Here is a 56507-nt window from a genome sequence, read left to right on the forward strand (position 1 = left end):
CAGGGGCCGGTTTCCGCAGGGATCGAGGCCACTTTGCTGGATCCACAGGCCGATGGCACGTGGTCTGCGTTGATCAAGCCGCTCAAGAAGGTGAAGCTTGGGGAAGAGATTGTCTTCTCGGACGATCTCAGCGCCACGCTGGACAGGGTTGCGGATGGCCAGGCGCATCTGCGCTTCAATCTCAGCGGCGAGGATTTCGACGCGGCGCTGGATCAGGCCGGAGCAATGCCTTTGCCGCCCTACATCGCAGCCAAACGTCCGGCTGATGAACGGGACAAGACGGACTATCAGACCATCTGGGCAAATCATTCAGGCGCCGTGGCCGCCCCGACCGCATCGTTGCATTTCGATGAGGCGCTGATGCGGGCGCTGGCAAAACGGGGGGTAAGCTTCACGCATGTGACGCTTCATGTGGGGGCAGGAACTTTTCTTCCGGTCAAGGTTGAGGATGTCACAACACACAAGATGCATGCTGAATGGGGGCAGGTAAGCCCCGGCGCCGCCGCCGAGATACAGGCAACCAAGGTCGCCGGCGGGCGGGTGATCCCGGTAGGGACAACGGCTTTGCGCCTGATCGAAAGTGCGGCAAGGTCAGGAAAGATTGAACCCTGGGAAGGCGAAACGGATATCTTCATCTATCCCGGTTTTGAATTCCATGTCACTGACGCATTGATGACCAATTTTCATCTGCCGAAATCCACGTTGCTCATGCTGGTTTCGGCACTGATGGGACAGGATCGGATGCGCGATGTCTACGCGCATGCCATCGCCCGGAAATACCGGTTCTTTTCCTATGGCGACGCGTCGCTTTTGTTCCCTTGAGAGGCGCGGAAACAGTATCACGGATCGGGAATGTCGTAGACAAGCGCGACGCAGGCGGTCTTTGATCGCAGAACGACATTAAAAACAGGTTGGCATTAGTCGGAGGCCCCAATGATTCAGGTCCTTTCCAGCGCATGGGCGCTGCTGCTCGGCATGGGGTTGCTGATGGTCGGAAACGGCCTTCAGGGCACGATTCTGGGTGTGCGGGGTGAGATCGAAGGCTTTTCGACCTTCGAGATGTCTTTTGTCATGTCGGCTTATTTCCTGGGCTTTCTGGGCGGCTCACGCCTTGCGCCCGAGATGATCCGGCGTGTTGGCCACGTGCGGGTCTTTGCGGCCCTTGCGTCGTTCATTTCAGCCGTGATGATTATGTATCCCATGCTGACAAACCCGATCGCATGGATTCTGGGCCGGGTGGTGATCGGGTTCTGTTTTTCGGGCGTCTATGTCACCGCCGAAAGCTGGCTCAACAATGCGGCCAGCAACGAAAATCGCGGGCAGGCGCTGTCGCTCTATATGATCGTCCAGATGACGGGGATCATCAGTGCGCAGGCGCTTGTTCTTGTTGGTGACCCGGCCGGTTACGAGACCTTTGTGATCGCCTCGATCCTGGTTTCAGTGTCCTTCGCACCGATTTTGCTGTCAATCTCGCCCACACCGGCCTTTGATACCACCAAACCGATGACCCTGAAGAAACTACTGGAAACCTCGCCTCTGGGCTGCGTGGGCATGTTTCTTCTGGGGGGCGTGTTTTCGGCGCAGTTCGGCATGGCGGCGGTGTATGGCGCCCGGGCAGGGTTGTCGCTAGTTGAAATTTCGACCTTCGTTGCAGCGTTTTATGTTGGTGCGGTGGTCTTGCAATACCCTTTGGGCTGGTTTTCTGATCGTATGGATCGCCGCTTTCTGATCTTGCTTGTGGCGCTCGCCGGTGCCGGTGGCGCAACGATCGCTATGATGATGGGCGGATCGTTTCCAATTCTGCTTGCTTCGGCTTTCCTGATCGGCGGTATGTCCAACCCGCTTTACTCCTTGCTGATTGCGCATGCGAATGACTTTCTGGATCACGAGGATATGGCGGCCGCATCCGGTGGGCTGGTATTCATCAACGGTCTGGGCGCGATTGCCGGGCCGGTGATCACCGGATGGCTGATGGGGGATGCCGTATTCGGGCCACCGGGCTTTTTTCTCTTTATTGCGGCACTGTTACTCGCAATGGCACTTTACGCCCTGTATCGGACGACGCAGCGGGCATCGATACCCGTGGACGAAACCGGCACAATGTCGACGCTGTATCCAACAGCTTCGCCAGTTGCGTTTGAAGTGGCACAGGAAGTCGCCATCGAAGCCGCCGAGGCCGAACAGGCTGAGCAGGAAGATGCCTAGGACACAGGATTATGTCGCAAGTGTTGCAATATGTTACTGTAACAGTTCTGCAAAACGGCCTTAAATGACGTTACGTCCAGACTACGGGCACAAGACGGAGTTTAAGGCAATGGTAACGCCTGAAGAAGTATTGAGTTTTTGGTTAGATGAGGTGGGTCCAAAGGGCTGGTACAGTGAGGATGAAGCGCTGGATTCAGAAATCCGCGCACGTTTTCAATCAACGTGGGAGGCTGCGGCCGAGGGCAAGTTTTCGCTCTGGCTGACCTATCCCAGCGGGTCACTGGCTTACATAATTTTGACGGACCAATTTCCACGCAACATGTTCCGCGGGCAAGCGCGTGCTTTCGCGACGGACCGAGCGGCCCTGGCGGCTGCCAAATGCGCGGTGGACAGAGGTTGGGACAAGAAGATCGATGAACCGGCCCGGCAGTTCTTTTACCTGCCGATGATGCATTCGGAAAATCTGTGTGATCAGGAACGCTGCGTGCGTCTGATCTGTCAGAACCTAAGCGGCGATACAAGCAATCTGCTGCACGCCCGTGCGCATCGTGAAGTGATCCGCAAGTTCGGTCGTTTCCCTTACCGGAACAAAGCACTGTCGCGCAGCTCAACCCCCCATGAAGTGGCTTACGTCGACATGGGCGGCTATGGCAGCACCGTACGACAACTGCAAGCGATGGCCTGAGATCGCTGATACATGTTGTTCGCCTCGGTTGTTCGCGCGGGGCGCTTCAGGATCCCGGCTCACATCCTTTGAACGCCAGGACGCGTTCGGATGCGATGTCTGCTCCGGCCTGTATGGCTTGGGCGATCAGAACCTCTGGTGTCTCCGCAAGTTCTGTGAATCGCTCCTGCGCTGTTTGTAGCTTTTGGTCAACCGCGTTCAGGCGTCGCAATGTTGCCTGGATATTTTGAGCGGTTTGACTGTCCGTAACTTGGTTTTCCCTCATCAGCGTCGCCAAATCGTCACGCAACGCGGAAAGTTCGCCCCGAATGCCCTTCGCCTCATCCCGAAAAGGGGCAAGAACCTGTACGGCCGCTGAGAATTCTGCCGAGACGCTTTCGACTTTCGATGCCAGCTTCCAGCCTAAAAACAAGCAAAGCGCCACAAGTATCAAAGTTGCGTTAAGCAGAGCAAGCGCGAGATCTTTCAGTGTTTTGGCCATGGTAAACCCCTTGAATTCAATGTCTTCACGAATGTCCGAGCGGCGTCGGCAGTTCCGTTCTAGCCATAGCGCGGGCCGGGGTATAGGCTGAAATCCGCACATTCAGGCATGGTTTACCTTGCGTCTCATTTGTCGCGGGAAGGCGTGTTGATGCGTTTCTGGAAATAGTTTAATGGTAAACTAAATTTTCACCACCTGCGCCGAGAGGAACACATGGCTGCACAATCCTATGATCTGATCGTAATCGGAGCTGGCCCCGGTGGCTATGTCGCCGCCATCCGTGCGGCCCAGCTTGGTCTGAAAACCGTCGTGGTCGAGCGCGAGCACCTTGGTGGCATCTGCCTGAACTGGGGGTGCATTCCCACCAAGGCATTGCTGCGGTCCTCCGAAGTGTTCCATCTGATGGAACGCGCCAAGGATTTCGGATTGAAGGCCGACAAGATCGGTTACGATCTGGACGCGGTCGTCAAGAGGTCCCGTGGTGTTGCCGGGCAGCTTTCGGGCGGCATCGGCCATCTGCTGAAAAAGAACAAAGTCGCCGTGGTGATGGGTGAGGCAACAATCCCCGCAAAAGGCAAGGTCAGCGTCAAGACCGACAAGGGCACCGAAGAACTGACGGCCAAGAACATCATTCTTGCAACCGGCGCACGGGCCCGCGAACTGCCCGGTCTCGAGGCTGACGGCGATCTGGTCTGGACGTACAAGCACGCGCTGCAACCGCCCCGGATGCCAAAGAAACTGCTGGTCATCGGCTCGGGCGCGATCGGCATCGAATTTGCGAGTTTCTACAACACGCTGGGGGCCGACACGACGGTGGTCGAGGTGATGGACCGCGTGTTGCCCGTGGAGGATGCGGAAATCAGTGCCTTGGCCAAGAAAGCCTTCATCAAGCAAGGCATGACCATCATGGAAAAAGCCATGGTCAAGCAGTTGGATCGCGGCAAGGGCAAGGTCACCGCTCATATCGAGGTCAAGGGCAAGGTTGAAAAGCACGAGTTCGACACCGTTATCTCGGCTGTCGGGATTGTTGGGAATGTCGAAAACCTCGGGCTCGAGGCACTGGGCGTCAAGATCGACCGCACGCATGTGGTGACGGATGAATATTGCCGCACCGGCGTCGATGGCCTTTATGCGATCGGTGACATCGCGGGCGCGCCCTGGCTTGCACATAAAGCCAGCCACGAAGGTGTCATGGTTGCCGATCTGATCGCGGGCCAGCATGCGCATCCGGTCAAGCCCGAAAGCATCGCCGGATGTACCTATTGTCAGCCGCAGGTGGCCTCGGTGGGATATACCGAAGCCAAGGCCAAAGAGCTGGGTTACGACATCAAAGTCGGTCGCTTCCCCTTCATCGGCAACGGTAAGGCCATTGCTCTGGGCGAACCGGAAGGTCTGATCAAAACCGTGTTCGACGCCAAGACAGGCGAATTGCTGGGGGCCCATATGATTGGCGCGGAAGTCACGGAACTGATTCAGGGCTATGTGGTTGGGCGGCAGCTGGAGACCACCGAAGAAGACCTGATGAACACGGTCTTCCCGCACCCGACTCTGTCAGAAATGATGCATGAAAGCGTGTTGGATGCGTATGGTCGCGTGATCCATATGTAACGTCATACGCGTGTTGCGGTCGGGCAGGGGGCTCTGCCCCCGCCTTGCTGCGCGCGGCTCCCCCGGGATATTTTGGGCCAGATGAACAAGGGATCCTTTATTCATCTGGCGGCAAATATCCCGGAGCGCGAGGCAGAGCCTCGCTGAAATCCGTTACTGGTTCAAAGCATCCAGAATGCGGGCCCAAGAACGGATACCCTTGTGGAAGCTTTTGACGTCGTATTTCTCATTCGGCGAATGGATGGCGTCATCCTCGTTGGCATAGCCGACCAGCATCGAATCCAGCCCCAGAACGGTATTGAAATACCCGACGACGGGGATCGAGCCGCCCATGCCGGTAAACACCGCTTCGCGGTCCCACTCGTCCGACAGTGCTTTGCGCGCGGCTTCGAATTCCGGGCGATCGATATTCATGACCGAAGCGGGCGAACCTTCCAGATCGTTGTCCCAGACAACTTTTGCATCCGGGGACAGGCGATCCTCGACATGTTTGCGGATATTGCTGCGCAGCGCGTCGGGGTCCATGTCGCCGACCAGTCGGCACGTGATTTTACAATGCGCTTCCGAAGGGATAACGGTTTTCGAGCCTGCGCCATTGTATCCGCCCCACAGCCCGTTCACCTCAAGTGTCGGGCGCGCCCATTGTTGTTCGAGCGTCGAATAGGCTTTTTCGCCGTGCGGCTGGGTATAGCCGACAGAATTCAGATAATCCGCTTCGTCGAAGCCGCAATTCTGCCACTGGCGCAGCTGGTCCTGGGGCACTTCATGAACGCCTTCATAGAAACCATCGACCGCGACACGTCCGGTTTCGTCATCATAGAATGAGGCAACGATTTTCGACAGCTCGCGCAGCGGGTTCAGCCCCGGGCCACCGTAATGGCCGGAGTGCAGATCGATGCGGGGCCCGATGATGGTGAACTCGTCCTTCAGCATGCCGCGCAGCTGCGCGGCAATCGACGGAACACCTCGCGATACCATGGATGTATCGCAAACCAGCGCCAGATCCGCTTTGAGTTCGGCCGCGTTTTCTTCGAGGAAGGGGACCAGAGAGGGTGAGCCGGATTCCTCTTCGCCTTCAAAGAAGAAGGTGATGCGGCAGGGCAGGGATCCGTGCACCGCTTTCCAGGCGCGGCAGGCTTCGACGAATGTCATCAACTGACCTTTGTCGTCCGATGCGCCGCGCCCGCGGATAACGGGGCCGTGCTCGGTATCTTCGATTGCGGGGTCGAACGGGTCGCGCGTCCAAAGGTTCAACGGATCGACAGGTTGCACATCATAATGGCCATAAAACAGGATATGGGGTGCATCCGAGTCCTCGCCCACATGGCCTACGACCATCGGGTGCCCCGGAGTTTCCCGTTTTTCTGCTGCAATTCCGATACTGTTGAGGTCGGCAACCAGCCAGTCGGCTGCACGGCTGACGTCGGCCTTGTACGCGGGATCGGTTGAGATCGAAGGGATGCGCAGCAGCTCCATCAGGCGGTCGATCGAGGTTTGCAGATCTTCGTCAATCCGGTTCAGCACGGTGTCTAGCGACATGGGGATCTCCTGCTTGTCAGTGTTCGGGCGAACCCTAGCAGCGTTGACAGCGCCGTCCAGAGCGGTTGATCTGAATTGTTCATGCAATCACGAGCCCGCGAATGACGTTGCGCGGGCTGCGTCGTTTCCACGCGTCCGATAGCCGGAACTCTACTTGCCGTGAGCATTGCAAACTTATATTTGATGCAAATCAAAGTTGGGTTCACCTGTTCGGCTGTAACCAGCTGAATAAAGTAACACAAAGCTGCTGATACAGGTTAAGCTGTGGGATGTGGCAGACTAATTGCCCAAGGGAAACCGGAAACGGGCATTCAAGGAGGGTCCGTTGGACTATACTGCTCAGCTCGATTCAGCGATTGCCAGGCTGCATGACGAAGGACGTTACCGGACCTTTATCGATATCGAACGTCGCAACGGTCATTTTCCGCACGCGGTGCGCACGCGCCCGGACGGCTCGCAGCAGAACATCACCGTATGGTGCGGCAATGACTATCTGGGCATGGGCCAGCACCCTGTTGTTCTGAACGCAATGCACGAGGCGGTCGAAGCCGCAGGTGCCGGGTCGGGCGGTACGCGCAACATCTCGGGGACAACGGTCTATCACAAACGGCTCGAGGCCGAGCTGGCAGATCTGCATGGCAAGGAAGCCGCGCTTTTGTTCACCAGCGCGTATATCGCCAACGACGCCACGCTCAGCACGCTGCCCAAGCTGTTTCCGGGGCTGATCATCTATTCTGACGCGCTGAACCATGCTTCGATGATAGAAGGGGTGCGCCGAAACGGCGGGGCCAAGCGCATCTTCCGTCATAACGACGTGGCGCATCTGCGCGAATTGCTTGAGGCGGACGATCCCGCCACACCCAAGCTGATCGCCTTTGAATCTGTCTATTCGATGGACGGTGATTTTGGTCCGATCGAAGAAATCTGCGATCTGGCAGATGAATTCGGTGCACTGACCTATATCGACGAAGTGCACGCGGTGGGCATGTATGGCCCGCGCGGTGGCGGCGTGACCGAGCGTGACCGGCTGGCACATCGGATCGACATCATTAATGGCACTCTGGCCAAGGCCTATGGCGTCATGGGGGGCTATATCGCCGCCAGCGCAAAGATGTGCGATGCCGTGCGGTCTTATGCGCCGGGCTTTATCTTTACGACATCGTTGCCGCCGGCGGTTGCCGCAGGGGCTGCTGCATCCGTTGCGCACCTGAAGACCGCGTCTGAGCTGCGCGAGCAGCACCAGACTCAGGCGAAGATCCTCAAGCTGCGGCTGAAGGGAATGGGCCTTCCGCTGATCGACCACGGCAGCCATATCGTGCCTGTGATCGTCGGCAATCCGGTGCACACCAAGAAGCTCAGCGATATGCTGCTGGACGATTATGGCATTTACGTGCAACCGATCAATTTCCCGACCGTCCCGCGCGGAACCGAGCGTCTGCGTTTTACCCCGTCTCCGGTGCATGGACCCGACGAAATGAACCGTCTGGTGCAGGCGATGGACGAACTTTGGTCACATTGTGCGCTAAATCGCGCCGAACTTGCCGGATAACCTAACGCCAAAGTGTGCAACGAGTTTGCCGCGTGTTAAGCTTACGCTAACAAAACGAGTAGACGAATCATTCTGGGGATGATTCGCCACTTACGCGAAATACGCGACAGGCAGAATGGGGCAGCAGGGATGATTGGGCGCAGATCTCAGCGCGAATCCGAAGAGGACGTAGATGTCAGACCAAAAGGGTTTGACGACTACGAAGTTCGCCTAGGCGACAAGATGCGTGGTGAACGCGCAACGATGGGCAAATCTCTTCTGGATGTTCAGCGCGAGCTGCGGATCAAAGCCAACTATATCGCTGCAATTGAAAACGCCGACCCCGATGCGTTTGATACACCCGGCTTTATCGCCGGGTATGTGCGTTCCTATGCGCGCTATCTGGGTATGAACCCTGATGAGACCTTCGCGTCTTTCTGCAAGGAAAGCGGATTTGAAGTTGCGCATGGCATGTCCGCAGAGGCCTCGGTGGTGCGGAAACCTTCGGGGGCTCTGCCTGCGCGCGGCCCGATGGGGCGGGATCCGTTCATTTCGCCCAATACGCCCTATATTCCGGGCAAGGAGTCTCTGGTCAGCCAGATTGAACCTCGCGCAATCGGCTCGTCGCTGGTTTTGCTCGCGGTGATCGGTGGCATCGGCTATGGCGGTTGGGCTGTTTTGAACAAGATTCAGCAAGTTCAGGTCAGCCCGGTTGAACAAGCACCGGTGGTTCTGTCTGATCTGGATCCGCTGGATGCGGTGCGCAGAAAATTGTCAGATGATGTTACGGAAGTGGCAAGCGCCGAAGCACTGGACCGTCTCTATCGTCCGCAGGCACTGGATGTTCCGGTGCTGGTTGCGCGGGATGCTCCGATCTCAACGCTTGATCCGCGCGAGGTTGGAACCTTCCGCCCGCCCGAATTGCCGCAGTTCGAAGTGGCTGAACTGCACACGGTCGAAAAACCGGCCCTGCCGCAAGTGGTCGAACAGATCGATACCACGCTAAAGATCGTGGCGGTTGATCCGGCATGGATGCGCGTGACGGCTGCGGATGGCAGCGTCATTTTCGAAGGTACACTGGGAACCGTCGAGCAAGGCAGTGTATTCGAAGTGCCCCTGACGGAAGAACCGCCGACATTGCGTGCGGGCGCGTCGGGATCGGTATATTTCGCGATGAACGGTGAACATTACGGCCCGGCGGGTGCTCCGGGAACGGTCGCCAAGGGTGTCGTTCTGTCGAAAGACGCCGTGTCCGAGGCCTATGCCGTCGCCGATCTGGAGGCGGAACAGAACAGTGCGCTCAAGCAACTGGTGGCGGAACTGCAAACCGAGGCGACAGAAACGCCCGCCGAGTGATCTAGCCATTGCGATAACCCTGTTGCCGAACTATCTACAGTCGCAACTCAGGCAGACGCGGATCCGTCCTTATGTCCCTCAATCACGTGCGCCCATGGCGCGACATCTATCGTCGTAAATCCCGTCAAATCATGGTCGGCAACGTCCCCGTCGGTGGCGATGCACCCATTGCCGTTCAAACCATGACCAACACGCTGACCACCGATGTGGCGGCGACCGTGGCGCAGGTACAGGCGGCGGCTGAGGCTGGCGCTGACATCGTTCGCGTTTCGGTTCCTGATGAGGCGTCGTCCAAGGCATTGAAAGAGATCGTGCGCGAAAGCCCGGTGCCCATCGTTGCGGACATCCATTTCCACTATCGGCGCGGGATCGAGGCCGCCGAAGCAGGCGCTGCCTGTCTGCGCATCAATCCCGGCAATATCGGAGACGAAACCCGTGTAAAAGAAGTCATCCAGGCGGCGCGCGACCACAACTGCTCGATCCGCATCGGCGTGAACGCGGGCAGCCTGGAAAAGCACCTGCTTGAGAAATATGGCGAGCCGTGCCCCGAAGCGATGGTCGAAAGCGGGCTGGAACATATCCGCATCCTTCAGAACAATGATTTTCACGAGTTCAAGATCAGCGTAAAGGCCAGCGACGTGTTCCTGTCGGCCGCGGCTTATCAGGGCATTGCCGAGGCGACGGATGCCCCCATCCATCTGGGCATTACCGAGGCCGGAGGGCTGGTCAGCGGCACGATCAAATCGGCCATCGGGCTAGGCAACCTGCTGTGGATGGGGATTGGCGACACGATCCGCGTCAGCCTGTCTGCTGACCCGGTGGAGGAGGTCAAGGTCGGTTTTGAAATCCTCAAATCCCTTGGCCTGCGTCATCGGGGTGTCAATATCATCTCGTGCCCATCCTGCGCGCGACAGGGTTTTGATGTCATCAAAACCGTCGAGGCGCTGGAACATCGCCTTGAACACATCAAGACGCCGATGTCCCTGTCGATCATCGGCTGCGTGGTCAACGGCCCGGGCGAAGCGCTGATGACCGATGTTGGTTTCACCGGCGGCGGTGCAGGGTCCGGCATGGTCTATCTGGCCGGCAAAGCCAGCCACAAAATGTCGAACGACCAGATGATCGATCACATCGTGGAAGAGGTCGAGAAAAAGGCGGCAGAACTGGATGCGGCGGCTGAAGCGGCTGAATAGCCTGTTTCTTCACGACATTTAATAACCGGGCATCTGTTGTGTAGCGCAATGGATGCCGCCACCCAGCTCTCCCAGCACATCCACGTCAAGCGTCACGACTTCACGCCCGGGGTGGTGTTTTGCAAGCGTTTCCGACGCGATCCTGTCTGTTTCCGAGTCTCCGAACCGGGCCACAATCACACCGCCATTGCAGACGTAGTAATTGGCATAAGAGGCCACGAAATCCAGGTTTTCGACCCGGCGGATATGCGGCTCGGGTATCACGTCCATGTCGATGCCCGCGGCAATGAGACGATCATGGGTGTCCAACGCGGCCATGTGGAAAGGATCATCTTTGTGCGGTTCATCCGGCAAGTTGATGATGCCGCGACCGGGGCCGGTAAACCGGGCCAGACTGTCAATGTGATAGTCGGTGATGTCTTCGCCCCAGACACCTTCGGACCAGATCATGCGTTTGGCCCCAAAGGCCGCCAACAACCGGGCTTCGATCTCGTCCCGGGTGAGGCCGGGATTGCGGTTGTCATTCACCCACGAGCTTTCATGCGCCATTAGCGTCCTATGCCCATCCTGCTCGACGCCACCGGCTTCGCCGATCAGCCCGGTCGGCAACAGGGGCAGACCCAGCCTTTCGGCCACTCTGCCGGCAATTTTCGCATCATGTGCGTGAACCTGTTTTCCTCCCCACCCATTGAACTGGATCTGCTGGACCGCAAGCGCGCCACGGTCGTTGATCGCAAAGACCGGGCCTGCGTCCCGGCACCACAGATCTTCGGTCGGGACATCCCAGATCTCGACCGCCGCAGAAAGCCGTTTGCTGATATCTGCGTGATGTTCCGATCCGGCGAGCATTGTGACGAGTTCAAAAGCAGAGATCGTGTTTGCGATTTCCGCAATGGTCCCCTGTACCATTTCCAGAAAAACGGGATCGCGATAGACGGTTCGGCTGACCGGCCATTGCATGAAAGTGCAATGATGCCGGGCGTCTTCGGCCGGCACGTGGAAGCCGGTCGCGGGCTGCGCAATAGACTGGCCAGAGAAACCCGTCATACCCAACGCTCCTCCGGCCACCAGAAATTCCCGCCGCTTCATGGCACGTTGCCGACAGATCCGGCCTTAGCCGCGTTCGGCACGTATACCGTTAACGATCTGCTGCATCTGATCGGCTGGCAAATAGCCACGCAGCATCTCTGTGCCCAACACAAACGAAGGTGTGCCCGAGATCTGCATCCGCTGGGCCAGAGCACGGGTGCGCGCAATCTCATCCGTGACGCGATCGCTGTCCATCGCCGCGATGATCTCGTCGCTGTTCAGCCCCAAACCGTCCGAGATGCGGCGTAGGGCAACTTCGCTTGGCTCGCCGGTGAATTCCAGCAGGGCATCATGGACCTGCTTATATGCGTCGTCGCCCGCCACGTGTTTGGTGGCCACGGCAAAACGTGAGGACAGCACAGACGCATCACCCAGGATGGGGAATTCCTTGATCACAAGGCGGATGTTGCCGTCTTCTGCCAGCAGGCTGGTAACTTCTGGAACGGCACGGCGGCAATAGCCACACCGGTAGTCCATGAACTCGACCAGCGTGATGTCGCCATCCGGGTTGCCGCCAACCCAGCTGTACCCGTCATCAAACAGTTCATCCGCATTGGCGGCGACCAGTTCTTTGTCCGCCGCGGCTTCGGCGACGGCATTGCGCTCTTCCAGAATGTTGATGGCTTCGATGATCACTTCGGGGTTTTCCAGCAGGTATTGGCGCACCTGGGCACCAAATTCCGCCTTCTCGGCATCGTTCATCGCGTTCAAGTCCAGCGCCTGCGCCGAGGTCGCCGCCAAGGAAAGCCCCAGAAGGGCGGGTGCAGCATGTCTGAGGATCATTTCCGTTTCCTTTTGTCTTTGTCGAGTCGTTCCGACGCAATCAACACGTCTTGTGCCCTTTGCCAACCCGGTGAGCCTTCGGGCAGACGTGCCACGGCGCGTTTTGCGTGAATTCCGGCATCTTTCAACCGCCCTTGCAGCGCATAACGCTCTGCCGTCACGGTCGACGCCATACCATCATTGCCGACCTGAGCATAGGCAACACCCAGATCCTGCAACAGCCTGGCGTTCCGGTAGTCCCGGGCGCGGGCTTTTTCCAGCACGCTCAGGGCCTGTTTGGTTTGGCCCTGCGCCAGCAACGCCCGCCCGTAGCCAGCCAGGATCAGCGCATCGTTCGGAGCCATTTCAACAGCGTTCCCATACGCTTCAACAGCCGCGCCTATTTGCCTGTTTTCCAGCAGAATTTGCCCTTTCAGGTCATAATAGTAGGGGTCGTTCGGGCGCAGAGTCAGGGCCTTGTCGATGGCACGGCGCGCGCGATCCAAATCACGGTTCTGATGATAAGCCGAAGCCTCGCGCATCAGGCGGATGTCCTGGGCGGTTTCTTCTTTTGCGCGCCGTAATGTCCAGCTGGGTGAGCGTAAAAAGGCCGACAATTTGCCTTTGACGCGGGCGAACCAGTAATCGGCATTGGCATTCGGAACGGCCTTGTCGCCGAACTCATCCAAAAACGCTTCGGCGGCGCGCAACCGTTCACGACTGGTGGGATGCGACCGCATGTACGGGTCCTGATTGGCGACGCTCAGCAACTCCTGACCCGCGAATTTCCTGTGCAGATCAACCATGCCGCTGGGGGAAATCTGAGCCCATCGCAGATAGCTTGCAGCGCTTCGGTCGGCCGAGGCCTCTTCGGCGCGGGTATGGCCCAGAAAGCTGCGGATTGCGGCGCCTTGGGTGCCTGCGGCGATGCCAATGGCGGCTTCACCCCCTCCGGCCGCAGCCGCAAGCAGGGCCAAAGCGGTACCAAGGCCCGCATTGCGCCGCGCCGCCTTCAGGTTTTCGGCGCGGCGGGCCAGATGGCCGTTCGCAATATGCGCGGCCTCATGCGCGATCACCGCTTGCAGCATTTCGGGGCTTTCGACCGTAAGGATCAACCCGTAATTCAAATAGATGGCGTTGTAGTCGATGACGAAGGCATTGAACGTGTTGTCATTGACCACAAGGATTTGAACCCGATTGGTGTTCAGGCCGGCGGCGCGCAGAACCGGAAAGGCCAGCTCGCGCAGGCCACGCTCGATATCGGGGTCGCGGATCAGGCTTTGCCCATGGGATTGCGTTGCAACCGCCAGCCAGACACCAACCGACAGGACCAGAGCCGGGATTGACGTCAGCAGAGATACGCGTTCAAAAGCCATGGCTGCAACATGGGAGATGGGCATGAGAAACTCAACCCGGTCCGGGGTCGATCCCTTCATCGTGATGGACGTGATGGAAGCCGCGCGCCGTGCGGAAGAAGCGGGCCGCCATGTGATTCACATGGAGGTTGGCCAGCCCGGAACCGGCGCCCCCAAGGGCGCGACCGAGGCGCTGGCGAAGGCGATGGATCAAAGCCCGTTGGGCTATACGGTGTCTCTGGGCTTGCCTGCGCTGCGAAAGCGTGTCGCGCAGCTTTATGGTGAGTGGTACGACGTGGACCTGAACCCGGAGCGCGTGGTCATCACGCCCGGATCGTCCGGCGGGTTTCTGCTGGCTTTCACGGCATTGTTCGACAGCGGGGATCGCGTCGGAATCGGTGCGCCGGGGTATCCGTCTTATCGCCAGATTCTCAGGGCACTTGGATTGGTGCCGGTCGATCTGCCGACCGCGCCTGAAAACCGTCTGCAACCCGTGGCAGCGGATATTCAGGGAATGGGCCTGAAGGGGCTGATGGTGGCGTCTCCGGCGAATCCTACCGGCACGATGCTGGATCACGCCGCCATGGGGTCGCTGATCGAAGCCGCACACGGGCAGGGGGCATCCTTCATCAGCGACGAAATCTATCATGGTCTGGAATACGAGGCCAAGGCCGTGACCGCACTGGAACTGACGGATGAGTGCTATGTGATCAACTCGTTTTCCAAGTATTTCTCGATGACCGGTTGGCGCGTGGGCTGGATGGTCGTGCCCGAGGATCAGGTGCGCGTTGTCGAGCGGATAGCCCAGAACATGTTCATTTGCGCGCCGCATGCCAGTCAGGTTGCCGCACTGGCCGCGATGGATTGCGAGGACGAGCTGCAAGCCAATCTGGACGTGTACCGCCGAAACCGCGCCCTGATGCTGGACGGGCTGCCCAAGGCGGGCTTTACGAAAATCGCGCCTCCGGACGGGGCTTTCTATGTCTATGCCGACGTGTCTGACCTGACCGATGACAGCCGCGCATTTGCGGCCGAGATTCTGGACAAGGCCGGTGTCGCGGTCACGCCGGGTCTGGATTTCGATCCGCAACGCGGCCATACGACGTTGCGTTTTTCCTATGCGCGTTCGACGGCCGACATTCAGGACGGGCTGGAACGGTTGCGCTTGTTCATGACCCAGCGGAAGGTGATCGGGGAACCTGCCTGAGCCGTTCACAAATCAGCCCTTGTGGTATAGGCTGCCCGGCAAACGATCTCGGGAAAACTTGAGGCCATGAGCAGGATCTTCATTTGCATCGCCCTGATCTGGGCGTTGTGCGGCAGTGCCGTCGCGCAGGATTTCAGCGCGCTGGCACGCGTTCAGCCCGACCAGAGCCGCATCACGGATGTGGGGCGAACCGGCGTTCGCGTGGATATCGGCCTGAGCCAGGGGGTGCCGTACCGGATCTTCACCTTGCAGGATCCGTACCGGATGGTTCTGGACTTCAACGAAGTGGACTGGACCGGGCTGAACCGAACGGATTTCCTGCAATCCGAACGCGTCAGCGGCGTGCAATTCGGGGCCTATGTTCCGGGTTGGTCGCGGTTGGTGTTGGAACTGGGCGCTCCGATGGCCGTAGACACTGCCGAGTTGACGGTTGCCGAGGATTCGGGGGCGGCTCTGCTGTCTCTGAACCTCAAGGGCACGGATTTTGATACGTTCAACGCAACCGCAGGTGCGCCGCGCAACCCGGGATGGGACTTGCCGGAGCCGGCTGATGTGCCGCAGGCATCGGCGCGCTCGGCAGACAGGCCGTTGCGCGTAATGCTCGATCCGGGGCATGGCGGGATCGATCCGGGTGCCGAAATCGATGGCGTTGATGAAAAAAACCTGATGCTGACCTTTGCCCGCGAACTGCGCGAAGTTCTCTTGCGATCAGAAGGTTATGAGGTGGTCCTGACCCGCGTTGACGACCAGTTCGTCTCGTTGGAGCGCCGGATTGCCCTGGCGCATCGGGCTGGCGCGGATCTGTTCATTTCGTTGCATGCGGATTCCCTGTCGGAAGGTCAGGCCCACGGAGCTGCCGTCTATACCTTGTCTGCCGATGCTTCGGATGTGGCCAGTTCAAAACTGGCCGAGCGGCATGATCGGGGGGATTTGATCTCGGGTATCGATCTGAATGGTGCCGATGATCAGGTGGCCGATGTTCTACTTGATCTGGCGCGCCAGGAAACGATGCCGCGGACCAGGTCACTGGCCAGCGCGATTGCCAACGGGATGGCCCAGCAAGGCGGGCCGATGAACCGCAAACCGCTGCGGACCGCTTCGTTCTCGGTTCTCAAGGCGGCGGATATTCCGTCTGTTTTGGTCGAACTTGGATTTCTGTCCAGCCCCAGAGATCGGGAAAACCTAAGGGATTCGAAGTGGCGGGCGAAAATGGCCTTGGGGATCTTTCAGGGGATCGAAGACTGGCGTCAGCAGGATGTGATCCGCAAATCCCTGATTGGCCAGTGACCTTGCGACGCAAAACGGCTAGAATACGCTTGGTGTTTTGACCCTTGGGCGGTGCAACACTATATAGGCACCACCGCGAGAAAAAGGCAGTAACGTGATCCGGTTCATTCTTTCGTTTTTCGGGGCGATCTTCAGTATCGTTACCTTGGGTATTTTCATGGTCGCACTGGTGATCGGTGCGGTGTTCTGGATGTATGGCCGGGACCTGCCCAGCCACGAATCCCTGGCCCAGTACAAGCCCCCGACGATCAGCCGGATCTATTCGGGCGAAGGCCAGTTGATCGACGAATTCGCGCAGGAACGCCGCCTGTTCACGCCGTCCTCGGAAATTCCCGATCTGGTGAAACAGGCGTTTATTTCGGCGGAAGACAAGAATTTCTATACCCATCAGGGGTACGACCCACGCGGCATTGTCGCGGCAGGTGTCGAAGCGGTGCGCACCAAAGGCGGGACCGTGCGGGGTGCATCGACCATTACGCAGCAGGTAATGAAGAACTTCCTGTTGTCGGGCGACCGCCGGGCAGAACGCAAGATCAAGGAAATCATCCTCGCCACCCGGCTCGAGGATACCCTGGACAAGGAGCAGATCCTTGAGCTCTACCTGAACGAGATCTTTCTGGGTCAGAACTCGTACGGTGTGACGGCCGCCGCACAGACCTATTTCAACAAGACCTTGCAGGAACTTGCCCCGCACGAGGCCGCGATGCTGGCCGCGATGCCCAAGGCGCCGTCGGATTACCACCCGGTCCGGGAAAAGGAACGCCTGCTGGCCCGCCGAAACTATGTGCTGCGCGAGATGTACCAGAACGGTTACATCGATCAGGCGACCTATGAGTCCGAGGTCGAGATGCCGCTGCGCTCGGTTCAGAACGGCGATTTCGAAAGCTTCCGCACCGCATTGCCGCCGCGAGACTACTTCACCGATGAAATCCGACGTCAACTGAGCGAGGACTTTGGTGAAGGTGAGTTCTTTACCGGCGGCTTCACGGTTCGTGCGTCGGTGGACGAGGAAATGCAGGTCGAGGCCGCAAAGGCCCTGCGCACGGCGTTGCAAAAATATGACCGGTCGCGCGGGAAATGGCGTGGCACAGGCGAAGTGATCCCGGAAGAAAAACTGGCGGATGAGGCGCAGTGGCGACAGGCGCTGTCGCTTCTGGAAATTCCGCGTGATGTGGTGCTGCCGACCCGCTGGTATCCCGCCGTGGTTCTGAATGTCTCGGATCAGCAACTTACCGTCGGGATCGAAGACGGCCCTGCGAATGGCACCATTCCGCGGTCCGATATCAAGTGGATGCAGGGTGATTTTGCGGCGAACTTCAAACGCGGTGATGTGATCCTTGTTGTCGAGGGCGAAGAGGGGCAGTGGTCTGCCCGGCAGGTGCCCGAAGTTCAGGGCGCCTTTGTGGCGATGGATGTGAACTCGGGCCGCGTTCTGGCGATGCAGGGCGGGTTTTCTTATCAGGACACCGTTTTCAACCGCGCCACGCAGGCACAGCGCCAGCCGGGTTCCAGCTTCAAACCCTTTGTCTATGCCGCTGCGCTGGACAGCGGATACAGCCCCGCAACTATCGTTGTGGACGCACCGATCGAGGTGAACACGCCACAGGGCTTGTGGCGGCCCAAGAACTCGTCGAACAAGTTCTACGGGCCGACGCCTTTGCGCACCGGGATCGAGCAGTCGCGGAACCTGATGACCATCCGTCTGGCGCAGGAAGTTACAATGCCCGTCGTTGCCGGCTATGCGGAGCGGTTCGGTGTCTATGACCGGATGGGCGCGTTTTTGGCCAACTCGCTGGGCGCCGAGGAAACCACGCTCTACAAGATGGTCGCGGCATATGCGATGTTCGCCAACGGCGGCCAGCGTGTGGAGCCGACTCTGGTCGACCGCATTCAGGACCGGTTCGGCAAGACCATCTATCGCCACGATGACCGTCAGTGTCTGGACTGTAACTCGACCTGGCTGGAACCGGATGAATCGCCGACCCTTGTCACAGACCGCGCGCAGGTCATGGATGCGATCACCGCCTATCAGCTGACATCGATGATGAAGGGTGTGGTCGACCGCGGGACGGCATCCAGAGTTGTGAATCTGCCCGTGCCAACAGCAGGCAAGACCGGAACCACCAACGAATCCAAGGATGCGTGGTTCATCGGCTTTACGTCGAACATCGTGGCGGGTTGCTACATCGGCTATGATCGACCGCGCCCGATGGGGCGGGGGGCTTATGGTGGTACCTTGTGCGGCCCGGTGTTCCAAAGCTTCATGGAAAAAGCCGTCGAAAAGTATGGCGGCGGGCCATTCAAGGTTCCAGAAGGTGGTCACTTTATCAAAATCGACCGTTTCAGCGGCGCCCGCCTGCCGGATGACGCCACCGGCGACTATGTCGTGGCCGAATTCTTCCGCGACGGTGTCGATGGGTTCATCGACCGTGTTTATGATGGTGGTTTTGCGATTGGTTCCGACCTGCCCTTGTTCGAGGAAGCGCAGCGCGCAGGTGTGCAGGTTCAAACCTCCACCGGTCAAACCATCACGGTCGGCCCCAAGGCTACGCAAGGCGATCTGAGTACCGGCGGTCTTTACTGATCGGTCGCGTCCAGAAAAAGGCGCAAAAGGACGGCTTCCGGGTCGTTTTCGATGGTACCGCCGGATCGCCAGCAGATGGACAAGGCGCATTTGGCGGTTGCCCATTGGGCCAGCCGTTTCTCTGAAACCTTCATGGCTTCGGAATAGAGCGACAGGCAGGTTTCGATCTGCCGGGGATTGCGCACCAAATCGGTCATGCCTTTTGGGTGCCGCAGTGCATTTGCCAGCTCAAAGGCCGGATCACCTGCATATCCTTTGGCATCGAAAACCCGCGGGCCATTGTGGGTCAGAACAATGTTGTCCGGGTGAAGATCCCCGTGCAAGGGCACCGGAGTGGGCTGTCTCGGCAACCAGTTCCGGCTGATGCAATTCCCATCGGTCCGGAAACTCTTTGAATGTGCCTTGCATTCACGCCCAGCCCGTCTTGTGGTGTCTCGCACCTCTTGCTATCACGCAGGCCTGATTGAGCAAGTTGGGACAAGACCATGCGCGCCGAAACCCAGAACACTGTGGCGGAAATCGAAAAGTCGCTGGAGCTGCTGGCGCAGCGCATGGACTATGAGACCGCGCCGCATCGCCTTGAGGAATTCAATGCGCGTGTCGAAGATCCCAACCTGTGGGACAATCCCGAAAAGGCACAGAAACTGATGCGCGAACGGCAGATGCTAGTCGACGCGATCGAAACCTACGAGTCCATCAAAACCGATCTCAGCGACAATATCGAACTGATTGAGCTGGGCGAGATGGAGGAAGACCAAGAAGTCGTTCAGGATGCCGAAGCCGCGATCAAGACGCTAAAAACCAAGGCCGCGAAGAAAGAGCTTGAGGCGTTGCTGGACGGTGAGGCCGACAGCAACGACACCTTCCTCGAAATCAATTCGGGCGCGGGCGGAACCGAAAGCTGTGACTGGGCGTCGATGTTGGCGCGGATGTACGTGCGCTGGGCCGAAAAAAAAGGCTATACGGTCGAGCTTCAGTCCGAAACCCCGGGCGAAGAGGCAGGGATCAAATCCGCTGCGTACAAGATTTCGGGGCACAACGCTTATGGCTGGCTGAAATCCGAAAGCGGCGTGCACCGGCTGGTGCGGATTTCGCCTTTTGACTCGGCGGCCAAGCGGCACACCTCGTTCTGTTCGGTCTGGGTCTATCCCGTGGTCGACGACAATATCGAGATCGAGGTGAACCCCGCCGATATCCGCATCGACACCTACCGGTCATCGGGTGCCGGTGGTCAGCACGTGAACACCACGGACTCGGCTGTTCGGATCACGCACATCCCGACCGGGATTGTTGTAACCAGCTCGGAAAAGTCGCAGCACCAGAACCGCGATATTGCCATGAAAGCCCTGAAATCGCGCCTGTACCAGCAGGAACTGGACCGCCGAAACGCCGACATCAACGCGGCACACGAAGCCAAGGGTGATGCGGGCTGGGGCAACCAGATACGGTCATATGTTTTGCAGCCCTACCAGATGGTCAAAGACCTGCGGACAAATTACGAGACCTCGGATACCAAGGGTGTTCTGGACGGCGATCTGGACGGCTTCATGGCGGCCACACTGGCCCTGAACGTGGCGGGCAAGAGCCGCTCCGAGGCCCAGGGCGACAGCTGAGGTGAAGCGTAACAGCCCTTTCCTGAACGTTCTGAAAGGGCATTGGCAGCTTATCCTCATCACGGCCCTGGTGTTTCTGCTTTGGAATACACCGGTTACGGTTCCACTGAAGATACTGGTCGTCTTTCTGCATGAGTTGTCTCATGCGGTGACGATCTTGATGACGGGCGGCTCGGTCGAGAGCTTTTCGATCTCACCACAACAGGGCGGCGTTGTCGTCGGCCGGGGCGGCAATCGCTTTCTCAGCCTGTCTGCCGGGTATCTTGGTTCCCTCGCGCTGGGCATGGCCCTTTTGATCCTTGCCTTGCGAACACGGGCCGACCGCGCCGTTCTGGCGGGTTTTGGCGGCGTCATGTGTCTGGTGGCGGTGCTGTATATCCGCGACCCGTTCGCCCTTGTTTTCAGCATCGGAACCGGGGCTGCGATGATTGCTGCGGCGTGGTATCTGCGCCCGGATGTAAGCGATCTGGTGCTGCGCGTGATCGGATTGACCAGCATGATCTATGTCCCTTTCGACATCTTCGATGACACGATCCGACGGTCCGGCGCGCGGTCGGATGCATTCATGCTGGCCGAGGAATTCGGTGGCTCTGCCATGTTGTGGGGCGGGATCTGGCTGGTGCTCAGCTGCATCGTGATCGTTTTTTGCCTGCGCTACTGGCTTGGGGCTGACAGCAACCTGCATTTTCGCAGATCAGCGCGCTGACATTACCGTCTGGGACGACGCTGAAAAGATACATTTAAACAGTGGGTTTAAATGATCTGAACTGCCCGCTAGGCTGCCGGAAACGACAATGGATTGGCGCGTCATGGACCTGACCCGGATATCGGCTACAGACCTTTTGAAACAGTTGGCCAACCGGCAGGTTTCAGCCTCGGACGTGATGCAGGCCACGCTGGATCGCATCGCCAAGGTCAATGGTGATGTGAATGCCATCGTCGCATTAAGGGATTCAGATGGTTTGATGGCCGAGGCGAAGGCCTGTGACGACGGCCCGATCACCGGCCCGCTGCACGGTCTTCCAATCGCAGTCAAGGATCTTGTGAACGTGGCGGGTGTCGTCTCGTCGCAAGGATCACCTGTTTTTCAAGACCACGTGCCAGCCAGCGACGATCTGATCGCCGCGCGGATGCGGCAAGCCGGTGCCATCCTGATCGGAAAGACCAATACGCCGGAATTTGGGCTGGGATCGCACACGTTCAATCCGGTCTATGGCGCAACGTGCAACCCTTATGATGCCAATCGTACCTGCGGTGGCTCATCCGGCGGGGCGGCGGTTGCCTTGGCGACGGGCATGGTTGCGCTGGCCGATGGCTCGGACATGATGGGCAGCTTGCGCAACCCTGCTGCCTGGAACAACGTTTATGGCTTTCGGCCAAGCTGGGGCAGGGTGCCTTCCGATCCCGTGGGGGACAGCTTTTTGCACCAGTTGTCGACACTGGGCCCCATGGCGCGCTGCCCCGAAGATCTGGGTGTTCTGCTTGATGTCATCTCGGGTCCGGACCCGCGCTTGCCGTTGGCCGTTGAAAGTGCGCCGGTGTCGCCAGTGACCGCCGCAGAGCTGCAAGGGCTGCGGATCGGGTGGCTTGGCGACTGGGGTGGCGCTTTTCCGACCGAGCCCGGTATTCTTGACATCTGCAAAGACGCGATGGGCGTGTTCGAAACGCGTGGCGCGCGGGTTGAGGACGTCGCCCCGCCTTTCGATGCCGAAAAACTCTGGACCAGCTGGATCACCTTGCGGTCGTTCAGCGTGGCCGCCGGGCTGGAACCCTTGGCATCGCAAAAGGAAGACTTGAAAGACACGGCACGATGGGAACTGGATCGGGGTCTGGCACTGAGTGCAATGGAGGTGCACCACGCCAGTGTCATCCGCTCGGAATGGTTCCGCTGCGCGGCGATGCTGTTCGAACAGTTTGACGCGTTGGTTCTGCCGTCTGCTCAGGTCTGGCCGTTCTCGGTTGATCTGCCTTACCCGACAGAGATCGCGGGCCGGGCCATGGATACCTATCACCGATGGATGCATGTCACGATACCGGTCAGCCTGATCGGCCTGCCATGCCTTGCTGCGCCCGCGGGGTTTGGCACGCAGGGGCTGCCGATGGGGTTTCAATTGTTCGGGCCCAAAGGATCGGACCGGAAACTGTTGTCAGTCGGAGCGGCTTACCACGCCGAAACCAATTGGCCAAACAAGAGGCCGGCGATGCCATAACGCCGGTCAGGGAGGAGGAAAACAACATGGAAAAACCCTTTGGTGTTCCGGATATGCGACCGGTCGATACCGCCATGCTGCGTACTGCATTGCAGCGCGCCTGGGCCGACTTTCGCCGCGCACCGCTGTTCGGCCTGATTTTTGCGGGGTTTTACGTACTCTCCGGGTGGGCGATGGCGTGGGTGACAATTCAAACCGGAACAACCTTCTGGCTGGTGCTGGCGGCCATCGGGTTTCCGCTGATCGGTCCGTTCGCCGCTGTTGGTCTGTACGAGGTATCGCACAGGCTGGAACAAGGAGAGCCGCTCGATTTTGGCGCGATCTTCGGGGTCGTGATGCAGCAAAGCCGCAGACAATTGCCCTCGATCTGCGCGATCATAGTTGTCGTGTTTCTTTTCTGGTTTTTTCTGGGGCACATGATCTTTGCCCTATTCATGGGGTTGGCGACGATGACCAACGTGTCGACCTCGCTTGAGGTGTTTCTGACATTGAATGGCCTGACAATGCTGGCCGTCGGCACGGCCGTCGGGGCGGTTTTTGCAACCGTTCTGTACATGATCACCGTTCTGTCGATCCCTCTGCTGCTGGACCGCGAGCTGGATTTTGTAACGGCCATGATCACCAGCTTTACCTACGTGTCAGAGAACTTTCCGGTGATGCTGGCCTGGGGTGCCTTCATCGCGGTGCTGACATTTCTGGCGATGGTGCCCTGGTTTCTGGGGTTGCTGGTGGTTCTGCCGTTGCTGGGACATGCCAGTTGGCATCTTTACCGGCAGATCACGCAGAACGATGAAGAGGAAACACCAACCTGAGACGGAAGGTTACAGGTTCTGAGCCACGTTGTTCGTCGACAATCGCGCAGCAGCAAAAATGGCCGTCGAGTCGTGCCCAAGGTATTTCAGCACAACGGGTTCGGGCGTTGTCGCATTTGTCGGGCTGATGACCGACCCACGCCAATGAACTGCCGTTCCCGTAGGGTCCGGAGAGATCAGATAGACCCGGCTGTTCTGACCTTCCCGCTGGGAGGTCAGCATATAGACGGTGTCACCGCTTGAGGCTGCTATCCCCTGTATTTCCCGCGCTTTCGGTGTTGCCTCGGGCATTGCCGCGCGCGACACGTAGCCACGGATCAACGTACATTGGGCCAAGGGTCGGGCGTGCAGCAGGGTCATCCGGTGTTCAGCCGAAAGGCTTTCGATTACCGCGTAGAACCCGGGTGAAAACGGGGATTTCTCGATCGCATCCGCACCAGAACCCAAAAACTCTGTCAGGGCCGGAGTTGCGGGGTGTTCTTCGATCTTTTCGATCTCGTCCAGCGGTTTCAGAAGAATGCGGGCATCCACATCGAAGAACCGGCATATACGGTCCAGCACATCCGGTCTGGGAACGCTTTCACCGGAAAGATATCTGTTGAACTGGGTACGGTTTACGCCAAGTTGGCGGCACAGCGCCGAGACCGAGCGATATCGCTTTGCCAATTGCCGAAGGTTCGCACCAAACATTGCGCGAATCTCGGCTGGACTACGAATATCGTCAGTCATGGGTGTCCACGTCTTGCTAAGTTTCCGGAAGAAACCGACAACGCACCGACGCCGAAGCCCGGTGCATATTCAAAAATCGTACAGAATGACCCCAAGCAACGTATCCCCACGTCGCGTTGCGGCGACAAGGCTAACGTTCTCATGTGTAAAGGCAATAGGCTTTATCTGAAAATGCCTGATCTTTTTCTGGAAAAGCCGACCCTATGGCAATTTTAGCGCATTCAGATCGCCAGAGTTGAATTGCAAATCGCCGGCCACCTTAAAAAGTGTTCCCGCCTTGGCTGCAAGACAAGTGCCAAGGCGGGACAGGTTGGTCAATCGCCGCGCAGCAGGGCCGCCACGCCGGTACGCGCGATTTCCATCAGGCCCAGCGGGCGCATCAGGTCAGCAAAAGCGTCGATCTTGTCGGGCGCACCGGTGATTTCGAAGATGAAAGAGTTCAGGGTGCTGTCAACCACATTGGCGCGGAAGATATCGGCCAGACGCAGGGCTTCGACCCGCTTGTCGCCTTCGCCGACGACTTTGATAATGGCCAGTTCGCGTTCAACCGAAGGACCTTCGACCGTCAGGTCATGCACGTCATGGACAGTCACGATCCGGCCCAGCTGCGCCTTGATCTGTTCGATCACCTGCGGTGTGCCTGTGGTGACAATGGTGATGCGGCTCAGGTGTCCTGTGTGATCTACCTCGGCCACGGTAAGGCTTTCGATGTTATAGCCGCGCCCCGAGAACAGTCCGATCACACGGGCCAGGACACCGGGCTCGTTCTCGACCAGCACGGCAATGGTATGGCGTTCCTGCACGTCCGAGAAGGTAGGTCGTAGGTTGTAGGCCGAATGGCGGGTAGCGCCTTTTTTGATATGTAGGGCAGACATTTATGTCCCTTTCATCATCCTTGACAGGTTGAGCGCAGCGCGGCGCTCAACCAAATCCGTCGAATTTTGTTAAACCAGAACCGAGCCTTTGCTGTCGATCACGCCCTGCGTTTCCGCCTCGCCCAACAGCATCTCGTTATGGGCTTTGCCCGACGGGATCATGGGGAAGCAGTTTTCGTGCTTTTCCACCAGACAGTCAAAGATCACCGGACCGTCATAGTTGATCATTTCCATGATCGCGTCGTCCAGATCGGCGGGGTCGGAACACAGGATACCTTTGGCGCCGAACGCCTCGGCGAGTTTCACGAAATCGGGCAGGGCTTCGGACCAGCTGTGCGAATACCGCTCGCCATGCAGCAGTTCCTGCCACTGGCGGACCATGCCAAGGCGTTCGTTGTTCAGGATGAACTGCTTGACCGGCAGGCGGTACTGAACGGCGGTGCCCATTTCCTGCATGTTCATCAGCCATGATGCTTCACCGGCGACGTTGATCACCAGCGCGTCCGGATGTGCCATCTGCACACCGATGGAGGCGGGGAAGCCATAGCCCATCGTGCCCAACCCGCCCGATGTCATCCAGCGGTTGGGGTCTTCGAACCCAAGGTACTGCGCCGCCCACATCTGATGCTGACCCACCTCGGTGGTGATGTAGCGATCATGCTTTTTCGTCAGTTCTTCAAGCCGTTGCAGAGCGTATTGCGGTTTGATCGACTTTTCGCTGTTGGTGAAGGCCAGGCAGTTGATCTTGCGCCATTCGGCGATCTGCGCCTGCCATTTCTTGACGGCTGCCGCATCCGTCTTGCGCCCGCGTGACTTCCACACCTTCAGAATGTCTTCCAGTACATGCGCCACGTCGCCGACAATCGGGATGTCAACGCGGATGACCTTGTTGATCGAAGACGGATCAATGTCGATATGGGCTTTCTTCGACTTTGGAGAGAACGCGTCGATGCGCCCCGTGATCCGGTCGTCGAACCGTGCACCGATGTTGATCATCAGGTCACAGCCATGCATCGCAAGGTTCGCCTCGTAAAGGCCGTGCATCCCCAGCATACCCAACCAGTTTTCGCCCGATGCCGGATAGGCACCCAGACCCATCAGGGTAGATGTGATCGGAAAGCCGGTGGAATCCACCAGTTCGCGCAGCAACTGGCTGGCTGCGGGGCCAGAGTTGATGACGCCACCACCCGTATAGAAAACCGGCTTCTTGGCTTTTTCAATGGCTGCAACAAGCTCGTTGATTTCCTCCAAATCGCCTTTCAGCACAGGCTGGTAGTGCGAGGTCGAAGGTTTCGGACTGTTGTATTCACCCGTGGCAAACTGAACATCCTTGGGAATGTCGATCAGTACCGGTCCGGGACGGCCCGACTTGGCCACATGGAAAGCCTCGTGCAACGTTTCGGCCAGCGAATTCGTGTCCTTTACCAGCCAGTTATGTTTGGTGCAGGGGCGGGTGATACCAACGGTGTCGGCCTCTTGAAAGGCATCCGATCCGATCATGAAGGTCGGGACTTGCCCGGTCAGAACAACGATGGGGATCGAATCCAGCAACGCATCGGTCAGACCGGTGACTGCATTGGTGGCACCGGGGCCGGACGTGACAAGCGCAACGCCCGGTTTTCCCGTCGATCGGGCATAACCTTCGGCCGCGTGGATCGCGCCCTGTTCGTGACGCACCAGAATGTGGCGAATGTCGTTTTGCAGAAAGATCTCATCATAGATCGGTAGCACGGCGCCACCGGGGTATCCGAATACCGTGTCCACGCCCTGATCCTTGAGGGCCTGAACCACCATCTTTGCGCCGGTCATCTCACGTGTCATCTGCTTTGCTCCGTTCGCGACATGTGTCTTGCGTTCGACAAAAAAAAGCCCCCGATTTTTCGGAGGCGCATGGGTTCGATTATGGTTTACCGTTACCGGCCCATGCGCGTGGTTCCTACGATTACGACTAGCGTTCTCATCGCCAGAGGCTCCTTTTTGCTTGGGGGCGACATTATGGTCGGGGGGAAGGGGCGTCAACAGACAATTGCACCAATTTTCTATCTCAACGGCTGTATTTTGCGACATTTTATTGCGCAGATTGCCGCATGTCGGGAATTTCCGGGAATTAGACGTGAAAACTGGCCGTTTTGTGTGCGGATAAGGCGGTCTGAAAGCGTCAGGCCGATGTCCGAAACGGGCATGATCATTACTTTTTTCTGCGCCACGCTGAACGTGCAGGGGGCAAAACCCGGAGGCTTGAAATGTTGCAGGACCTGGTTGATCTTGGCCGCTATCCAATCGATCGTCCGGATTCACCGGCTTATGATCAGCTGATCGAGGATTTGAGACGCGAGTTGGAACAGGATGGATGTGCTGTTCTGCCGGGTTTCGTGCACGAGGCAGGGGTCAAGCTTCTGGTGCAAGAAGCCGAGGGGGTGGCGCCCAAGGCGCACCGGTCCTTCAACAGAACCAACGCCTATTTCACGAAGGACGACCCAAGGCTTGGCATCGCCCATCCGATCCGCCGGTTCTATGATCGTTCGAACGCCTTTGTTCCGGCCGACAATCTTTCGAAATCCGGCCCGCTGCGGCGCATTTACGAGTTCGACGGCTTTCTTCCCTTTGTCCGCGATGCCCTGAATGAACCCGAAGACCGCTTTTTTCGCTACGATGACCCATTGGCGGACGTGATCATCAATGTCGTGGAAGAAGGGCAGGGCTTTCCCTGGCATTTCGACACCAACAACTACACCGTGACACTGGCCATCCAGAACGGAGAGACGGGCGGCGCGTTCGAGTACGCGCCCAATCTGCGGACGGCGGAAAATGAGAACTTTGATCTGGTAGCCTCGGTTCTCGATGGGAACATGGGGCGGGTTCGCCGGCTGGAACTGCAGCCGGGGGATTTGCAGATCTTCAAGGGCCGGTATTCACTGCACCGGGTTGCTCCGGTCAGCGGCATGTGCCGTCGTTATGTCGGCATCTTTTCCTTTGTCGAGGCTGAAGGCATGTGTGGCGGTGTGGAACGGACGCAGCAATTGTATGGCCGCGTTTTGCCGCATCACTACAAGCGCGCGGGGCTGCGAAAGGATCAATTGCTGGATTGAGTGGTCAACCTCGGTACAATGCATCTGTTTCCTGTCCGGAGATTCAGATGCCCAGGATTTTGCAGCTTACACCATTTGTGTTGTGCTCGTCCCTGAAGGACCAGATCGACTTCTATTGTGATCGCCTTGGGTTCACCTGTGGGTTCACGCAAGACAATTATGCCTTTTTGAAACGTGGTCCTGTTGCGATCCGCCTTTTGGAGTGCCCGCCGCGGGATGACGGCAAGCCATTGGGTGATGAACACTCCTTCTATATCGATGTTGAAGATATTGATGGGCTTTATGACAGCCTGCGTGACCGATTGGCCGATCTGCCCGAAGGCCGTGTCAGGCCGCCGTTCAATCAGCCCTATAATCAGCGTGAATTCCACGTTCTGGACGAAGACGGGACACTGGTTTTTTTCGGAGAAGGTCTTTGACCCGGCGGGTACCGCTCCCGCCCATCGTCAACACGCCTGCGGCGTGTATCCTCTGGTTGGGCCGGGCAGCGCTGCGCGCTGCGGGCGCGTGCAGATCAGAAACCGACACCAGTCCCTTGCAGCACGCCATGTTCCAAAGCGTAGCGTGTCAGCCCGGCGGTTGAGGATATGCCGAGTTTGCGCTTTATATTCTTTCGGTGCGTTTCGACCGTCCGCACGGAAATATCCAGTGTTTGCGCAACTTCCTTGTTGGATTTGCCCTGCGCCAGTTCCAGCAGAATGGTTTGTTCACGTCCGGTCAGCGCTTCGCGCACGTTGTCGCCCTTGGGCTTGAGCGATCCGCTGGCGCCGGTGCACAGATACCGTTCACCCCGCATCACCGCATCAATGGCCTGCTTGATCTCTTCAGTGGGAACGTCCTTGAGCACGTAACCCTTGGCACCGTGGCTGAGCGCGGTCGAGATATATTCCGGGCTGTCATGCATCGACAGGATCAGGATGCGCGTTTCCGGCAATCGTTCCAGGATGATTTCCGTGGCGCTGAGACCGCCGAGGCCGGGCATGTTCAGATCCATCAGGATCACATCCGGGGCAAGATCAACAGCCTGATCCACTGCCGCCTGTCCGCTGCCAAGCGTACCGACAACTTGGATCTCATCATAGCTTTCGAGGATGGACTGGATGCCCTCGGCCACCATTGGATGGTCGTCGACGATAAGAACTCGGATGCTTTCGGCGCTCATGTGCCGGCCTTTCGGTTCGGAGTTGCGTCTTCCTGCGGCGGCAGAAGGTGGCTCAGCGGCAGACTGACTTCGATGACAGTGCCGCCACGCGGTCCGCGTGATGACAGAATGCGCAGGGACCCGTCAAGCTGTTCGATGCGTTCTTGCATGTTGCGCAACCCGATCCCGGTGCTGGGGGTGCTGGGATCGGTCCGCATGCCCCGGCCATTGTCCGTGATCCGCATGGTTGCACCTTTCTTGTGCCCGCGCAGGTCTATCGTAACATGCGTGGCTCCAGAGTGGCGCTCGATATTGGTCAGCGCCTCTTGCGCGATGCGATACAGGGCAATCTTGCTGTCCTGATCCAGCCGGTTGCGGAACACCACGGTCGAGAATTCCGTCTCGATCCCGGTGCGGTCCCGGAAATCGTCGGTCAGAGCTTTCAGCGCTGGCCCAAGACCCAGATCGTCCAGCACGCCGGGGCGCAGGTCGCGACTGATGCGGCGGACCTCGGTGATGGCGGTGCCAAGATGGTCAATCCCTTTGTCCAGCGGATCGCGTGCGCCCGCGTCATCGCCGCGCGACAGGCGGCGCCGCGCGTTGTCCAGCGCATAGCGTACACCGACCAGAATCTGGCTGATGCCGTCATGCAGTTCGCGGGCAACGCGGCCACGTTCCTCTTCCTGGGCATCGAAGACGCGCTGGGTCAGTTCCTTCAGCTTGGCGTCCGCAAGTCTGCGCTCGCGGATGTTCAGCAACATGCCAGATGCAAAGACAATGAGCACCGCCGCCACAACGATCGCGCCGATATACATGAAGGTGCGCTGAACGCGAGCCTCGACCTCGGCCCTGGCGTTGGCGACCGTTGCAACGATGTCGTCGATGAAGACCCCGGTTCCCACGACCCAGCGCCAGTCCTGAAGCCCGACGACATAGGCGATCATCTGTGCTTCCTCTCCGGTAGAGGGCTTTTGCCACATGAAGCTGTGCCAACCAGCCCCCTGACGGGCGAGGCGGATAAACTCGTCAACGATCGGAGTGCCGTCGCTGTCCGTCAACCCTTCCCAGTTTCGGTTGATGAACTGCGTCTGGCGGGGGCTGACCAGGTTGTTGCCGTCATAATCGTAGACAAAGAAGAACCCATCCTGGCCATAGATCATTGCCGACAGGATTTGGGACACGAGGTTTTTCGCGACCTCGTCATCAGGCTCGGCCCGGCCGTAGATATAGGCGAACCCGTTGCGCGCCTGTGTCACGTAGTTGCGCAACTCTTCCTTCTTGGCTTCGACCAGGCTGCGTTCCAGCGCTTCGATCTCACGCTCGGCGGTCGCGCGGGCCTCGTATGCCACAAGCACGGCAATTGCCGCCACGGCCACGACCAGCGGGATTGCCGCAACCAGTGACAATTTCTGCGCATAGGTCAGCGAGACCAGATGTCGGAGTCTTTGCATGGACGAATCGATACGCAAGCGGCGGCGAAAATGCAAAAAGATTGGGCTTTGTTCGGGGAATACAGTGATTATCGTCGGGGAAGACGTGATTTGCGGTCTGATTTCTTGCCGGAAATCGCAAAGAATCCGATTCTCTACGCAGTAGTAGGTATTCCCTTTCAGTTCGGTCACATTAGGCTGACGCGCACTGAATGCGACAGGTCCGGTTCTGCCGGGCCGTGACTATGAAGGGGAGGAACACTCATATGGATCGTCGTTCATTTCTGAAAAAATCCGCGCTGGGCGGTTCGGCTGCTGCTGCAACTGCTCTGGCAGCACCGGCTTATGCGCAGGGACAGCGTACTCTGACCATGGTGACCTCGTGGGGTCGTGGTCTGGCGGGCGTGTTTGACAGCGCGCAGCGTTGTGCCGACAGCATCAACGCCATGTCGGATGGCAGCCTGAATGTTGAAATCAAGGCAGCGGGCGAGCTGGTTGGCGCCTTCGAAGTATTTGACGCGGTGTCGTCGGGTCAGGCCGACATGTACCATGCCGCTGACTATTACTTTGTGGGTCAGCACCCGGGTTATGCGTTCTTCACGGCCGTTCCTTTCGGCATGACGGCGCAGGAACTGGTGAACTGGTACTATCATGACGGCGGTATGGAGCTGCATGACGAGCTGGGCGAAATCTTTGGCCTGAAGTCCTTCCTGGCCGGCAACACCGGTGCGCAGGCGGGTGGCTGGTACTCGAAAGAGATCAACAGCCCCGAAGACTTCAACGGTCTGAAGTTCCGTATGCCGGGTCTGGGCGGCAAGGCACTGGGTAAACTGGGCGCATCGGTCCAGAACATTCCGGGCTCGGAAGTGTATCAGGCGCTGTCGTCCGGCGCGATCGACGGTACCGAGTGGATCGGTCCATGGGCCGACGAAAAGGCCGGCTTCCAGGAAATCACCAAGACCTACTACACTGCGGGCTTCCACGAGCCTGGCGCAGGTCTGTCGCTGGCAACCAACCGCGACGTGTTCAATGAACTGACCCCGGCACAGCAGAAGATTATCGAGATCGCAGCCGCCGAAGCGCACCAGTGGAACCTGGCACAGTTCCTGGCCAACAACGGCGCAGCGCTGCAGCGTCTGCAGGCGGGTGGCGTCAAGGTCCTGGAATTCCCGGACAGTGTCTGGGACGCGTTTGGTCAGGCCAGCCAGGAAGTTCTGGACGAGAACATGGGCGATGAGCTGTTCAAGAAGATCCACGACAGCGCGATGACGTCGATGGCAGCATCGTCTGCTTGGAACAACCTGTCATCGGGTGTTTACACCGCTCAGCGCGACCGTGTTCGCGGCTAAGCCATTCTGATCCAAGAAAACCCGGTTCCCCCGCGGCGCGGGGGAGCCTTTCCCGTTGCGCTAAGGGGTTTGGGCAAGCAACAATAATCCCATGCACAACTGAGACGACCTGGGGACAACATGCAGGACGAAAACGGTATCTCGTTCTTCGGCGCCCTGTGGAATGGACTGGTCTGGTTCATTCAGAACATTGCCGAAGCCTTCTATAATTTCGGATACGCCATCACGCATCCGCAACTCTGGCTGGACTGGTCCGACAAGGCGTCGATCATGCGCTTTGTCTATTACGGCGGTTCGGTCGAGTTCTTCTTTGTGGTGTTCACGTTCTTTCTGGTTCTGACGGCCATCGGGCTGTACTACCGGAACTTCATGTGGGCCATCGTGCGGGGCCTTGAGGGGTTCGCCAATACCACCGGGCGTTTCTTTGCCTGGGCGGGCCTTTTGATGGTGATCCAGCAGATCGTGATCGTTTTCATGCAGCGGGTATTTACCAGACCCGATATGTCCTTTGGTTTGGGTATCCCGTTCCAGATGGATATCAGTTGGTTCGCGGAAGAACTGAAGCTGTATAATGCGATGGTTGTCTGCCTGTGCTGTACCTACACATTCGTGCAGGGTGGGCATGTGCGCGTTGACCTCATTTATGCAGGCATCAGCCACCGTGCCAAACGGGTGGTTGATATGTGCGGTGCGGTTTTGTTCATGATGCCCATGGCGGTGCTGACCTGGATGTATGGCTGGTACTTCATGTGGCGGCACCTGATCGTGCCGAAGCCTTCGGCCAGTGACACGCTGGACCGGCTGGTGGCCAAGTCCCGCGCCCTGCGCTGGAACGTGGAAACCATCGGGTTCAGCCCAAACGGGTTCAACGGATACTTCCTGTTCAAGATCTTGCTGGTGGCTTTTGCCGCGATGGTGTTCCTGCACGCAATCGCATTCCTGTACCGCTCGTATCTTGAGTATGTGGAAGGACCGGAAAGCACTGGAAAATACCTCGACAAGGACAGCCTTGGTGAGGGCGAAGAAGCCTATGAAGGCGCGCATTAAGGACGGAGACCAAGACAATGCTATTCGGACTTGATGGCGTCGAGATAGGCCTCATTATCGTATTCTTCTGCCTCTTTGGGGGCATCCTTTCCGGCTTCCCGGTGGCCTTTGCCATCGGTGGCGCCGGGGTGATTTCCTTCGGGATCATTGCCGCACTGGACAGCGCAGGGCTGTTGGTCCACCAGGCAATCGACACAGGCTCACAAGCTTATCGGGATATTGTAAATTCCGGGGTAAAACCTGATGTCATATCGGTATTCCGATACCCGGATCTGCCAAGGATAGCCGAGCCGGTCTTTGTCTCTGGCTGGGAAACCGCGCTGGACCGCAACGTGTCGTTCATCGTCAATCGCATGAACGAACGTGTTTTGGCCGGTCAGTCCATCGAGACATTGCTGGCCGTGCTGATGTTCGTTCTGATGGGTATCACGCTGGAGCGTTCAAAAATCGCGAACGACCTGCTGACGACGATGGCGCGCGTCTTTGGACCGCTGCCGGGTGGTCTGGCCGTGTCCATCGTGGTTGTGGGGGCATTTCTTGCGGCCTCTACCGGCATCGTCGGCGCGACCGTGGTGACCATGGGCCTGCTGGCGCTGCCAACCATGTTGCGGAACAATTATTCGCCGGAACTCGCAACGGGTGTGATCGCGGCCTCGGGTACGCTGGGGCAGATTATTCCGCCCTCGATCGTGATCGTTCTGCTTGGCACATTGGCGGGCGATCTGTATTCGACAGCGCAGGAGACGCGGGCCGTTGAGGCGGGATGTACCGATGCGTTGACCTATCTGGGGGAACCCGCGGTTGTCTCGGTCGGAACCTTGTTCCAGGCGGCTCTTTTGCCGGGGATCCTTCTGGCGCTGCTTTATGCGTTGTATGCGTTTGGTTATGCATTGCTGAATCCCCATAAGGCACCTGCCGTGGCGCTGTCAGGCGGGTCGGGTGAGCCGATCACCCGGTCCGAAGGTCTGACTTGGCTGCTGGGGGCACCGGTTGCGCTGATTGTCGGCACCGTGTTGCTGGGCAATGTCGGCCTGATCGGCAGCCAGAACATTTCGGTCTCGGCTTTCTCGGACATCGGACAGGGCGCATCGTTGCGAACCAACGTGTCGGAAGAATGCAAGGTATCGATGATCGATCTTCATGGTCAGGCCGCCTGGGATCAGGCCGTCGCCGAGCAGGACGCCATTGACGCCGCTGGCGGTGCAGCTGAGTCTCAGCGCCTGACAGAAGAAGAACTGGCCGCCGCACAACAGGAAATGATTGCATCAGCCGCACCAATTGGAACGGGTGTCGCGATCACCGTCGTGCTGTTGGGCCTTACTCTGGTTCTGGGTCGTGGCATCGCCCCCTCGCGTACGCCTCAGCCGCTTATCGTTGGTGCGATTGGTCTGCTTCTTATGGTGTTGGTCGATATCTTGCTGATTTCGCCCACGACTTCTTCGGGGGCGACGTTCCTGTTGCTCGCGTTGCCATTTGCGCTGGCCATGTATGGTTGCAAGGAAGCCGCAGCGCGATGTGCGACCAATGACCTGATCCGCGTGGTCTTCCCGCCACTGGTTCTGATCATCGCTGTTCTGGGGTCGATCCTGGGGGGAGTGACCAACCCGACGCCGGCGGCGGCGCTGGGTGCGGGTGGCGCGATCATGCTGGCGGCCTATCGCAAGCTGCAGGATCAGGGGCGATCGGGCAAGGTGATCATCTGGTCGACCTTTGCCGTGATCATCGCCTTGCTGATGGGGGTGAACTTTGACCTGCGGGTCAATCAGGGCAATGTGACGTTGGAGACCTGGATCGCCTTCATCATCGCGTATGCGGCCTATCTGTACGCCTTGTTCGGGCTGCTGTTCGGGTGCTGGGTGCTGTACTCCAGCGGAGTTCTGACCCCGGTGGTGCGCGAGACGGCCAAGGTGACCTCGATGGTGTTTACCATCCTGATCGGATCCCAATTGCTGAACCTGGTGGTGATCTCGTTCGGAGGGGAGCACTATATCCAGCAATTCCTGAAGAGTTTTGACAACGAGTTCACGGTCTTCCTGATCGTGATGCTGGTTTTGTTCATACTGGGCTTCGTGCTGGATTTCCTCGAGATCATCTACATCGTGATCCCGATCGTTGGGCCGGTGATCTATGGCGGGTCGTTCGACCCGAAATGGGTGACGATCATGGTGGCGGTGAACCTGCAAACATCCTTCCTGACACCCCCGTTCGGGTTCGCGTTGTTCTACTTGCGAGGGGTTGCGCCGAAGGAAGTGACGACTGGCCATATCTATCGCGGGATCATTCCGTTTGTTCTGATCCAGGTGGTAGGGATCGCAATTCTGTGGTTCTTCCCGGCGATTGTCACGATCGTACCGGACCTGATCCCGAACTGATCCGGATTATCAAAATGCAAAAGGGGGCCCGAAGGCCCCCTTTTTCTTGTTTGTTGCTGAGAAGGGGCCAGCCCCTTCTTGCCCTGCTGCCAATTCATCCCCGGGATATTTTCGGCCAGATGAAGAAGCGGATCAGGTGAATTGGATCAGATCCCAGCGGTTGTCATAAGGATCGCACCAGACGGCGACTGTGCCATAGGTTTCGACGCGGGGGGGTTCTTCGAAATGGACCCCATTGGCACGCATCTGTGTGTAGTCGCGTTGGAAATCATCGGTTTGAAGGAAAAAGCCCACACGGCCGCCGGTCTGGTTGCCGATGGCGGCGCGTTGTTCGGGCCCGTCGGCTTTGGCCAGAAGAAGGGCGCCGCCGTCTGAACCCGGCGGTGTGATCAGGACCCAGCGTTTTCCGCCTCCGAGATCGATGTCCTTCAAGAGCTGGAAGCCAAGTCTTTCCGTATAAAACGCAAGTGCGTCATCGTAATCCGGCACCACGAGGGTGACGGCGTGCAGCTTCTGTTTCATCGGATGGTCAGCCCTTGGTGGGGTGGCGGTCGGGAAGCTGGATATTGGCCACTTGCTCGGCAATCGGAGCGGTGGACAGGGGGTGCCGTGAGGAAGCGCAGAAGGTATCAGGATCTGTGATCTTTTGCCATTCGCCCTGAATATAGGCCTCAAGCCCGGAGAATTTTGCCTTGTAGCCCATCTTGGGGCTGCCGGGGACCCAATAGCCCAGGTAGATATAGGGCAGGCCGGCTTCGCGCGCGATCTCGATATGGTCCAGGATCATATAGGTGCCCAGAGAATTCTGAGGCTGGTTCGGATCGTAGAAAGAGTAGACCATGCTCAGCCCATCATCGAGCACGTCGGTCAGGCTGACAGCGATCAGGTCGCCGGTCTCAGGATCTGCATACTCCACCACTCGGCTTCGAATCGGGGTTTCTTCGATCATTGCCGCAAATTCGAACACGTCCATGTCGGCCATGCCGCCATCGGCGTGCCGGGTGTCAAGATAGCGGCGGAACAGCTCATACTGCTCGTCCGTGGCCCATGGCGATGTGGCGCGGCGTTGCAGATATCCATTGCGTTTCACAGCGCGTTTCTGGCTTTTTGTCCGGCGGAAAGCCGAGACGTCGATCCGGGCGGACAGGCAGGCTGCGCAATCTGTGCAGGAAGGGCGGTAGAGCACATTCTGCGACCGGCGAAACCCCTGCTGCGACAGGGAATTGTTCAACTGTTCCGCACCTTCGCCCTGAAGCGCGGTGAACAGCTTACGCTCCATCCTGCCATCGAGATAGGGGCAGGGTTGCGGGGCCGTGACATAGAATTGTGGCGCAATTGGCAGCGTGTGTCGCATGAAGTTCCCAGATAGCCTCGGGAGGGATGATAGCAACCGTTCCCGAGGCCGCCAAGTGTTTCGCGCAACCGCGTGTCAGGCCCGTCGATTGATCATGACCGTGCCCAGAAAACTGTCGGTCAGACCCTGGCCGCGGGCGCTGGTCAACATCATGATCACCGAGATGATCTGGATCACCGCAAACGCCATGCTGACGAAATAGCTGGCAGTGTGGGCGATGGCCTTGCCCATATCCATTCGTTCTCCGAATGCGTCGCGCAATTCGATTCCCATGAACCGCATGCCCAGTGTGGCCGAGCCGTTGGTGATGGTTACTACGCGATAGACAAAGCTGATCACGGCATAAATCACTGCCAGAAAAAACAGACCGAGGCCTGCGCTCAACAGGATCGCCACCGTGCAGAGCAGCGAGATGAAGGCGATATCAAACAACCAAGCGACAAAGCGTTTGCTTGTCACCGAGCGGTAGAAATCAGGTTGGGTATCCGGGTCAGGCAGGTGGTTCATTCGTCAGGTCCGAAAAAATGGGTCAGGGTACCCTGTCCCGGATTGCCGGGACAGGGCAAGGTCAATCAGGCCGGCTTGGCATTTTCGTCGTCTTCATGGTTCTCGCGGGCGCGTTCATCCATGAACTCGTCGAATTCGGCCTTGTCCTTGGCATCGCGCAGGCGGCGCAGGAACGCCTCGAAGTCCTGCTGTTCGCGTTCAAGGCGGGCCAGTGTATCTGCCTTGTAGGCGTCAAATGCGCTGTTGCCGGATGGTTTCATCGCGCTCATGTGGCTGTGCCAGGATTTGCGGCGGCTGCAGGATTTGCTGAACATGCGTTTGCTCCAGATCATGTAAGCCAGAAGGGCCAGGCCAACCGGCCAGAAGAAGATGAAACCAAGGACCATGGCGGCAATCCAGGCCCCTTTGCCTTTGTCATCCAGCCAGGCCTCGATTCGATAAAGCCATCCCGGATTCGCGGGGACGGCGGGGTCGGACAATGCGGTCATTTGAGCTCTCCAGGGTTGATGTAAACTCTTTTCACATTGATTAGATGGGGTCGTGGGCGGGGGTTGCAAGGGGGTAATGTAAAAAAGATTTACATTCAGCAATTCGGTTGACGGTGAGCGCAATCAGCCGCAGGTTGCGGAAATGGATTTGACAGAACACAAAACGGCACCTGCGCTGGATGAAATTCTGAATTTGGAAAAGCAGGTCTGGATGGCGCTGGTCGAGGGCAACGCAAGCGCGGACCGGGCGTTGCTGAGCGCGGATTTTCTTGGGGTCTATCCGACGGGATTTGCCAATCGTGACGATCATGTCGGTCAATTTGCAGACGCACCGACGATGGCCGAGTTCGAACTGAGCGGCGAAAGACTGCGTGTTCTGACACCGGATATCGTCTTGCTGTCCTACAAGGCCGATTACCTGCGCCCGGGTGCGACAACGCGCGAGGCGATGCTGATTTCGTCGTTATGGGAACGCAGAGACGACGTTTGGGTCAACAGTTTCAGTCAGGACACGCCGGTTCAGAACACCTGATCAGAATGCCCCATTGACGATCACGCGATGCGATGCGCAGTTTGCGCCCATGACAGACGTTTTAGCCATTTCACGACTTCCGCGCGCTTTCGATCCATCCTTGGGGGCCGAAGCGCGGGCCCTGATGCCTGATTTGCCGGCCGGGATGGCGGAATTGGTGGCGGGCACCGCCGGTTCCAGTCCCTATCTGAAAAGTCTGATCGAACAAGAGAAGGGTTGGCTGCCCGAGGCTCTGATGCACCCGGATCAGGTATTGGCTGACGTCATGTCTGCTGCGCGTGATCTGCCGCCGGATCAGTTGAAACCCGGATTGCGGCAGGCCAAGCGGCGAATGGCGCTGCTTACGGCGTTGGCCGATATTGCAGGTGCGTGGCCATTGGAGAAGGTCACGGCGGCCCTGACCGATTTCGGTGCGCTGGCCGCAGATGTTGCCGCCAAGGCCGAGATCGCAACATTGATCCGGCGTAAGAAGCTGCCGGGCATGACCGAGGATGATGTCGAAACCGCAGCCGGCCTGGTCATACTGGCGATGGGAAAGATGGGCGCGCATGAGCTGAACTACAGCTCGGATATCGATCTGATCGTCCTGTTTGATGAAACGCGCTTTGACCCCGATGACTTTTACGAGGCCCGGCAGGGCATGGTTCGGGCCACGCGCAACTTCTGTGCGACGTTGAGCGAGAAGACGGCGGATGGCTATGTGTTCCGAACGGATCTGAGGCTGCGCCCCGATCCGGCCGTGACACCGGTTTGCATGGCGATGGAGGCCGCCGAGCGGTATTACGAAAGCCTCGGTCGTACGTGGGAGCGCGCGGCTTACATCAAGGCGCGCCCCTGCGCCGGGGATCTGGATGCGGGGCAGCGTTTCCTTGACGGCTTGCGCCCCTTTGTCTGGCGCCGCCATCTGGACTTTGCCGCCATTCAGGACGCTCATGACATGCGCCTGCGCATCCGGGAAAACAAAGGGACGGGCGGGTCTTTGTCGATCCCCGGTCACGACATGAAACTGGGGCAGGGCGGTATCCGCGAGATCGAGTTTTTCACGCAAACCCGCCAGTTGATCGCGGGTGGGCGGGACGCTGACCTGCGGGTGCGAGGCACGGTTCCCGGGTTGGCGGCGCTGGCGGCAAAAGGCTGGGTGCCACAGGATGTGGCGGACAAGCTGACAGATCATTACCGCGCGCACCGCGAAGTCGAACATCGCATCCAGATGATTCATGATGCGCAGACCCACAAGGTGCCGAACTCACCCGACGGGATCGAACGCGTCGCCTGCCTGATGGGGATCAGCAGCGCCGAGTTGACGCAGGACCTGAAAAACCGCCTGACCGAAGTGCATGAGCTGACCGAAGGGTTCTTTGCCCCCGGACCTGGTGCGGCGCCCGCCCATGTACAGGATGTGGAGTTTGACAAGAACGTTCTGGCCCGATGGACGACATATCCGGCCCTCAGGTCCCAGCGCGGCGCGCGGATTTTCGAACGTCTGCGCCCCGAATTGCTGTCACGTCTGGCCAAAACCGCCAAGCCCGACGAAGCATTGATGGCTTTGGACGGGTTCCTGGCGGGCCTGCCCGCCGGGGTGCAGCTGTTTTCGCTGTTCGAGGCGAATCCGCAACTGATCGACTTGTTGATCGATATCGTCGGAACCTCGCATGCTCTGGCATCGCACCTGTCCCGCAACGCGTCGGTGTTCGATGCGGTGATCGGGGGCAGTTTCTTTGCGGATTGGCCCGGGCAAGAGGCGTTGCAAGCGGAATTGACGCAGGCTTTGTCGGAAGAAACGGATTATGAAACCCAGCTTGATCTTGCCCGACGCTGGTGCAAGGAATGGCATTTCCGGGTCGGCGTGCATCACCTGCGCGGCCTGATCGACGGGGTGCGGGCAGGTCGGCAATATGCCGATCTTGCGCAGTCGGTCATCGCGGCCATCCTGCCGCATGTCACCGAGAATTTCGCCCGCAAACACGGCCCTGCACCGGGGCGTGGCGCTGCCGTGCTTGGGATGGGGTCGCTGGGGGCAGGCCGGATCAACTCGCAATCCGATCTGGACATGATCGTCATCTACGATCCTTTGGATCAGGACATGTCTGACGGTCCGCGCCCTTTGGCCACGCGCACGTATTATGCGCGGTTCACGCAGGCCCTGATCACGGCATTGTCCGCTCCGATGTCGCAGGGACGCTTGTATGAGGTCGATATGCGATTGCGTCCCTCGGGCAATCAGGGGCCGGTCGCAACCAGTTGGGCCAGCTTTGTCAATTACCAGCGGAACGAAGCCTGGGTGTGGGAGCATCTGGCCCTGACCCGCGCGCATGTTGTTGCCGGGGATGCCGGACTGGCCGAGGAAATCGAAGCCTTCCGCACCGAGTTTCTGTCGCTCCGGCGAGAGCAGGGGAAGGTTCTGCGCGAAGTGGCCGAGATGCGGTCGCGCCTGGCGGCGGCCAAGGCGCCCGCCGGCATCTGGGACGCCAAGAACGGCCCCGGCCGGCTGATGGATATCGAATTGATGGCCGAAACCGGTGCTTTGCTGGCGGGGTCCGCGCAGCGCGATGTCGCGTCGGGTCTGGATGGCGCCGTCGCAGCCGGCTTGCTGGATGTCGCGCAGGCGCAATCTCTGAAAGACTGCTATGACCTATTTTGGTCGGTGCAATGCGCCGCGCGGTTGCTGTCGGGCAAGACAATCGAAGCCGACAAGATCGGCGAAGGCGGTACGGCATTTTTGTGCCGCGCCACCGGGTTCGAACAGGTCGAGGCTTTGCAGGCGGCATTGCAGGAATGTTACACGACCGCGGCCGATCTGATCGGCGGCGTGATCAAGGGGGAAGAAGATGGCGCGCAGCAGTGATCCCAACGACCACAAAGGTCTGATCCGGGAAGCCTATCGAATCGACGGCATCACCCTGCCAGAGTGTCGCAGCATTTTTTTGGACTGGGCGCTGAGCCTTCCCGCAGATCGCGACCAGAACACGGCGCTGGCCGAGCTGCACGCGGGCTATGCCGAGCAGAACCCCGATCATCCGATGACACAGGTTCTGACCGAAGGCCTTCAGACGGCAAAGGCCCCAGAACGCCGCGGCGGTTGGCGATCCCGTAACCGCTAGGGCTTTCCCACCGGCGCGTTCAGGACTATGAGGGCGCCATGACCCAATCTGCCGACCGTCCCCGTATCCGCCTGAAACCCAAAGCCAATGCGCGCGGCCTGCGCCATGGTTTCCCCTGGGTCTACGCCAATGACATCGTCACCGACCGCCGTACCCGAAAAATTCCGGCGGGCGCTCTGGCCGTGCTCGAAGATGACAAACGGGCGCCCGTCGCGCTGGTCGCGGTCAACCCCGCGTCCAAGATCATGTGCCGGGTGCTGGACCATGACATCGACGCGCAGCTTGACGCGACGTGGTTCGAGAGCCGTTTGCAGCGCGCCCTCGATCTGCGAGAAAGCCTGTTTGACGCCCCGTATTATCGCCTGATCCATGCCGAAGCGGACGGCTTCCCCGGCGTCATCATCGACCGCTTTGGCGAGGCCTGCGTCATTCAGCCGAACGCGGCCTGGGCCGAGGCGCACCTGGATGTGCTGACCCAAGCTCTGGTCAAAGTCACTGGCGTGACCACGGTGCTGAAGAACGCCTCGGGCCGTACACGCGGGCTGGAGGGGTTGGACGACGTCAACCAGGTATTGCGCGGAACCGCGCCCGATGCGCCCCTGCCGGTACCGATGAATGGCGCCACCTACATGGCGGATCTGACAGGCGGTCAGAAGACCGGGCTGTTTTACGACCAGCGCCCCAACCACGCCTTTGCCGCGCGCCTGGTTCATCCCGATGCGCAGGTGCTGGACGTGTTCAGCCATGTGGGCGGCTTCGGTCTGGCGATGCTTGCAGGCGGTGCGGGGCAGGCATTGTCCGTCGATGGCTCAGCCGCCGCGCTCGACCTGGCGAAAAAAGGGGCCGAGGCGTCGGGCCTTGCTGAAAAGTTCCAGACCCGACAGGGCGACGCGTTCGAGGTTCTGACTCAACTGGGTGAAGAAGGCGCGCGATTTGACGTGGTGATCTGCGATCCGCCCGCGTTTGCGCCGTCCAGGCAAGCGCTGGATGCGGGGCTGCGCGCCTATGAACGTATCGCACGACTGGCGGCGCCTCTGGTCAAACCCGGTGGTTATATAGGGCTGTGTTCGTGTTCGCACGCGGCTGACCTGAGCCGGTTCCGCGATGCGTCCTCCCGTGGGATCGGGCGCGTCGGGCGTCAGGCGCAATTGATCCACACCGGGTTTGCGGGTCCCGATCACCCGCAACTGCCGCAACTGGCGGAAAGCGGCTACCTCAAAGCAGTGTTCTACCGCCTGTGAAGGCCGTTCTCGACACCTGCGTCATCTATCCCACGGTGATGCGCGAGATGCTGCTGGGCGCGGCCCGCCTTGGCCATTTCACTCCGATCTGGTCTGCCCGCATCCTCGAAGAATGGGCCCGCGCCGCGCGCAAGCTGGGCCCGACGGGCGAGGCGCAAGCCCGCGCCGAAATTGCCTTGGCGCAAGCGCAGTGGCCAAGGGCCGAACGCGCGCCGGTCCCGGGGCTGGAGCAGCGCCTCTGGCTGCCCGACGCAGCCGATATCCACGTTCTGGCGACGGCCATCACCGCCTCGGCCGACGTCATCGTGACCGTCAACGCCAAGGATTTCCCCAGAAATATTCTGGCAGAGGAGGGGCTCGACCGCCGAGATCCCGACGGCTTGCTGCATGGTCTCTGGTTATCTGACCCTGACGGCCTGGCGACCATCGCCGATCGCGTTCTGAGTGAAGCCATCCGCCTTTCCGGCCACCAATGGACCCTGCGGGCGCTGATGAAAAAGGCCCGCCTTCCACGCCTTGGCAAGGCGCTCACCCAATAAACTGGATCCCACTTCATCTGGCTAAAAATATCCCGGAGAGCGCGAGAGGCTGGCCTCTCGCTGCGCACCCTCAGCCACGCGCCCAACGCTGCTCAAGGGCCTCCAGTGCCGCAATGCGCTCACCCGTTTTCGGGTGGCTCATCAACCATGCCGGGGCAACGCCCGCCCGTTGTTGCGTCAGGTCTTCCAGCTTGTGAAACAAGGATTTCTGCGGCCCGATCCCGATTCCGGCCTTGGTCAGCAAGGCGGCGGCATATTCGTCCGCCTCATACTCATCCTGTCGTGACAGGCGCGAGGCCAGTAATGATGTCAAGGCATTCGCAATCATCGCTCCGATAAACGGAATAAACCGGTTCAGCACCATGATCAGCGCCGTCCGCATCGCGTTTTGGCCTGAAAAATCAATCATCCGTCGCTTTGCGTGACCCAAGGCTACATGTCCCAACTCATGTGCGATCACGCTGGCCATTTCCTCGGCCGACACCTCTCCGTTGCGGAATTTTCGGTAAAACCCGCGCGTGATGAAAATCCGACCATCCGGAGCAGCCAGCCCGTTCACCGGGTCAATCTCGTAGATATAGACGGGGACCCGATCGATTTCCAAAGCTGCGGCCAGCCGGTCCGTCATACGTTTCAGCACCGGGTCGGCCAGTTCGGTCGATTTTGCGTCCAACTCACGATGGGTGCGCCAGACCGAAATGCGGTACATCACGATGGCGTAGCCAATTGCCAGCAGGATCGGGGTCAATCGAAGCATGTCAAAGATATGGTCCGAACATGGGCTTTGCGCAAGTCACACCTGCGGGATGTTCGTCGGGACCCGCATAATCTTTTTTTCGTGCGCCGAAATCGGCATAACCTTTTTTCGTGCGCCGAAATCGGTACAACCTTCGATAAGTTGTGATCTTGCGATATGAGCTGTTGATTATTTCAACGATCCCACTTAACCGACAGGGCGCTATCGATGGGGGACCCATGACCGACAAGAACTATGAAGCGCGTCACCTGGAAACACTCGACCGGGATTTGCGGCGCTTTTCACGCCTCGAAATGGCGACCGCGCAGGCTGGACGACCCTTTGTGGGCTCAGGGATCGCCCTGGCATTCATTGTCGTCGCAGGCCTTGTGGCCGCTTTCCTGTTCGGGCAGGGCAACAATTCACTTGTCGTCGTGATCGCGGCGATGTTCGGGGCCTATATGGCGCTGAATATCGGGGCCAATGACGTCGCCAACAACATGGGTCCCGCAGTGGGGGCGAATGCGCTGACGATGGGCGGTGCCATCGCGATTGCCGTTGTTTTTGAAAGTGCCGGGGCGCTCATTGCTGGGGGCGATGTCGTGTCGACCATCGCCAAGGGAATTATCGCGCCGGAAAGCATGGGAACGGCCGACGTCTTCATATGGGCGATGATGGCGGCGTTGCTGTCCTCGGCGCTTTGGGTCAATCTGGCGACTTGGATCGGCGCGCCGGTTTCCACCACGCATTCGGTCGTGGGCGGTGTAATGGGGGCAGGGATCGCTGCGGCTGGGTTCGGCGCCGTAAGCTGGGGCACCATGAGCAAGATCGCTGCCAGCTGGGTGATCTCGCCACTTCTGGGAGGCTTGGTCGCAGCCGGTTTCCTGTGGTTCATCAAGGCCAGGATCATCTATCAGGAAGACAAGATCGCCGCGGCCCGCAAATGGGTGCCGATGCTGGTCGGGATCATGGCGGGCGCCTTTGCATCTTATCTGGCGCTCAAGGGTCTCAAGAAAATCATCAAGATTGATCTCGGGACAGCGTTGCTGATCGGTGCGGCGTGTGGCGGGCTGATCTGGGCAGTGATGATCCCGGTGATCCGCCGCCAGTCCGAGGGGCTTGAGAACCGCAACAAGTCGCTGAAAATTCTGTTTGGAATTCCGCTGATCGTGTCTGCGGCACTGCTGAGTTTTGCGCATGGTGCAAATGACGTTGCCAACGCGGTGGGACCGTTGGCAGCGATTGTGCAGGCTTCTGCCTCGGGCGACTTCACTCATGCCGTCAGCATTCCCTATTGGGTCATGGTCATCGGTGCGTTCGGGATATCGTTCGGCCTGTTCCTGTTTGGTCCGAAACTGATCCGTATGGTCGGCAGCCAGATCACCAAGCTCAACCCGATGCGGGCCTATTGCGTTGCCCTGTCGGCCGCAATCACGGTGATCGTTGCAAGCTGGCTGGGCCTGCCTGTCAGTTCCACCCACATCGCGGTTGGCGCTGTCTTCGGTGTCGGGTTCTTTCGGGAATGGGATGCCGAGCGACGGCTGAGACGCGCCAGCCGGGCTTTCCCTGAACGCCCCCGCGTCGCGCCGGAAGAACGCCGCCGCCGCAAGCTGGTTCGTCGGTCGCATTTCCTGACCATCGTTGCTGCGTGGGTTATCACGGTTCCCGCCGCTGCAATGCTGGCAGCGATCCTGTTTCTTGGGATTCAGGTAATTGCCGGGTAAACTCTGGCGCTGACCTCAACGGGTCAGCGCTTTCATGCCCTGTTCCAGCCCGGCCAGGGTCATCGGCACCATGTGGCCTTCGAAGATCTCCTGAATCATGCTGATGGAGTGGGTGTATTCCCAGTACTTCTCGGGCACGGGATTGATCCACAGGTTCGACGCCCATTGATCCCGCGCGCGTTGTAGCCAGACCTGCCCGGCCTCTGCGTTCCAATGCTCGTTGGCGCCGCCGGGATAGGCGATTTCATACGGGCTCATCGAGGCGTCGCCGACGAAGATGCATTTGTAGTCGGGCCCATAGGTGCGAAACACTTCATGCGTGGGCGTCTGCTGGTCCCAGCGGCGGCGATTGTCACGCCAGACGCCCTCGTAAAGGCAATTGTGGAAATAAAAATATTCCAGATGCTTGAACTCGGACCGTGCGGCTGAAAACAGCTCTTCCACCACTTTAATATGCGGGTCCATTGATCCGCCAACGTCCAGAAACAGCAGAACCTTGACCGCGTTGTGACGTTCGGGTCGGGTTTTGACATCCAAATAGCCGTGCTCGGCCGTAGCGCGAATGGTGCCGTCCAGATCCAGTTCTTCCGCAGCACCTTCGCGCGCCCAGCGGCGCAGGCGTTTCAGGGCAACCTTGATGTTGCGGGTGCCCAGTTCAACCGTGTCGTCCAGGTTTCTGAATTCGCGCTTGTCCCAAACCTTGACCGCGCGCTGGTGGCGGCTTTCCTTTTGGCCGATGCGCACGCCTTCGGGATTGTAGCCATAGGCCCCGAAAGGAGAGGTCCCGGCCGTGCCGATCCACTTGTTGCCGCCCTGATGGCGGCCTTGTTGTTCCTTGAGACGCTCGCGCAGCGTTTCCATCAGCTTGTCGAAACCGCCAAGCGCCTCGATCTCGGCTTTTTCTTCATCAGACAGGTGCTTTTCGGCCATTTTGGCCAGCCAGTCGCCGGGGATGTCAACGGCTTCCAGAACCTGATCGAAGCTGATCTCGTTCAGTCCTTCGAAACTGGCGGCAAAGGCGCGGTCGAACTTGTCGATGTTGCGTTCGTCCTTCACCATCGACACGCGCGCGAGATAGTAGAACGCCTCGATATCATAGGTGGCCAGACCCTTTTTCATGCCTTCCAGAAAAGTCAGATACTCCCGCAGCGATACCGGGATGCCAGCTTTGCGAAGGTTTTCGAAAAAGGGCAGGAACATCGTGTCAGGCCACCAAACGCACCAGAATCAACGAGATCACCAGACCCACCAGCGCAAAGGCAATGCCGTATCCGGCGGCATATTGCGCCATGTCGGCCCGATTACCGCTGCGCTTTTTCGCGGTCAGGGCTCCCAAGGTTGCACCCAGTGCCGCCATTCCCAGAACTACCAACATATGTGCGTCATCCGTCTTTCGTGCCATCCGTATGTCTTCGACCGTTGTCCCGCGACAACGACTGGGCCACCAGATCCGAACCAAACCCGTACCGCGCCCATCCCAGGCTGTCCAGCCTGACGGCACGTGCCTGCTGTATCTGCCCCGCCTGTTTCAGCGCTTCTGATTTCAGCAACAGCAACGTGGCCAGCAAAGACGCATTTTCTGCCCGTGTCATGACATCGATGGCCCTGTTCAGCTCGGGCAGAACACTGGGTCCCTTTTCCTGTGCCAGCGCGAATGCCGCGGTTTGCGTGGTGACATAGGCCTGATGCACCTCTGTGCCGGGCGTGGCCTTCAGAAATTGCTGCGCAATCTGAAACTGGCGTTGGGCTTCGATGGGGTCCCGGAATTGTTCCATCCGGCCCATCAGGTAATGAGGATAGGCGCGGCGGTGATCCGTCCATCCCTGCTGCTGACCGATCCGTGCCGCCTTTCGGGCAGCGCGCAGCTGTCTGGGCGACCCCGCGCCCGGTCCCAGTGATTTCTGGATCGCGTCAATCCATTCGCGCGGTGTATCCGTAAAGGGTTGAACGGGCACCCTGTCCCCGCGCGGGTTCATCCGGCTCAGAACCCCCGGGATGACCGCGGCAACCTGATCGCGGGTCATGCCGGTGCGCAGTTCCGGCGCATAGGCAGCCCGCAGGATCAACATGTCGAACCCGGTCAGAACCGTATGGATATTGTCGTCGTTGAACACCGAATCCGGCAGGTGATACAGATCGTTCAGCGGACCAAGCGCTTGCGCCAGTTCTTCATGCAGGCAATCACGTATTTCCTGCGGACTGACGTCGTATGGGATGAAAATCCCAAGCCGTTCGCGTTTGTGCAGTTCTGTCCAGCTGCTTTTTATCTTTCGGCGGTCACGGCGATATTCTTCAAGGCTGGAGGAGTTGGGGACGACGAAACAGGCCGCGTTGGGCAGAATGCGCAGAATGTCTTTCTGGCTGACGGCTTCGATGGTGATATTCGCCTGGCCTTCGTCGATCTGTCGGATGTTGATTCCGGCTTCACGCCTCAGGCGGTTGAGCAACCGGGTCAGATCTTGCTGCATGCTTGCGGTCGGCGATCCGGCCAGGCGGACTGTGACCGGGGTCTCAAATCGCGTGAAAACGGGCAGGGCGGCGCCGCTTTCCAGTTCAAAATGCAGGGACAAGAAATCCGAGGCGATGTTCTTGTTCGATCGAGCAGGCGGCGAAGGACGTGCCGTTGAAAAAGACTTGGCAGGCGGCAGGCTTGCTTCGATGGGCGCGACCTGATCGGGCAGCTCGATCGTTTCAACCGTCGCGCAGCCGGCAACAACCAGTGCCAGAAAAAGGGCACTCAATCGCTTCATGAGCGGGCGTACTTGATGAACGGTGTCAGTGTGCCGATGCGATCATACAGTTTCCGCGCAGTGTGGTTAAAATCCTGGGTCAGCCAATAGACCGACGGCGCGCCCTGACGATCGGCCTCGTCATAGACCGCCTGGATCAAGGCCCGGCCAACGCCTGCCCCTCGTGCCTCGGGTCGCGCGAACAGGTCTTGCAGGTAGCAGACCTTTTCCACCTTCCAGGCGTGGCGATGAAACAGATAATGTGTTAACCCGACCAAGGCGCCATTCTGCTCGGCAACGAAACAGGAAAAATCCTGCGGGTCGTCGCCCAGCAGTCTGGAAAAGGTTGTTTCGTATACATCATCGGGCAGGGCGGTTTCATAAAATGCCAGATAGTCCCGCCACATGTCGGCCCATTGGCTTTTGTCCTCGGTACGCAGGGTGCGGATTGTCAGTGCGTTCGCCACGCGAGTCATCCAATTCTGTGGGCGGCGAAGCTCTGTTTCGCCAGATGGGCCGATGCTGGCATCCGGGCCGCCGCAAGGCAAGCCATGATCACCGTCTGGTCACCGTCCGGCTATCGTTTGCCGCGTGCCATAAAGGCCAGACGTTCGAACAGATGCACGTCCTGTTCATTCTTCAGCAAAGCTCCATGCAGTTTCGGAAGCGCATCTGTGCCGCCGCGTTTGAGGTCTTCGGCGCTCAGGTCCTCGGCCAGCAGCAGCTTCAGCCAATCCAGCACTTCCGATGTTGACGGCTTTTTCTTGAGCCCCTGCGTCTCGCGGATTTCATAGAACTGGGTCAGGGCGGTGGTCAGCAGCGCATCCTTGATGCCGGGGTGATGAACCTCGACGATGCGGCGCATCGTGGCCTCGTCCGGGAAGCGGATGTAGTGGAAGAAGCAGCGGCGCAGAAACGCGTCCGGCAATTCCTTTTCATTGTTCGAGGTGATGATGACGATCGGGCGGTTTTTGGCCCGGATGGTTTCCCCTGTCTCGTAGACATGGAACTCCATCTTGTCGAGTTCCTGCAAAAGGTCGTTTGGAAACTCGATATCCGCCTTGTCGATCTCATCGATCAGCAGAACGACCTTTTCGTCGGCCTCGAAGGCCTGCCACAGCTTGCCCTTGCGGATATAGTTCGACACGTCATGCACACGTTCCTCACCCAACTGGCTGTCCCGCAGGCGGCTGACCGCGTCATATTCATACAGGCCCTGCTGCGCGCGGGTGGTGGATTTCACGTTCCATTCAATCATCCTCAGCCCCAGCGCGCCGGCCACCTGTTTGGCAAGTTCTGTCTTGCCGGTGCCGGGTTCGCCCTTGACCAGCAATGGGCGTTCAAGTGTGACGGCGGCGTTCACGGCAATCGTCAGATCGTCAGTGGCGACATATTCGGCTGTACCTTGAAAGCGTGCGGTCATGGGCCTCTCGTGTGGTTTTTCGTGATCCGTGGGCAGGTTGTGTTGTCCGGGTTACAGACGGTCAATGATTTTGACAACCCGCGTCCCTGCGTCGGTTGAGGCGATTTTTGCAGGAACTCCAAGCCCTTTTGGTTGATTCGTGCGCGCGAATGTACCCTGCAAATTGACACCTGCCTCAAAAAGGCCTGCTAAATTTCATAGAAAAACAGGGTTTTGTTGTTGTTTGTCTCATATTTAGACAAAACAGCGCGAGGGCGTGCTGAAGCAACGTTTGTGTAGTGACAATCCCACGCCCGTCGGCTAAACGCTGCGCAGAAGGGGGTGCCAAATGTCAGGTGAAACATCCGCGACCGACGTTTCTGGCCATACCGAGGGAGCAAATATGAAACAGGAAGTTTTTCTGCCGGAGGATTACCGCCCGGCCGAAGATGAACCTTTCATGAATGAACGTCAGCTTGAATATTTCCGCCGCAAGCTGTTGGATTGGAAGAATGAGCTTTTGGCGGGCAGCCGCGATACGATCGAAGGGCTGCAGGACAACACCCGAAACATCCCGGATGTCGCAGACCGCGCGAGCGAGGAGACCGATCGCGCTCTGGAGCTGCGGACACGCGACCGCCAGCGCAAGCTGGTTGCCAAGATCGACGCAGCCCTGCGCCGGATCGAAGAGGGTGAATACGGCTACTGCGAAAAGACCGGCGATCCGATTTCGCTGAAACGCCTGGATGCACGTCCGATTGCGACCATGACGCTGGAGGCGCAAGAGCGCCACGAGCGCCGCGAAAAGGTCCATCGCGACGATTGATCGCCGGGTGAAACTGGAAAATTTCGAACGCCGGGGCCTGTGGCTCTGGCGTTTTTGCGTTATGCGGGGGGCATGAAGATCAATCGGTTGAATTTCTGTGTAATTGGTGGCGGCATCGGCGGTCTGGCGGCTGCGTTGGCGCTGCGGCAACACGGGGCGCAGATCACCCTGCTAGAGCAAGCCCCGGCATTAACCGAGGTTGGCGCCGGTCTGCAGATCAGTGAAAACGGGTTGTGCGTGTTGCGCGCGCTTGGGGTGGCGGATCTGTCTGCGGGCCAGAAGTCGCACGGTACGATCTTGCGCGATTACCGCAAAGGCCGCGTTGTCAGCCGGCTGCCCGGTCCTTCGGCTGGCCCGACCTATTATTTTCACCGCGCCGATCTGTTGAATCTGCTGCATTTTGCGGCCCGCAAGGCCGGCGTGGATGTCCGTCTGGGGGCCAAGGTTTCCAACGTGCACAAACACCCCAACGAAGCCGAAATTCTGTTGGCGAGCGGCGAACGGCTGCGCGCCGATTGCGTCATCGCGGCCGACGGTGGCCGAAGCGCGATTCGCCCGGCTCTGAACGGGCCCGAGACACCCGAGTTCACGCACCAGGTCGCCTGGCGCGCCACCATTCCCTGGCGACCGGATTCAGGCGTGGTGACGGCATCCCTGACCATGGGGCCGGGTCGGCATGTCGTAACCTATCCTTTGCGCGATCAAAGCATGATGAACATCGTTGCGGTCGAGGAACGCTCGGACTGGAGGGAAGAGGGATGGAAGCTGAACGGCGATCCGGATGAATTGCGTGCACGTTTTTCAGGGTTCGGCGGTCCGGTAGGTGAGATTCTGTCAAAGGTCTCGGATGTGAATCTGTGGGCCCTGTTCCTGCGCCCGGTCGCAGAAAAATGGCAGAACGGTCGTTTGGCATTGCTGGGGGACGCGGCGCATCCGACCTTGCCGTTCATGGCGCAAGGCGCCTGCCTGGCGTTGGAAGATGCCTGGGTGCTCGCACGATCTTTCGACGAACATTCGGGTGTCGCCAGTGCGCTTGCCGCCTACGAGAAAACGCGCCGACCAAGGGCAGAAAGCGTGGTTGCCGCTGCCGGGTCGAACGCACGCAATTTCCACCTGTCAGGCCCCGCCCGTTTGGCGGCCCAATGTGCGCTTATGGCCATCGGACGGAAATTGTCACGCCGCTACGAATGGATATACACCTACGACGTCACGGCCTGAACCGCTAAATATCCAGATCGACCCAGACAGGCACGTGATCCGAGGGTTTTTCATGCCCGCGCACGGCGGCATCAATCTGGCAATCCCGCATTAGATCTGCCGCTTGCGGGGTCAGCAGAAAGTGATCGATCCGAATTCCGTCGTTCCGGTTCCAGGCCCCGGCCTGGTAGTCCCAGAATGAATAGTGCCCCGCGCTTTGGGTGGTGGCCCGGAACGCTTCGGTGAAGCCCAGATTCAGGATCTTGCGAAACGCGGTGCGGCTTTCGGGGCGGAACAATGCGTCTTCGCGCCATGCTTCGGGGCGTTTGGCGTCCTCCACCTGCGGGATGATGTTGTAATCCCCCGCCATCAACGCAGGTTCTTCGGTTGCCAGCAAATCACGGGCACGGTGATAAAGCCGCTCCATCCATGCCAGTTTGTAATCGTATTTCGGGCCGGGCGCCGGATTGCCATTGGGCAGGTACAATCCACAGATCCGAAGAGCCTTTTTACCAACGACGGTGGCTTCTATCCAACGGGCCTGCTCATCCGCGTCATCGCCGGGAAGGCCGCGGGATACATCCTCGAGGGGAAGTTTCGACAAGATTGCAACGCCGTTGAAGCTTTTTTGTCCATGGGTTTCCACGTTGAACCCACGCTCTTCGAATATCTCGCGCGGGAAGTTTTCATCGACCGACTTGATCTCTTGCAACAGCACAACGTCCGGCTGCGCTTCGTCCAGCCAACGGGGCAGGGCTTCGACCCGCGCTTTGATGCCGTTGATGTTGAACGTGGCGATTTTCATGCGCGATCCTCCGAAGACTTGGTCCAACCTATCGCGCAGAACGGGCCCAACGGCAAGGCGGAGATCGTATTTGCGAGGCTCTGCCTCGCGCTCCGGGATATTTTTGGCCAGATGAAGAAACGGATTATTAACCGAATTTCTTCAAGCTGAAGTGGCGGTACAGGCGGGGACGCCGATGACCGCGCCAGGTGAAGCCCTCTGGTCTTTCGGTCAGAGGGCGGACCTCTGCTTCATCTGGCTGAAAATATCCTGGGGGTGTGGGGGCAAAGCCCCCACGGTTACATCGAAAAAGATGTGCCACAACCACAGGAAGAGGTGGCGTTGGGGTTGTCGATTACAAATCGCGCACCGATCAGTTCCTGGGTGAAGTCGATAACCGCGTTTTCCAGGAAGGGCAGCGAAATGGCGTCGACAATGACTTTTTGCCCTTTGCCTTCAAGGACCAAATCATCTTCTTTTGGCGTATCCAAAGCGATTTCGTATTGAAACCCCGAGCAACCGCCGCCTTCCACTGCGACGCGCAGTGCCTGACCCTGATCCGCCGCGCCGATTTCTGCGAGGCGTTCAAAGGCGCGATCCGTGACTGTTGGGGGCAGATTCATGCCGGTCTCCAAAGGTTTCCTTCCGTTACGCCATACAATATAGAAAGTGCAAGGACAGGCGACAAGGACGGGCCATTTGGACAGAGCTAGTTTTGCCTCGGATCCGGACCGCACCAGGGGACGGCTCGTAGCCGAGGAGGAAAGCAGTTTCCGATCATGCTTTCAGCGCGACCGGGACAGGATCATTCACGCCAGTGCCTTTCGGCGCCTCAAACACAAGACGCAAGTTTTCGTTGAGCATGAGGGCGATAGCTACCGCACCCGCCTGACCCATTCCATCGAGGTGGCGCAGGTGGCCCGGACCATTGCCGGTGCTCTGGGCCTGAACCCAGAGCTGACCGAAGCCGTGGCCCTGGCGCATGATCTGGGGCACACGCCCTTTGGACATACCGGCGAAGACGCGTTGCACGCGTTGATGAAACCCTTTGGTGGTTTTGATCACAACGCGCAGGCCATTCGGATCGTCACAAAGCTGGAGCGCCACTATGCAGAATTCGATGGGTGCAACCTGACCTGGGAATGTCTGGAAGGAATAGCCAAGCACAATGGCCCGGTTGAGGGCGATCTGCCCTGGGCATTGGCCGAGTGCAATCAGGAATTCGATCTTGAACTGCACACCCATGCCAGCGCGGAAGCGCAAGTTGCGGCCCTTTCTGATGACATAGCGTACAACAATCACGATCTTCTGGACGGATTGCGCGCAGGCTTGTTCACGGATGACGATTTGCAGGACCTGCCGATTGTCGGGGTGTGTTACGCCGAGGTGGATGCCAGATACCCAGGGCTGGATTCCTATCGCCGGCGTCACGAAGCGCTAAGGCGGGTTTTCGGGGTCATGGTGGGGGATGTCATCAACACTTCGAACGATCTCATTGCCGTTTCTGGCGCGCAGTCCGTCGAAGAAATCCGACATCTTGGGTATCCTGTCATCCAGTTCTCGGATGAGGTTTGGGCGCAACTGCGTGAAATCCGGGCGTTTCTGTTCACACGTATGTATCGCGCACCCAGGGTGATGTCAGTGCGGGCAGAGGTGGCAAAGATCGTGGAAGATCTGTTTCCGATCTACATGAACGATCCCAGGCAAATGCCTGTGCGCTGGCACGATGACATTGAAGCTGCCAGGGACGACACAGCCTTGGCCCGCATTGTTTCCGATTACATTGCGGGCATGACCGACCGATTTGCCTTGCAGGACCATGCGCGGCTGACGGGCTGATCACTCCACGGCTATGTAAGCGATGGCCCAGACTTGCTGAGCCGCTTGTCTCGCAGACTGATCGGCGTTCTTTGTCGGTGGGAACACGATCATTGTCGGGCCATAGCCTCCGATCCCCATCGGTGCGCCATCAGCATGCGTTGCAACGATCGGTTTGTGCGTTGCGATACTGTCCCACTCGATTTCAGCCTGATACCCATCCAGCGCCATGGGAAAAGCGGTTTTCCCCTCGGCCCCCGCCAGTGTCATGACGTCTGCCAAAAGCGGGCCCGAAAACCTGTAATCCCGCTCATTGCCCGGAGGACCATAGGGGATTGTGATCTCGAACTGCTCCAGCCCGTCCAGCATGGCTGCGTCAAACCCTGCCGCGCCGTCATGCGTGACCTCCAGATAGCCCAGCAGACCGCCGTCATTCTCACCTCGCGCAGGCAGGTTTGTTTCACTGACCGTGCCGCCCAGCGTCAGCAGCACATGGCCTTTGGGCTGTGGCAGGTCGGCCAGCGCAGGCAAGGCGGTGGACAAAAGCAAGGCAAAGGACAAGGCGCGGTGCATCAACGGTCTCCGGTAGCGGCGTACAGGCCCAAGATTAGCGAGATGTTTCGCCAAACCAAGCTTAAACATTAGGCGTCCATTGACCTTGCCGGTTTGCGTGGTAAACCCCGCGACAAGCAAAAGGACATCCGAAATGAACCTGTTTTCCGAGATCCGCGGCCTTGTACTGGACGCGCTGGCGCAGATGCAGTCCGAAGGCGCATTGCCCGAGGGGCTGAGCTTTGACAAAGTGGCGGTCGAGCCGCCGCGCGATGCGGCCCATGGGGACATGGCAACCAACGCCGCGATGGTGCTGGCGAAACTAGCCAGGATGAAGCCGCGCGACATTGCGGATGTTCTGGCCGGGAAACTGGCGGCGGATGACCGGATCACAAGCGCAGAAGTGGCAGGGCCCGGTTTCCTGAACCTGCGTCTTGCGCCGTCCGTTTGGCAAGGTGTGTTGGCGGCGGTTCTGGAAAAAGGCATCGATTTCGGGCGCTCGACCATGGGGCAGGGGCAGAAGGTCAATGTCGAATATGTCTCGGCCAACCCGACCGGTCCGCTGCATGTCGGGCACACACGCGGCGCGGTGTTCGGGGATGCGTTGGCAAGCCTGCTGGCCTATTCGGGCCATGACGTGACCCGTGAATACTATATCAACGACGGCGGCGCGCAGGTGGATGTGCTGGCGCGGTCGGCCTACGAACGTTATCGCGAGGCCAATGGCCTCAGCCCCGAGATTGCCGAAGGGCTGTATCCCGGCGACTATCTGATCCCGATCGGCGAGGCGCTGAAAGAGAAATATGGCGACAGCCTGATCGACAAGCCGGAAAGCGAATGGCTGGAAGAGCTGCGCGAGTTTTCGACCGACGCGATGATGGACCTGATCCGCGCCGACCTGAAGGCGCTGGGCGTCGAGATGGATGTGTTCTTCTCGGAGAAATCGCTCTATGGCACGGGCCGGATCGAGGCCGCGCTGCAATCGCTGACCGAAAAGGGCCTGATCTATGAAGGCGTGCTGGAGCCGCCCAAGGGCAAAAAGCCCGAAGATTGGGAGCCGCGCGAACAGACCTTGTTCAAATCCACCGAACATGGTGATGACGTCGACCGCCCGGTCAAGAAGTCGGATGGCAGCTGGACCTATTTCGCCCCCGATATCGCCTATCACTATGACAAGGTGAGCCGTGGCTTTGACGCGTTGATCGACGTGTTCGGGGCGGATCATGGCGGCTATGTCAAGCGGATGAAGGCGGCCGTGTCGGCCTTGTCCGATGGCAATGTGCCGCTGGATATCAAGCTGACGCAGTTGGTGAAACTGTGGAAAAATGGCGAACCGTTCAAGATGTCGAAACGGGCCGGGAACTTTGTCACCCTGCGGGATGTGGTCGATCAGGTTGGTCCCGACGTGACCCGTTTCGTGATGCTGACCCG

At 58.9% G+C, this 56507-nt stretch carries 53 protein-coding genes (2 of these 53 cut by a window edge); 29 read left to right on the forward strand and 24 right to left on the reverse strand.

The window, feature by feature from the left end; genetic code table 11:
• From queA to ACR0LI_RS03690, 3 genes are all read left to right on the forward strand, one after another.
• A protein-coding gene (gene queA, locus ACR0LI_RS03680) for a tRNA preQ1(34) S-adenosylmethionine ribosyltransferase-isomerase QueA (protein ID WP_171631735.1) crosses the window boundary here: on the forward strand, nucleotides 1-822 show its 3' portion. 225 nt of this gene lie to the left of the window's left edge; the window shows 822 of its 1047 coding nt (coding positions 226-1047); the start codon falls outside the window, past its left edge; it ends in the stop codon at nucleotides 820-822.
• A gap of 111 nt (nucleotides 823-933) precedes the next feature.
• Nucleotides 934-2205 (forward strand): MFS transporter, encoded by a 1272-nt coding sequence (locus tag ACR0LI_RS03685; protein ID WP_171631739.1) that lies wholly within the window; start codon nucleotides 934-936, stop codon nucleotides 2203-2205.
• A gap of 109 nt (nucleotides 2206-2314) precedes the next feature.
• Nucleotides 2315-2890, forward strand: coding sequence for a DUF924 family protein (locus ACR0LI_RS03690; RefSeq protein WP_171631742.1), 576 nt, complete (start codon nucleotides 2315-2317; stop codon nucleotides 2888-2890).
• Nucleotides 2891-2936: 46 nt separating this feature from the next.
• Here the strand turns inward: ACR0LI_RS03690 and ACR0LI_RS03695 are convergent, their stop codons facing one another.
• On the reverse strand, nucleotides 2937-3371 hold the full coding sequence (locus tag ACR0LI_RS03695; protein WP_480490426.1) for a hypothetical protein: 435 nt from the start codon (nucleotides 3369-3371) through the stop codon (nucleotides 2937-2939).
• A 213-nt stretch (nucleotides 3372-3584) separates the two neighbouring features.
• On the opposite strand from ACR0LI_RS03695, the gene lpdA reads away from it, so the two are divergent.
• A complete protein-coding gene (gene lpdA, locus ACR0LI_RS03700) occupies nucleotides 3585-4979 on the forward strand; it encodes a dihydrolipoyl dehydrogenase (protein WP_171723078.1) in 1395 nt (464 codons plus the stop codon).
• A 153-nt stretch (nucleotides 4980-5132) separates the two neighbouring features.
• On the opposite strand, the gene ACR0LI_RS03705 is transcribed toward lpdA, so the two are convergent.
• Nucleotides 5133-6518: a dipeptidase gene (locus ACR0LI_RS03705; RefSeq protein ID WP_171723079.1), complete on the reverse strand. Its 1386-nt coding sequence runs from the start codon at nucleotides 6516-6518 to the stop codon at nucleotides 5133-5135.
• 325 nt (nucleotides 6519-6843) lie between these two features.
• Here ACR0LI_RS03705 and hemA point away from each other — a divergent pair, with 325 nt between their 5' ends.
• From hemA to ispG, 3 genes are all read left to right on the forward strand, one after another.
• Nucleotides 6844-8067 carry a 5-aminolevulinate synthase gene (gene hemA, locus ACR0LI_RS03710; RefSeq protein ID WP_480718027.1) on the forward strand — a complete coding sequence of 408 codons (1224 nt, stop codon included), beginning with the start codon at nucleotides 6844-6846 and terminating at the stop codon, nucleotides 8065-8067.
• A 129-nt stretch (nucleotides 8068-8196) separates the two neighbouring features.
• Nucleotides 8197-9402: a helix-turn-helix domain-containing protein gene (locus ACR0LI_RS03715; RefSeq protein WP_480718028.1), complete on the forward strand. Its 1206-nt coding sequence runs from the start codon at nucleotides 8197-8199 to the stop codon at nucleotides 9400-9402.
• A 71-nt stretch (nucleotides 9403-9473) separates the two neighbouring features.
• Nucleotides 9474-10595, forward strand: coding sequence for a flavodoxin-dependent (E)-4-hydroxy-3-methylbut-2-enyl-diphosphate synthase (ispG, locus tag ACR0LI_RS03720; RefSeq protein ID WP_480718029.1), 1122 nt, complete (start codon nucleotides 9474-9476; stop codon nucleotides 10593-10595).
• 18 nt (nucleotides 10596-10613) lie between these two features.
• On the opposite strand, the gene ACR0LI_RS03725 is transcribed toward ispG, so the two are convergent.
• The 3 genes from ACR0LI_RS03725 to ACR0LI_RS03735 are packed head-to-tail and all read right to left on the reverse strand — an operon-like array spanning nucleotide 10614 to nucleotide 13846.
• Entirely contained in the window at nucleotides 10614-11684 is a 1071-nt protein-coding gene (locus ACR0LI_RS03725; protein ID WP_480718030.1) for an agmatine deiminase family protein, read from the reverse strand.
• 24 nt (nucleotides 11685-11708) lie between these two features.
• Nucleotides 11709-12467: a DsbA family protein gene (locus ACR0LI_RS03730; RefSeq protein ID WP_480718031.1), complete on the reverse strand. Its 759-nt coding sequence runs from the start codon at nucleotides 12465-12467 to the stop codon at nucleotides 11709-11711.
• Nucleotides 12464-13846: a M48 family metalloprotease gene (locus ACR0LI_RS03735; RefSeq protein ID WP_480718032.1), complete on the reverse strand. Its 1383-nt coding sequence runs from the start codon at nucleotides 13844-13846 to the stop codon at nucleotides 12464-12466. Before ACR0LI_RS03735 ends, ACR0LI_RS03730 begins: the two co-directional genes overlap by 4 nt.
• Here ACR0LI_RS03735 and ACR0LI_RS03740 point away from each other — a divergent pair.
• The 3 genes from ACR0LI_RS03740 (at nucleotide 13845) to ACR0LI_RS03750 (ending at nucleotide 18879) form a co-directional block, all read left to right on the forward strand.
• Nucleotides 13845-15008, forward strand: coding sequence for a pyridoxal phosphate-dependent aminotransferase (locus ACR0LI_RS03740; protein ID WP_171631774.1), 1164 nt, complete (start codon nucleotides 13845-13847; stop codon nucleotides 15006-15008). The genes ACR0LI_RS03735 and ACR0LI_RS03740 overlap by 2 nt on opposite strands.
• A 66-nt stretch (nucleotides 15009-15074) precedes the next feature.
• Nucleotides 15075-16295 (forward strand): N-acetylmuramoyl-L-alanine amidase, encoded by a 1221-nt coding sequence (locus ACR0LI_RS03745; RefSeq protein WP_480490417.1) that lies wholly within the window; start codon nucleotides 15075-15077, stop codon nucleotides 16293-16295.
• Between the two features lie 94 nt (nucleotides 16296-16389).
• Nucleotides 16390-18879, forward strand: coding sequence for a penicillin-binding protein 1A (locus ACR0LI_RS03750; protein ID WP_171631779.1), 2490 nt, complete (start codon nucleotides 16390-16392; stop codon nucleotides 18877-18879).
• Here ACR0LI_RS03750 and ACR0LI_RS03755 read toward each other — a convergent pair.
• Nucleotides 18873-19229: an aminoglycoside phosphotransferase family protein gene (locus ACR0LI_RS03755; RefSeq protein WP_480718033.1), complete on the reverse strand. Its 357-nt coding sequence runs from the start codon at nucleotides 19227-19229 to the stop codon at nucleotides 18873-18875. The genes ACR0LI_RS03750 and ACR0LI_RS03755 overlap by 7 nt on opposite strands.
• 135 nt (nucleotides 19230-19364) lie before the next feature.
• Here ACR0LI_RS03755 and prfB point away from each other — a divergent pair, with 135 nt between their 5' ends.
• The 4 genes from prfB (at nucleotide 19365) to ACR0LI_RS03775 (ending at nucleotide 23514) form a co-directional block, all read left to right on the forward strand.
• Entirely contained in the window at nucleotides 19365-20492 is a 1128-nt protein-coding gene (prfB, locus tag ACR0LI_RS03760; RefSeq protein WP_171631785.1) for a peptide chain release factor 2, read from the forward strand.
• 1 nt (nucleotide 20493) lies between these two features.
• Nucleotides 20494-21198 carry a M50 family metallopeptidase gene (locus ACR0LI_RS03765; protein WP_480718034.1) on the forward strand — a complete coding sequence of 235 codons (705 nt, stop codon included), beginning with the start codon at nucleotides 20494-20496 and terminating at the stop codon, nucleotides 21196-21198.
• A gap of 103 nt (nucleotides 21199-21301) precedes the next feature.
• On the forward strand, nucleotides 21302-22702 hold the full coding sequence (locus tag ACR0LI_RS03770) for an amidase (protein ID WP_171723634.1): 1401 nt from the start codon (nucleotides 21302-21304) through the stop codon (nucleotides 22700-22702).
• 26 nt (nucleotides 22703-22728) lie between these two features.
• Nucleotides 22729-23514, forward strand: a complete 786-nt coding sequence (locus tag ACR0LI_RS03775) for a DUF2189 domain-containing protein (protein ID WP_171723087.1) — start codon at nucleotides 22729-22731, stop codon at nucleotides 23512-23514.
• 9 nt (nucleotides 23515-23523) lie between these two features.
• Here the strand turns inward: ACR0LI_RS03775 and ACR0LI_RS03780 are convergent, their stop codons facing one another.
• From ACR0LI_RS03780 to ACR0LI_RS03790, 3 genes are all read right to left on the reverse strand, one after another.
• Nucleotides 23524-24243 carry a helix-turn-helix domain-containing protein gene (locus ACR0LI_RS03780; RefSeq protein WP_171631791.1) on the reverse strand — a complete coding sequence of 240 codons (720 nt, stop codon included), beginning with the start codon at nucleotides 24241-24243 and terminating at the stop codon, nucleotides 23524-23526.
• 314 nt (nucleotides 24244-24557) lie between these two features.
• The gene (gene ilvN, locus ACR0LI_RS03785) at nucleotides 24558-25118 is read right to left on the reverse strand and encodes an acetolactate synthase small subunit (protein WP_171631799.1); all 561 of its coding nucleotides are present in this window, start codon (nucleotides 25116-25118) and stop codon (nucleotides 24558-24560) included.
• Between the two features lie 69 nt (nucleotides 25119-25187).
• A complete protein-coding gene (locus ACR0LI_RS03790) occupies nucleotides 25188-26939 on the reverse strand; it encodes an acetolactate synthase 3 large subunit (protein ID WP_171631802.1) in 1752 nt (583 codons plus the stop codon).
• 422 nt (nucleotides 26940-27361) lie between these two features.
• Here ACR0LI_RS03790 and ACR0LI_RS03795 point away from each other — a divergent pair, with 422 nt between their 5' ends.
• Together ACR0LI_RS03795 and ACR0LI_RS03800 are read left to right on the forward strand one after the other, a co-directional pair.
• The gene (locus ACR0LI_RS03795; RefSeq protein WP_171723088.1) at nucleotides 27362-28207 is read left to right on the forward strand and encodes a HalD/BesD family halogenase; all 846 of its coding nucleotides are present in this window, start codon (nucleotides 27362-27364) and stop codon (nucleotides 28205-28207) included.
• 47 nt (nucleotides 28208-28254) lie between these two features.
• Complete coding sequence (locus ACR0LI_RS03800; protein ID WP_480490411.1) at nucleotides 28255-28626, forward strand: bleomycin resistance protein; 372 nt, start codon at nucleotides 28255-28257, stop codon at nucleotides 28624-28626.
• Nucleotides 28627-28721: 95 nt separating this feature from the next.
• Here the strand turns inward: ACR0LI_RS03800 and ACR0LI_RS03805 are convergent, their stop codons facing one another.
• A complete protein-coding gene (locus tag ACR0LI_RS03805) occupies nucleotides 28722-29369 on the reverse strand; it encodes a response regulator transcription factor (protein ID WP_171631808.1) in 648 nt (215 codons plus the stop codon).
• A complete protein-coding gene (locus ACR0LI_RS03810) occupies nucleotides 29366-30799 on the reverse strand; it encodes a cache domain-containing protein (RefSeq protein ID WP_152458267.1) in 1434 nt (477 codons plus the stop codon). The genes ACR0LI_RS03805 and ACR0LI_RS03810 overlap by 4 nt, the downstream gene beginning before the upstream one ends.
• A 245-nt stretch (nucleotides 30800-31044) precedes the next feature.
• Between ACR0LI_RS03810 and ACR0LI_RS03815 the strand changes: the two genes are divergently transcribed.
• The 3 genes from ACR0LI_RS03815 to ACR0LI_RS03825 all read left to right on the forward strand — a co-directional run bounded on the left by ACR0LI_RS03815 (nucleotide 31045) and on the right by ACR0LI_RS03825 (nucleotide 35546).
• Entirely contained in the window at nucleotides 31045-32127 is a 1083-nt protein-coding gene (locus ACR0LI_RS03815; RefSeq protein ID WP_117868673.1) for a TRAP transporter substrate-binding protein, read from the forward strand.
• Nucleotides 32128-32247: 120 nt separating this feature from the next.
• The gene (locus tag ACR0LI_RS03820) at nucleotides 32248-33174 is read left to right on the forward strand and encodes a TRAP transporter small permease subunit (protein ID WP_171228130.1); all 927 of its coding nucleotides are present in this window, start codon (nucleotides 32248-32250) and stop codon (nucleotides 33172-33174) included.
• Between the two features lie 17 nt (nucleotides 33175-33191).
• On the forward strand, nucleotides 33192-35546 hold the full coding sequence (locus ACR0LI_RS03825) for a TRAP transporter large permease (protein ID WP_480487851.1): 2355 nt from the start codon (nucleotides 33192-33194) through the stop codon (nucleotides 35544-35546).
• Nucleotides 35547-35678: 132 nt separating this feature from the next.
• Here the strand turns inward: ACR0LI_RS03825 and ACR0LI_RS03830 are convergent, their stop codons facing one another.
• The 4 genes from ACR0LI_RS03830 to ACR0LI_RS03845 form a co-directional block, all read right to left on the reverse strand.
• Entirely contained in the window at nucleotides 35679-36068 is a 390-nt protein-coding gene (locus ACR0LI_RS03830) for a VOC family protein (protein WP_171723091.1), read from the reverse strand.
• A gap of 7 nt (nucleotides 36069-36075) precedes the next feature.
• On the reverse strand, nucleotides 36076-36900 hold the full coding sequence (locus tag ACR0LI_RS03835; protein WP_210092481.1) for an arginyltransferase: 825 nt from the start codon (nucleotides 36898-36900) through the stop codon (nucleotides 36076-36078).
• Between the two features lie 75 nt (nucleotides 36901-36975).
• On the reverse strand, nucleotides 36976-37407 hold the full coding sequence (locus ACR0LI_RS03840) for an RDD family protein (RefSeq protein WP_480718035.1): 432 nt from the start codon (nucleotides 37405-37407) through the stop codon (nucleotides 36976-36978).
• 65 nt (nucleotides 37408-37472) lie between these two features.
• Nucleotides 37473-37895, reverse strand: coding sequence for a DUF2852 domain-containing protein (locus ACR0LI_RS03845; protein WP_171631824.1), 423 nt, complete (start codon nucleotides 37893-37895; stop codon nucleotides 37473-37475).
• Between the two features lie 142 nt (nucleotides 37896-38037).
• On the opposite strand from ACR0LI_RS03845, the gene ACR0LI_RS03850 reads away from it, so the two are divergent.
• The 5 genes from ACR0LI_RS03850 to ACR0LI_RS03870 are packed head-to-tail and all read left to right on the forward strand — an operon-like array spanning nucleotide 38038 to nucleotide 43308.
• Complete coding sequence (locus ACR0LI_RS03850; protein WP_171631827.1) at nucleotides 38038-38427, forward strand: nuclear transport factor 2 family protein; 390 nt, start codon at nucleotides 38038-38040, stop codon at nucleotides 38425-38427.
• 49 nt (nucleotides 38428-38476) lie between these two features.
• Entirely contained in the window at nucleotides 38477-41272 is a 2796-nt protein-coding gene (locus ACR0LI_RS03855) for a bifunctional [glutamine synthetase] adenylyltransferase/[glutamine synthetase]-adenylyl-L-tyrosine phosphorylase (RefSeq protein WP_480718036.1), read from the forward strand.
• Nucleotides 41256-41528 carry a hypothetical protein gene (locus ACR0LI_RS03860; RefSeq protein WP_171631831.1) on the forward strand — a complete coding sequence of 91 codons (273 nt, stop codon included), beginning with the start codon at nucleotides 41256-41258 and terminating at the stop codon, nucleotides 41526-41528. The genes ACR0LI_RS03855 and ACR0LI_RS03860 overlap by 17 nt, the downstream gene beginning before the upstream one ends.
• A gap of 38 nt (nucleotides 41529-41566) precedes the next feature.
• A complete protein-coding gene (locus ACR0LI_RS03865) occupies nucleotides 41567-42769 on the forward strand; it encodes an RSP_2647 family RNA methyltransferase (protein ID WP_480718037.1) in 1203 nt (400 codons plus the stop codon).
• Entirely contained in the window at nucleotides 42766-43308 is a 543-nt protein-coding gene (locus ACR0LI_RS03870) for an RSP_2648 family PIN domain-containing protein (protein ID WP_171631838.1), read from the forward strand. The genes ACR0LI_RS03865 and ACR0LI_RS03870 overlap by 4 nt, the downstream gene beginning before the upstream one ends.
• 70 nt (nucleotides 43309-43378) lie before the next feature.
• Here ACR0LI_RS03870 and ACR0LI_RS03875 read toward each other — a convergent pair whose 3' ends face one another.
• A complete protein-coding gene (locus ACR0LI_RS03875; protein ID WP_152458255.1) occupies nucleotides 43379-44065 on the reverse strand; it encodes a M48 family metallopeptidase in 687 nt (228 codons plus the stop codon).
• Between the two features lie 218 nt (nucleotides 44066-44283).
• On the opposite strand from ACR0LI_RS03875, the gene ACR0LI_RS03880 reads away from it, so the two are divergent.
• Nucleotides 44284-45768 (forward strand): inorganic phosphate transporter, encoded by a 1485-nt coding sequence (locus ACR0LI_RS03880; protein ID WP_171631841.1) that lies wholly within the window; start codon nucleotides 44284-44286, stop codon nucleotides 45766-45768.
• Between the two features lie 15 nt (nucleotides 45769-45783).
• Here the strand turns inward: ACR0LI_RS03880 and ACR0LI_RS03885 are convergent, their stop codons facing one another.
• From ACR0LI_RS03885 to ACR0LI_RS03905, 5 genes are all read right to left on the reverse strand, one after another.
• Nucleotides 45784-46968 (reverse strand): vWA domain-containing protein, encoded by a 1185-nt coding sequence (locus ACR0LI_RS03885; RefSeq protein WP_171631843.1) that lies wholly within the window; start codon nucleotides 46966-46968, stop codon nucleotides 45784-45786.
• Between the two features lie 4 nt (nucleotides 46969-46972).
• A complete protein-coding gene (locus ACR0LI_RS03890) occupies nucleotides 46973-47170 on the reverse strand; it encodes a hypothetical protein (RefSeq protein ID WP_171630689.1) in 198 nt (65 codons plus the stop codon).
• Nucleotides 47151-48518, reverse strand: a complete 1368-nt coding sequence (locus ACR0LI_RS03895; RefSeq protein ID WP_480487839.1) for a DUF2927 domain-containing protein — start codon at nucleotides 48516-48518, stop codon at nucleotides 47151-47153. The genes ACR0LI_RS03890 and ACR0LI_RS03895 overlap by 20 nt, the downstream gene beginning before the upstream one ends.
• Nucleotides 48515-48973 carry an N-acetyltransferase family protein gene (locus ACR0LI_RS03900; RefSeq protein ID WP_480718038.1) on the reverse strand — a complete coding sequence of 153 codons (459 nt, stop codon included), beginning with the start codon at nucleotides 48971-48973 and terminating at the stop codon, nucleotides 48515-48517. The genes ACR0LI_RS03895 and ACR0LI_RS03900 overlap by 4 nt, the downstream gene beginning before the upstream one ends.
• A gap of 101 nt (nucleotides 48974-49074) precedes the next feature.
• Nucleotides 49075-49920, reverse strand: a complete 846-nt coding sequence (locus ACR0LI_RS03905; RefSeq protein WP_171723102.1) for an AAA family ATPase — start codon at nucleotides 49918-49920, stop codon at nucleotides 49075-49077.
• Nucleotides 49921-50302: 382 nt separating this feature from the next.
• Here ACR0LI_RS03905 and dksA point away from each other — a divergent pair, with 382 nt between their 5' ends.
• Both dksA and ACR0LI_RS03915 read left to right on the forward strand, forming a co-directional pair.
• The gene (gene dksA, locus ACR0LI_RS03910; RefSeq protein ID WP_171167736.1) at nucleotides 50303-50725 is read left to right on the forward strand and encodes an RNA polymerase-binding protein DksA; all 423 of its coding nucleotides are present in this window, start codon (nucleotides 50303-50305) and stop codon (nucleotides 50723-50725) included.
• 72 nt (nucleotides 50726-50797) lie between these two features.
• Nucleotides 50798-51943, forward strand: a complete 1146-nt coding sequence (locus tag ACR0LI_RS03915; RefSeq protein ID WP_480718039.1) for an FAD-dependent monooxygenase — start codon at nucleotides 50798-50800, stop codon at nucleotides 51941-51943.
• Between the two features lie 4 nt (nucleotides 51944-51947).
• On the opposite strand, the gene xth is transcribed toward ACR0LI_RS03915, so the two are convergent.
• Both xth and ACR0LI_RS03925 read right to left on the reverse strand, forming a co-directional pair.
• The gene (xth, locus tag ACR0LI_RS03920) at nucleotides 51948-52727 is read right to left on the reverse strand and encodes an exodeoxyribonuclease III (protein WP_171631859.1); all 780 of its coding nucleotides are present in this window, start codon (nucleotides 52725-52727) and stop codon (nucleotides 51948-51950) included.
• A 278-nt stretch (nucleotides 52728-53005) separates the two neighbouring features.
• Nucleotides 53006-53329: a HesB/IscA family protein gene (locus ACR0LI_RS03925; RefSeq protein ID WP_152458245.1), complete on the reverse strand. Its 324-nt coding sequence runs from the start codon at nucleotides 53327-53329 to the stop codon at nucleotides 53006-53008.
• Between the two features lie 76 nt (nucleotides 53330-53405).
• Between ACR0LI_RS03925 and ACR0LI_RS03930 the strand changes: the two genes are divergently transcribed.
• Nucleotides 53406-54545, forward strand: a complete 1140-nt coding sequence (locus ACR0LI_RS03930) for a deoxyguanosinetriphosphate triphosphohydrolase (RefSeq protein WP_171631863.1) — start codon at nucleotides 53406-53408, stop codon at nucleotides 54543-54545.
• Here ACR0LI_RS03930 and ACR0LI_RS03935 read toward each other — a convergent pair whose 3' ends face one another.
• Nucleotides 54546-55097: a putative pterin-binding protein gene (locus tag ACR0LI_RS03935; protein ID WP_171631866.1), complete on the reverse strand. Its 552-nt coding sequence runs from the start codon at nucleotides 55095-55097 to the stop codon at nucleotides 54546-54548.
• A 133-nt stretch (nucleotides 55098-55230) separates the two neighbouring features.
• Between ACR0LI_RS03935 and argS the strand changes: the two genes are divergently transcribed.
• On the forward strand, nucleotides 55231-56507 hold the 5' portion of the coding sequence (argS, locus tag ACR0LI_RS03940; protein WP_480718040.1) for an arginine--tRNA ligase. 469 nt of this gene lie beyond the right edge of the window; 1277 of the gene's 1746 nt are visible here — the first part of the coding sequence; it begins with the start codon at nucleotides 55231-55233; the stop codon falls past the right edge of the window.

This window comes from Ruegeria sp. CL7, from assembly GCF_056536445.1.

Excerpts from the sequence above, each read along its gene's own strand:
- ACR0LI_RS03685 (WP_171631739.1), top strand. The coding sequence starts at position 934 with ATGATTCAGGTCCTTTCCAGCGCATGGGCGCTGCTGCTCGGCATGGGG.
- ACR0LI_RS03690 (WP_171631742.1), top strand. The coding sequence starts at position 2,315 with ATGGTAACGCCTGAAGAAGTATTGAGTTTTTGGTTAGATGAGGTGGGT.
- ACR0LI_RS03695 (WP_480490426.1), bottom strand. The coding sequence starts at position 3,371 with ATGGCCAAAACACTGAAAGATCTCGCGCTTGCTCTGCTTAACGCAACT.
- lpdA (WP_171723078.1), top strand. The coding sequence starts at position 3,585 with ATGGCTGCACAATCCTATGATCTGATCGTAATCGGAGCTGGCCCCGGT.
- ACR0LI_RS03705 (WP_171723079.1), bottom strand. The coding sequence starts at position 6,518 with ATGTCGCTAGACACCGTGCTGAACCGGATTGACGAAGATCTGCAAACC.
- ACR0LI_RS03715 (WP_480718028.1), top strand. The coding sequence starts at position 8,197 with ATGATTGGGCGCAGATCTCAGCGCGAATCCGAAGAGGACGTAGATGTC.
- ispG (WP_480718029.1), top strand. The coding sequence starts at position 9,474 with ATGTCCCTCAATCACGTGCGCCCATGGCGCGACATCTATCGTCGTAAA.
- ACR0LI_RS03725 (WP_480718030.1), bottom strand. The coding sequence starts at position 11,684 with ATGAAGCGGCGGGAATTTCTGGTGGCCGGAGGAGCGTTGGGTATGACG.
- ACR0LI_RS03730 (WP_480718031.1), bottom strand. The coding sequence starts at position 12,467 with ATGATCCTCAGACATGCTGCACCCGCCCTTCTGGGGCTTTCCTTGGCG.
- ACR0LI_RS03740 (WP_171631774.1), top strand. The coding sequence starts at position 13,845 with ATGAGAAACTCAACCCGGTCCGGGGTCGATCCCTTCATCGTGATGGAC.
- ACR0LI_RS03735 (WP_480718032.1), bottom strand. The coding sequence starts at position 13,846 with ATGCCCATCTCCCATGTTGCAGCCATGGCTTTTGAACGCGTATCTCTG.
- ACR0LI_RS03745 (WP_480490417.1), top strand. The coding sequence starts at position 15,075 with ATGAGCAGGATCTTCATTTGCATCGCCCTGATCTGGGCGTTGTGCGGC.
- prfB (WP_171631785.1), top strand. The coding sequence starts at position 19,365 with ATGCGCGCCGAAACCCAGAACACTGTGGCGGAAATCGAAAAGTCGCTG.
- ACR0LI_RS03770 (WP_171723634.1), top strand. The coding sequence starts at position 21,302 with ATGGACCTGACCCGGATATCGGCTACAGACCTTTTGAAACAGTTGGCC.
- ACR0LI_RS03775 (WP_171723087.1), top strand. The coding sequence starts at position 22,729 with ATGGAAAAACCCTTTGGTGTTCCGGATATGCGACCGGTCGATACCGCC.
- ACR0LI_RS03780 (WP_171631791.1), bottom strand. The coding sequence starts at position 24,243 with ATGACTGACGATATTCGTAGTCCAGCCGAGATTCGCGCAATGTTTGGT.
- ilvN (WP_171631799.1), bottom strand. The coding sequence starts at position 25,118 with ATGTCTGCCCTACATATCAAAAAAGGCGCTACCCGCCATTCGGCCTAC.
- ACR0LI_RS03790 (WP_171631802.1), bottom strand. The coding sequence starts at position 26,939 with ATGACACGTGAGATGACCGGCGCAAAGATGGTGGTTCAGGCCCTCAAG.
- ACR0LI_RS03795 (WP_171723088.1), top strand. The coding sequence starts at position 27,362 with ATGTTGCAGGACCTGGTTGATCTTGGCCGCTATCCAATCGATCGTCCG.
- ACR0LI_RS03800 (WP_480490411.1), top strand. The coding sequence starts at position 28,255 with ATGCCCAGGATTTTGCAGCTTACACCATTTGTGTTGTGCTCGTCCCTG.
- ACR0LI_RS03805 (WP_171631808.1), bottom strand. The coding sequence starts at position 29,369 with ATGAGCGCCGAAAGCATCCGAGTTCTTATCGTCGACGACCATCCAATG.
- ACR0LI_RS03810 (WP_152458267.1), bottom strand. The coding sequence starts at position 30,799 with ATGCAAAGACTCCGACATCTGGTCTCGCTGACCTATGCGCAGAAATTG.
- ACR0LI_RS03815 (WP_117868673.1), top strand. The coding sequence starts at position 31,045 with ATGGATCGTCGTTCATTTCTGAAAAAATCCGCGCTGGGCGGTTCGGCT.
- ACR0LI_RS03820 (WP_171228130.1), top strand. The coding sequence starts at position 32,248 with ATGCAGGACGAAAACGGTATCTCGTTCTTCGGCGCCCTGTGGAATGGA.
- ACR0LI_RS03825 (WP_480487851.1), top strand. The coding sequence starts at position 33,192 with ATGCTATTCGGACTTGATGGCGTCGAGATAGGCCTCATTATCGTATTC.
- ACR0LI_RS03830 (WP_171723091.1), bottom strand. The coding sequence starts at position 36,068 with ATGAAACAGAAGCTGCACGCCGTCACCCTCGTGGTGCCGGATTACGAT.
- ACR0LI_RS03835 (WP_210092481.1), bottom strand. The coding sequence starts at position 36,900 with ATGCGACACACGCTGCCAATTGCGCCACAATTCTATGTCACGGCCCCG.
- ACR0LI_RS03840 (WP_480718035.1), bottom strand. The coding sequence starts at position 37,407 with ATGAACCACCTGCCTGACCCGGATACCCAACCTGATTTCTACCGCTCG.
- ACR0LI_RS03845 (WP_171631824.1), bottom strand. The coding sequence starts at position 37,895 with ATGACCGCATTGTCCGACCCCGCCGTCCCCGCGAATCCGGGATGGCTT.
- ACR0LI_RS03850 (WP_171631827.1), top strand. The coding sequence starts at position 38,038 with ATGGATTTGACAGAACACAAAACGGCACCTGCGCTGGATGAAATTCTG.
- ACR0LI_RS03855 (WP_480718036.1), top strand. The coding sequence starts at position 38,477 with ATGACAGACGTTTTAGCCATTTCACGACTTCCGCGCGCTTTCGATCCA.
- ACR0LI_RS03860 (WP_171631831.1), top strand. The coding sequence starts at position 41,256 with ATGGCGCGCAGCAGTGATCCCAACGACCACAAAGGTCTGATCCGGGAA.
- ACR0LI_RS03865 (WP_480718037.1), top strand. The coding sequence starts at position 41,567 with ATGACCCAATCTGCCGACCGTCCCCGTATCCGCCTGAAACCCAAAGCC.
- ACR0LI_RS03875 (WP_152458255.1), bottom strand. The coding sequence starts at position 44,065 with ATGCTTCGATTGACCCCGATCCTGCTGGCAATTGGCTACGCCATCGTG.
- ACR0LI_RS03880 (WP_171631841.1), top strand. The coding sequence starts at position 44,284 with ATGACCGACAAGAACTATGAAGCGCGTCACCTGGAAACACTCGACCGG.
- ACR0LI_RS03885 (WP_171631843.1), bottom strand. The coding sequence starts at position 46,968 with ATGTTCCTGCCCTTTTTCGAAAACCTTCGCAAAGCTGGCATCCCGGTA.
- ACR0LI_RS03890 (WP_171630689.1), bottom strand. The coding sequence starts at position 47,170 with ATGGCACGAAAGACGGATGACGCACATATGTTGGTAGTTCTGGGAATG.
- ACR0LI_RS03895 (WP_480487839.1), bottom strand. The coding sequence starts at position 48,518 with ATGAAGCGATTGAGTGCCCTTTTTCTGGCACTGGTTGTTGCCGGCTGC.
- ACR0LI_RS03900 (WP_480718038.1), bottom strand. The coding sequence starts at position 48,973 with ATGACTCGCGTGGCGAACGCACTGACAATCCGCACCCTGCGTACCGAG.
- ACR0LI_RS03905 (WP_171723102.1), bottom strand. The coding sequence starts at position 49,920 with ATGACCGCACGCTTTCAAGGTACAGCCGAATATGTCGCCACTGACGAT.
- dksA (WP_171167736.1), top strand. The coding sequence starts at position 50,303 with ATGAAACAGGAAGTTTTTCTGCCGGAGGATTACCGCCCGGCCGAAGAT.
- ACR0LI_RS03915 (WP_480718039.1), top strand. The coding sequence starts at position 50,798 with ATGAAGATCAATCGGTTGAATTTCTGTGTAATTGGTGGCGGCATCGGC.
- xth (WP_171631859.1), bottom strand. The coding sequence starts at position 52,727 with ATGAAAATCGCCACGTTCAACATCAACGGCATCAAAGCGCGGGTCGAA.
- ACR0LI_RS03925 (WP_152458245.1), bottom strand. The coding sequence starts at position 53,329 with ATGAATCTGCCCCCAACAGTCACGGATCGCGCCTTTGAACGCCTCGCA.
- ACR0LI_RS03935 (WP_171631866.1), bottom strand. The coding sequence starts at position 55,097 with ATGCACCGCGCCTTGTCCTTTGCCTTGCTTTTGTCCACCGCCTTGCCT.